This is a genomic window from Arthrobacter sp. TWP1-1 (assembly GCF_049897845.1).
GTDB lineage: Bacteria > Actinomycetota > Actinomycetes > Actinomycetales > Micrococcaceae > Specibacter.
Genome location: NZ_JAFCXC010000010.1, coordinates 1 through 57,671, shown reverse-complemented (window position 1 = coordinate 57,671; position 57,671 = coordinate 1). Strand labels below are relative to the sequence as shown.

General features: G+C 59.6%; 46 protein-coding genes and 1 tRNA gene (1 of these 47 running past the window's edge). 18 read left to right on the top strand and 29 right to left on the bottom strand.

What is annotated here, in order from left to right:
* From ACP7B9_RS15280 to ACP7B9_RS15265, 4 genes are all read left to right on the top strand, one after another.
* Positions 1 to 236 carry the final stretch of a hypothetical protein gene (locus ACP7B9_RS15280; RefSeq protein WP_425864753.1) on the top strand. It extends 268 nt beyond the left edge of the window, so 236 of the gene's 504 nt are visible here — the last part of the coding sequence; its start codon lies beyond the left edge, outside the window; the stop codon is at positions 234 to 236.
* 161 nt (positions 237 to 397) lie between these two features.
* The gene (locus ACP7B9_RS15275; RefSeq protein WP_425864751.1) at positions 398 to 874 is read left to right on the top strand and encodes a hypothetical protein; all 477 of its coding nucleotides are present in this window, start codon (positions 398 to 400) and stop codon (positions 872 to 874) included.
* Positions 874 to 1,842: a hypothetical protein gene (locus ACP7B9_RS15270; RefSeq protein ID WP_425864749.1), complete on the top strand. Its 969-nt coding sequence runs from the start codon at positions 874 to 876 to the stop codon at positions 1,840 to 1,842. Before ACP7B9_RS15275 ends, ACP7B9_RS15270 begins: the two co-directional genes overlap by 1 nt.
* 96 nt (positions 1,843 to 1,938) lie before the next feature.
* Positions 1,939 to 2,997 (top strand): DUF4192 domain-containing protein, encoded by a 1,059-nt coding sequence (locus ACP7B9_RS15265; protein WP_425864748.1) that lies wholly within the window; start codon positions 1,939 to 1,941, stop codon positions 2,995 to 2,997.
* Positions 2,998 to 3,008: 11 nt separating this feature from the next.
* On the opposite strand, the gene ACP7B9_RS15260 is transcribed toward ACP7B9_RS15265, so the two are convergent.
* Both ACP7B9_RS15260 and ACP7B9_RS15255 read right to left on the bottom strand, forming a co-directional pair.
* Complete coding sequence (locus ACP7B9_RS15260) at positions 3,009 to 3,635, bottom strand: Helicase associated domain protein (RefSeq protein ID WP_425864747.1); 627 nt, start codon at positions 3,633 to 3,635, stop codon at positions 3,009 to 3,011.
* Between the two features lie 31 nt (positions 3,636 to 3,666).
* Complete coding sequence (locus tag ACP7B9_RS15255) at positions 3,667 to 3,939, bottom strand: hypothetical protein (protein WP_425864746.1); 273 nt, start codon at positions 3,937 to 3,939, stop codon at positions 3,667 to 3,669.
* 65 nt (positions 3,940 to 4,004) lie between these two features.
* Here ACP7B9_RS15255 and ACP7B9_RS15250 point away from each other — a divergent pair, with 65 nt between their 5' ends.
* The 4 genes from ACP7B9_RS15250 (at position 4,005) to ACP7B9_RS15235 (ending at position 9,029) form a co-directional block, all read left to right on the top strand.
* Positions 4,005 to 4,154 (top strand): hypothetical protein, encoded by a 150-nt coding sequence (locus ACP7B9_RS15250; RefSeq protein WP_425864745.1) that lies wholly within the window; start codon positions 4,005 to 4,007, stop codon positions 4,152 to 4,154.
* A gap of 222 nt (positions 4,155 to 4,376) precedes the next feature.
* A complete protein-coding gene (locus tag ACP7B9_RS15245; protein WP_425864743.1) occupies positions 4,377 to 4,934 on the top strand; it encodes a hypothetical protein in 558 nt (185 codons plus the stop codon).
* Complete coding sequence (mobF, locus tag ACP7B9_RS15240; RefSeq protein WP_425864742.1) at positions 4,931 to 8,482, top strand: MobF family relaxase; 3,552 nt, start codon at positions 4,931 to 4,933, stop codon at positions 8,480 to 8,482. Before ACP7B9_RS15245 ends, mobF begins: the two co-directional genes overlap by 4 nt.
* A gap of 22 nt (positions 8,483 to 8,504) precedes the next feature.
* A complete protein-coding gene (locus ACP7B9_RS15235; protein ID WP_425864740.1) occupies positions 8,505 to 9,029 on the top strand; it encodes a hypothetical protein in 525 nt (174 codons plus the stop codon).
* Positions 9,030 to 9,455: 426 nt separating this feature from the next.
* On the opposite strand, the gene ACP7B9_RS15230 is transcribed toward ACP7B9_RS15235, so the two are convergent.
* The 18 genes from ACP7B9_RS15230 to ACP7B9_RS15145 all read right to left on the bottom strand — a co-directional run bounded on the left by ACP7B9_RS15230 (position 9,456) and on the right by ACP7B9_RS15145 (position 36,924).
* On the bottom strand, positions 9,456 to 11,174 hold the full coding sequence (locus tag ACP7B9_RS15230) for an ATP-dependent nuclease (protein WP_425864738.1): 1,719 nt from the start codon (positions 11,172 to 11,174) through the stop codon (positions 9,456 to 9,458).
* An 11-nt stretch (positions 11,175 to 11,185) separates the two neighbouring features.
* A complete protein-coding gene (brxL, locus tag ACP7B9_RS15225; RefSeq protein ID WP_425864737.1) occupies positions 11,186 to 13,372 on the bottom strand; it encodes a BREX system Lon protease-like protein BrxL in 2,187 nt (728 codons plus the stop codon).
* Between the two features lie 9 nt (positions 13,373 to 13,381).
* Positions 13,382 to 15,880 (bottom strand): BREX-1 system phosphatase PglZ type A, encoded by a 2,499-nt coding sequence (pglZ, locus tag ACP7B9_RS15220; RefSeq protein ID WP_425864735.1) that lies wholly within the window; start codon positions 15,878 to 15,880, stop codon positions 13,382 to 13,384.
* Positions 15,877 to 19,395, bottom strand: a complete 3,519-nt coding sequence (gene pglX / locus ACP7B9_RS15215) for a BREX-1 system adenine-specific DNA-methyltransferase PglX (protein ID WP_425864734.1) — start codon at positions 19,393 to 19,395, stop codon at positions 15,877 to 15,879. Before pglX ends, pglZ begins: the two co-directional genes overlap by 4 nt.
* A 9-nt stretch (positions 19,396 to 19,404) precedes the next feature.
* Complete coding sequence (gene brxC, locus ACP7B9_RS15210) at positions 19,405 to 22,917, bottom strand: BREX system P-loop protein BrxC (RefSeq protein WP_425864732.1); 3,513 nt, start codon at positions 22,915 to 22,917, stop codon at positions 19,405 to 19,407.
* Positions 22,918 to 22,919: 2 nt separating this feature from the next.
* Entirely contained in the window at positions 22,920 to 23,531 is a 612-nt protein-coding gene (locus ACP7B9_RS15205; RefSeq protein ID WP_425864730.1) for a DUF1788 domain-containing protein, read from the bottom strand.
* A complete protein-coding gene (locus ACP7B9_RS15200; protein WP_425864728.1) occupies positions 23,528 to 24,151 on the bottom strand; it encodes a DUF1819 family protein in 624 nt (207 codons plus the stop codon). The genes ACP7B9_RS15205 and ACP7B9_RS15200 overlap by 4 nt, the downstream gene beginning before the upstream one ends.
* A 76-nt stretch (positions 24,152 to 24,227) precedes the next feature.
* Positions 24,228 to 24,437, bottom strand: a complete 210-nt coding sequence (locus tag ACP7B9_RS15195) for a helix-turn-helix domain-containing protein (protein ID WP_425864726.1) — start codon at positions 24,435 to 24,437, stop codon at positions 24,228 to 24,230.
* A gap of 282 nt (positions 24,438 to 24,719) precedes the next feature.
* Entirely contained in the window at positions 24,720 to 25,883 is a 1,164-nt protein-coding gene (locus tag ACP7B9_RS15190; RefSeq protein ID WP_425864725.1) for an ArdC-like ssDNA-binding domain-containing protein, read from the bottom strand.
* A gap of 15 nt (positions 25,884 to 25,898) precedes the next feature.
* On the bottom strand, positions 25,899 to 26,450 hold the full coding sequence (locus tag ACP7B9_RS15185; protein ID WP_425864723.1) for a hypothetical protein: 552 nt from the start codon (positions 26,448 to 26,450) through the stop codon (positions 25,899 to 25,901).
* A gap of 2 nt (positions 26,451 to 26,452) precedes the next feature.
* Positions 26,453 to 28,273, bottom strand: coding sequence for a type IV secretory system conjugative DNA transfer family protein (locus ACP7B9_RS15180; protein ID WP_425864722.1), 1,821 nt, complete (start codon positions 28,271 to 28,273; stop codon positions 26,453 to 26,455).
* Positions 28,273 to 29,733 (bottom strand): ATP-binding protein, encoded by a 1,461-nt coding sequence (locus tag ACP7B9_RS15175; RefSeq protein WP_425864720.1) that lies wholly within the window; start codon positions 29,731 to 29,733, stop codon positions 28,273 to 28,275. The genes ACP7B9_RS15180 and ACP7B9_RS15175 overlap by 1 nt, the downstream gene beginning before the upstream one ends.
* On the bottom strand, positions 29,730 to 31,196 hold the full coding sequence (locus ACP7B9_RS15170) for an SCO6880 family protein (protein ID WP_425864719.1): 1,467 nt from the start codon (positions 31,194 to 31,196) through the stop codon (positions 29,730 to 29,732). Before ACP7B9_RS15170 ends, ACP7B9_RS15175 begins: the two co-directional genes overlap by 4 nt.
* Positions 31,189 to 32,697: a hypothetical protein gene (locus ACP7B9_RS15165; RefSeq protein ID WP_425864717.1), complete on the bottom strand. Its 1,509-nt coding sequence runs from the start codon at positions 32,695 to 32,697 to the stop codon at positions 31,189 to 31,191. The genes ACP7B9_RS15170 and ACP7B9_RS15165 overlap by 8 nt, the downstream gene beginning before the upstream one ends.
* A gap of 18 nt (positions 32,698 to 32,715) precedes the next feature.
* Positions 32,716 to 33,006, bottom strand: a complete 291-nt coding sequence (locus ACP7B9_RS15160; RefSeq protein ID WP_425864715.1) for a hypothetical protein — start codon at positions 33,004 to 33,006, stop codon at positions 32,716 to 32,718.
* Between the two features lie 1,127 nt (positions 33,007 to 34,133).
* Complete coding sequence (locus tag ACP7B9_RS15155) at positions 34,134 to 35,141, bottom strand: C40 family peptidase (protein ID WP_425864713.1); 1,008 nt, start codon at positions 35,139 to 35,141, stop codon at positions 34,134 to 34,136.
* A gap of 95 nt (positions 35,142 to 35,236) precedes the next feature.
* Positions 35,237 to 35,755, bottom strand: a complete 519-nt coding sequence (locus ACP7B9_RS15150) for a hypothetical protein (protein WP_425864711.1) — start codon at positions 35,753 to 35,755, stop codon at positions 35,237 to 35,239.
* A 236-nt stretch (positions 35,756 to 35,991) separates the two neighbouring features.
* Positions 35,992 to 36,924, bottom strand: coding sequence for a hypothetical protein (locus tag ACP7B9_RS15145; protein ID WP_425864710.1), 933 nt, complete (start codon positions 36,922 to 36,924; stop codon positions 35,992 to 35,994).
* A 241-nt stretch (positions 36,925 to 37,165) separates the two neighbouring features.
* On the opposite strand from ACP7B9_RS15145, the gene ACP7B9_RS15140 reads away from it, so the two are divergent.
* On the top strand, positions 37,166 to 37,495 hold the full coding sequence (locus tag ACP7B9_RS15140) for an ArsR/SmtB family transcription factor (RefSeq protein ID WP_425864708.1): 330 nt from the start codon (positions 37,166 to 37,168) through the stop codon (positions 37,493 to 37,495).
* Here the strand turns inward: ACP7B9_RS15140 and ACP7B9_RS15135 are convergent.
* Entirely contained in the window at positions 37,467 to 37,943 is a 477-nt protein-coding gene (locus tag ACP7B9_RS15135) for a hypothetical protein (RefSeq protein ID WP_425864706.1), read from the bottom strand. The two genes, ACP7B9_RS15140 and ACP7B9_RS15135, sit on opposite strands and share 29 nt — an antisense overlap.
* Positions 37,944 to 37,953: 10 nt before the next feature.
* On the bottom strand, positions 37,954 to 38,322 hold the full coding sequence (locus ACP7B9_RS15130) for a hypothetical protein (protein WP_425864704.1): 369 nt from the start codon (positions 38,320 to 38,322) through the stop codon (positions 37,954 to 37,956).
* Positions 38,323 to 38,484: 162 nt separating this feature from the next.
* Here ACP7B9_RS15130 and ACP7B9_RS15125 point away from each other — a divergent pair, with 162 nt between their 5' ends.
* The 3 genes from ACP7B9_RS15125 (at position 38,485) to ACP7B9_RS15115 (ending at position 40,353) form a co-directional block, all read left to right on the top strand.
* A complete protein-coding gene (locus ACP7B9_RS15125; protein WP_425864702.1) occupies positions 38,485 to 38,754 on the top strand; it encodes a MarR family transcriptional regulator in 270 nt (89 codons plus the stop codon).
* A 119-nt stretch (positions 38,755 to 38,873) separates the two neighbouring features.
* Positions 38,874 to 39,089: a helix-turn-helix domain-containing protein gene (locus tag ACP7B9_RS15120; RefSeq protein WP_425864700.1), complete on the top strand. Its 216-nt coding sequence runs from the start codon at positions 38,874 to 38,876 to the stop codon at positions 39,087 to 39,089.
* A 79-nt stretch (positions 39,090 to 39,168) separates the two neighbouring features.
* Positions 39,169 to 40,353 carry a site-specific integrase gene (locus tag ACP7B9_RS15115; protein ID WP_425864699.1) on the top strand — a complete coding sequence of 395 codons (1,185 nt, stop codon included), beginning with the start codon at positions 39,169 to 39,171 and terminating at the stop codon, positions 40,351 to 40,353.
* 179 nt (positions 40,354 to 40,532) lie between these two features.
* On the opposite strand, the gene ACP7B9_RS15110 is transcribed toward ACP7B9_RS15115, so the two are convergent.
* Together ACP7B9_RS15110 and ACP7B9_RS15105 are read right to left on the bottom strand one after the other, a co-directional pair.
* Positions 40,533 to 40,606 (bottom strand) — tRNA-Thr (locus tag ACP7B9_RS15110).
* A 172-nt stretch (positions 40,607 to 40,778) separates the two neighbouring features.
* Complete coding sequence (locus ACP7B9_RS15105; protein WP_425864697.1) at positions 40,779 to 41,678, bottom strand: DsbA family protein; 900 nt, start codon at positions 41,676 to 41,678, stop codon at positions 40,779 to 40,781.
* A 204-nt stretch (positions 41,679 to 41,882) separates the two neighbouring features.
* Here ACP7B9_RS15105 and ACP7B9_RS15100 point away from each other — a divergent pair, with 204 nt between their 5' ends.
* The 4 genes from ACP7B9_RS15100 to ACP7B9_RS15085 all read left to right on the top strand — a co-directional run bounded on the left by ACP7B9_RS15100 (position 41,883) and on the right by ACP7B9_RS15085 (position 46,860).
* Positions 41,883 to 43,322, top strand: a complete 1,440-nt coding sequence (locus ACP7B9_RS15100; protein ID WP_425864912.1) for an alpha,alpha-trehalose-phosphate synthase (UDP-forming) — start codon at positions 41,883 to 41,885, stop codon at positions 43,320 to 43,322.
* A complete protein-coding gene (gene otsB / locus ACP7B9_RS15095) occupies positions 43,319 to 44,113 on the top strand; it encodes a trehalose-phosphatase (protein WP_425864695.1) in 795 nt (264 codons plus the stop codon). The genes ACP7B9_RS15100 and otsB overlap by 4 nt, the downstream gene beginning before the upstream one ends.
* Positions 44,114 to 44,254: 141 nt before the next feature.
* On the top strand, positions 44,255 to 45,355 hold the full coding sequence (locus ACP7B9_RS15090; protein ID WP_425864693.1) for an ABC transporter ATP-binding protein: 1,101 nt from the start codon (positions 44,255 to 44,257) through the stop codon (positions 45,353 to 45,355).
* Between the two features lie 137 nt (positions 45,356 to 45,492).
* Positions 45,493 to 46,860 (top strand): DUF4032 domain-containing protein, encoded by a 1,368-nt coding sequence (locus ACP7B9_RS15085; RefSeq protein ID WP_425864691.1) that lies wholly within the window; start codon positions 45,493 to 45,495, stop codon positions 46,858 to 46,860.
* 171 nt (positions 46,861 to 47,031) lie between these two features.
* On the opposite strand, the gene ACP7B9_RS15080 is transcribed toward ACP7B9_RS15085, so the two are convergent.
* From ACP7B9_RS15080 to ACP7B9_RS15060, 5 genes are all read right to left on the bottom strand, one after another.
* Entirely contained in the window at positions 47,032 to 48,429 is a 1,398-nt protein-coding gene (locus ACP7B9_RS15080; RefSeq protein WP_425864689.1) for an FAD-binding oxidoreductase, read from the bottom strand.
* Between the two features lie 88 nt (positions 48,430 to 48,517).
* Entirely contained in the window at positions 48,518 to 50,380 is a 1,863-nt protein-coding gene (locus ACP7B9_RS15075) for a glycoside hydrolase family 13 protein (RefSeq protein WP_425864688.1), read from the bottom strand.
* A 2-nt stretch (positions 50,381 to 50,382) separates the two neighbouring features.
* Positions 50,383 to 51,297, bottom strand: a complete 915-nt coding sequence (locus tag ACP7B9_RS15070; protein WP_425864687.1) for a sugar ABC transporter permease — start codon at positions 51,295 to 51,297, stop codon at positions 50,383 to 50,385.
* Positions 51,294 to 52,934 carry an ABC transporter permease subunit gene (locus tag ACP7B9_RS15065; RefSeq protein WP_425864686.1) on the bottom strand — a complete coding sequence of 547 codons (1,641 nt, stop codon included), beginning with the start codon at positions 52,932 to 52,934 and terminating at the stop codon, positions 51,294 to 51,296. The genes ACP7B9_RS15070 and ACP7B9_RS15065 overlap by 4 nt, the downstream gene beginning before the upstream one ends.
* Before the next feature lie 96 nt (positions 52,935 to 53,030).
* Entirely contained in the window at positions 53,031 to 54,329 is a 1,299-nt protein-coding gene (locus tag ACP7B9_RS15060; protein ID WP_425864684.1) for a sugar ABC transporter substrate-binding protein, read from the bottom strand.
* Positions 54,330 to 54,640: 311 nt separating this feature from the next.
* Between ACP7B9_RS15060 and ACP7B9_RS15055 the strand changes: the two genes are divergently transcribed.
* On the top strand, positions 54,641 to 56,422 hold the full coding sequence (locus ACP7B9_RS15055; RefSeq protein ID WP_425864682.1) for a glycoside hydrolase family 13 protein: 1,782 nt from the start codon (positions 54,641 to 54,643) through the stop codon (positions 56,420 to 56,422).
* A 23-nt stretch (positions 56,423 to 56,445) separates the two neighbouring features.
* Complete coding sequence (locus tag ACP7B9_RS15050) at positions 56,446 to 57,477, top strand: LacI family DNA-binding transcriptional regulator (protein WP_425864681.1); 1,032 nt, start codon at positions 56,446 to 56,448, stop codon at positions 57,475 to 57,477.
* The last annotated feature ends 194 nt before the right edge of the window (positions 57,478 to 57,671 follow it).

Below are 57,671 nucleotides of genomic sequence, written 5' to 3'. Positions count from 1 at the left end.
AAGTCGTCTTCGACGCCGGAGGAGACCTCGCAGGAAACGGCCGCGTAATCCTCTCAACAAACAACGACGGCCAAACCCAAATGGACATCGAATGGCGGGTACGACCCACGAGCCGATGGATGACATTCCTCAGCCCTATTGCAAGACCAGCCTTCACCTACGCCCATGCTGCGCTAATGCGCCAAGGAGAAACCGGCCTGAGAAACTACCTGGCGCGGCAGAGCAACAGCAAATAGCAAGCAAAATTGAGCTCGCCCCTGTTCAGTCCTCGGTTGGCGGATTTAGCATGAAGTACACAGCGAATCGACACAGTCTCTGAAATAGGTCGAGGGGATCCCCACATGCACGTCCTCCAGCAACCGAAAAGAAAGTACACCGCCAATATCAAGGTCCGGCCGTGAGCGACCGGAAGAGCCGCCACGACGCCAAAGAAGCCAACAAGGGACTTCAACTCGGCGCCCACACCAACCTGAACAGCATCCAGTCCTGGCTCGAAGCCAAAACCGGCCGGCCCATCACCATCGTGGAACTACCCACCTTGCGTGGCAACGACCTCTGCGGAATGTACGTTTCCTACAAGGATTTTGACGTCGTCGTGCACGCTCCTCCACGTTCAGCCTGGCAAGGGCAACAAATCATCCTCCACGAGTTCTCCCACATGATCCTGAACCACCAGCTCACCGCCACATCCCTGGAACTTGCACGCCTCCCAGGATTCCCAGAAACCCCGCTGAAAGTCCTCGGACGCACCAGTTTCGACGACGAAGCCGAAGCCACCGCAGAATACTTGGCCGACCTCCTGACCGCCCGAATCCATGCCCACCAGCAAACCCCGCCCGATGATCCGTCGGGATTCAACAAGGTCTTTGGCTAATGGACTACGTGCCGGCCGCAATGTTGTGGCTGCTCACCCTCATCAGGATTCCCACGGCCACAGATAAAGAACGGGCCTCCGTCCTGCGCGCCACATTCTTCGCCGCCGTCGCCTGCACCCTTTTTATCCCCGCCGTCTACAACGCGGTAGATCCCCTCCTCGGTGGACACAACCGCGTCGGACTCATCTTGGTCTTGACGATCATCGCTGGCTTCTGGCAATTCCACACCGCCACGATCCTTGCCGTCTTCACCGACCAAGCACGACGGCGCCACCACCTCCTGCGCGGACGGCTGGGTTCCGCTGTGGCCAGCACGTGCGTCGTCGTCGGCTTCTCAACTAGCCAAGTGGCGGAGACCAACCAGAACCTACCCATTGCCTACGGGAACCAGCCAGGGATGCAACTCTTCCTCTGGGTGGGATCGGCGTTCATCATCTGGGTCTGCGCCGACGTCGCTCAGAACTGCCTACGGTTCTTGCCAAAAATGCGGGGCGCATCCTTCAAGTCCGGGGTTAGTTGTTTCGCGGCCGGTTGCATCCTGATGGCCCTGGCACTGACGAACCGGCTGGTACTGGGGCTCATCGAGGAATCCCCCACCCACGCCAGCCCATTCGTCAGCGGACTCAACTGGTCCTTTCCGATTCTGGAAACCATGGCAGTGCTCCTGGTCAGCATCGGCCTAATGCTGCCCCGCTTCCGCGAATCCACACACAAGCTACGGCGCAGCATCCGTTCCCGCTGGCTGATGGTGCTGCTAACCCCGGTCTGGCGTCGCAGCAGTACCGAACGAAAATACCTCCTCCGCAACCGCTGGACACCACTCCTAGACCCTGTCGCCGGGCACACCCTTGCGCACCTTCACCGCCGCGTCATTGAGATCCGCGACTGCCAACTACGCGGCATGACACTCCTCCCCCGCGACCGCATCCTCGTCAACCAAGCCGAGCAGCTTCTCCAAGGACGCTAAAGCAACCACCCGAGTACGGTCATGGACTTTTCGCCCTCGCCAACCATGAACACGTGTAGCCGGCATCAGCCAGCAGTACCCGCATGCGGAGGCATCATGGAAAAGCTCAGCATCAAAACCCCAGACGACGTCATCGCCCTCATGGGACACAGCCTGGGATTCTGGCCCCAGGAAAGCCTGGTCTGCGTCACCCTGAATGAGCGCCGCATCGGCACCACACTCCGGGTCGATCTTCCCGTCCCTGGCGCCGACACCGCGTACTTGGTAGATAAAGTAGTTCACTACGTCACCACAGACACGGAAGCGACCGGCGTCGTGTTCGGAATCTTTACCCATGCGTCCTGGTCCCCCAATGAGCTCCGCCCACACGAGAATGTCATGGAAGAGCTCACAGGCAGACTCAGTCAAAAGGGCATCATCGTTCGCGATGGCTGGCTCATTGGTGACACATCCTTCACCAGCTACCTCCGCATGGGCACCGACGCAGCCACCAGCCAACCACTGGATCGAATCCTCTCCAGCGAACTCAACGCAGAACTCGTCTTCCGCGGATCCAGCATCGAGGCCTCCCCGGGATTCCATATCCCCGTCATAGCCCGCGCCGACCTCAACAACGAAATCCTCAGACACTGTTTCCGCATCGAAGCCATGAACCCGGAAGCCGCCATCACCCGAGCCAGAATCCTCTGGAACACCATGCTCGACGGCGGCAACGAACCCACCGACGACCAAGCCGCGGAACTCATCGCCAACCTCAAATTCATCAGCGTCCGAGACCGGCTGCTGGCCGACATTCCCGGTATCGAGGACAGCATGCGCGACATCCTTTTAGGTCAAACCAAACAGAGCCCGCACTGGAACCGTGTCGACCGCGCCTCCGAGCTCCTGTTCCAGCTCTACATGCGCACAGACGGCACCGACGCCGCCCCCGTACTCACCAGCCTGGGTGTCATCCAGTGGTGGGAAGGTCACAGCAGCAAAGCCCACGCATGCTTCCAACGAGCCCTAGAGGCAGACCCCGAATACCGCCTGGCACAACTCACCGACTTCCTCGTCCGCGACGGCATCCTCTCCGACTGGGCCACCGACCGACAAACTGCCTACCAACCACCGCACATCCGCGGCCCCGAAATTGGTGGCATCGGAATGGGATAGATGCCCTACCCTTACATGGAGCTGTGCCAGCCTGGCACTGCGGCATCGAGCGCAGCGAGTCGCCAGTCCAGCAGGCGGCACTCTGCACGTCGCTGGTGTTGCGTATGAATCCACACGCCTAGGGCATGCTCATGCTCGCTGCTGTGCCGTTTGTAACGAGGCATGCGCCCTGTCTCAGCCACGAAGGCCACCAACTCCTCGAGACGTTGCCGCCATCGGTCGTCAAGAATCGTCTGGGGTGCCGTCCCCTCCCAGCCCGGAATCATGTCCATGAGAGTGACCTTGATGGCGGACAAGGCTCCGCTGCGGTGCGTAGCGCGCTGGGAGTCGAGCCAAGCGACGAGTTTATGTTCGGCTGCCACGTCGTCGTCGATCGGGAGTCTGCCGTTCAACTTGTAGAATTCCTGGGCCGCTTTGTAGCAATGCTGCCAACGTGTGGTCGGCCAGTCTGGACCGCGGGCCAATCGTGCGGCTTCATGGACGGCACGCAGTCTCGCGCCCGCATCCTCACGGACTTGCAGGTGACGGTGGACGGTGGAACGGGCTCGGCCGGTAAAGTCCGCGATCTCCTGAACGGTCATCCCGGACGTGTACATTCGATCCCACGCCGGGTGAAGTGAAAACGACTGTGGCGACATGGACCCACCCTAAAGTACAAGACGGGCTTTGTCAGCGGCCGTGCCAGTCGCTGCGCTCCACCCGATTGATCAGTCCGGCCGGGAACCATTCAAAGTGTTGCTTGCCAGCGTCGTCTCGCCAGCCAATCAGTCCGTATGACCTGGTCCATGCGTAGGCGCATCCATACATCTCGTTTACTTTCACGAGTGGGGTGTTCCAGACCGAGAAACGGTGAGTTGGCCCATCCGTTGGCTTGGGGTGTCTTTCCTCGGCGTCGATGATGGCCATGAGGATTGCATTGTTTTCAGGATCGAACTTATTCACGAGAAAAGTATGCACGAAGGTTCTGACATAGATACAGTGTCCGAAGGCTGGCCTATCCTTAGATCATGATCATCACAGCAACCTTGGAGACCATCGAGACCGGTGAGCTCGAGACCACAACCGTCGAATGCCAGGACTACACTTCCGGCTTCGAACAGCTGCGCCGCATGCTGCCGGAAGGTGTCCGTCTACTGAGCGTTCTTCCACAGCGATAGTCCCGCCGCCCGAGCCCACTTTCGATCGAGATAGATGGGCATTGCTCCACCAACGCCACCGATCCTGCATAGCGCGTTCCCTTGCCGACCATCTTGTCCGCGCGCCCCGCCCGAATGACCCCGGCCAAGGAACTTCACACGTCTGGCATCCAAGGACCTGCCCGTGACAGAAAGTGTCACGGGCAGTCATGGTGACCACGGCCCCAGCGGCCATGAATCTGTATGTCAACGCAAATGTGCCTCGAATGCCAAACCCAGTTTGAACCACAGCGGCCCACCCAGCTGTACTGCTCGGCCAGGTGCTCGGGACGCTCCCGACAACGCCGTCACCGAGACACGGAACGTGCCACGGAACGATCGACTACCCAAACGCTTGTCTCAATTGAACGCGCCAGCGGGAACGCACGCCTGCTCAACGCGGAGAAGAACTACAGGCGCAGCCTGCAATCTGGAACGTCCGTGGTCCTGTCCAAGTCCCAGGAGACCATCCTGGACAGGGAAAGAGTCATCGACCATCAACGGGCCCAGCTGCAGCAGTTAGCCACCAAGTACTTTGACCAGTCCGGCCAACTCGCAGAAGCCAAGGCCGAATGCGTCGAGCTGAAGCTGGAGGTCTCGCGAATCCTGAAGGACAGGCGCGCTGACCAACAGGATCTGATGCAGATCGCCGTTGGCATGCTCCAGCTCACCGACCATCTCGGCATCCCCCTCGACCGTCCCACCGCCGAGGTCTTCCGCCGTCGCGGCTGGAACACGAAAATCCCGGCCGACTCCCGATGACCGTCTCCATCGCCCGCCTGACGGCGAATAGTGGCGTCAAGTATCTGTTGAAGACCACCATGCACGACGACGTCCCCCTCACCTCAGGCGATGCCACCGGCTACTACATGAAGGCCGGCACTCCCCCAGGTCGCTGGCTCGGCAGAGGCCTGGCTGGAATAGGCCGCGAAAGGATGGACCCCGTCACCAATGACGACGCCAGCAGCGTATTTACCGACGCCGACCACCCTGACACTCACCAACCGCTGGGCCGTCACCACGGCGAAACCACCATCGCCCACCGCAACGGCGAGGAAATCCAGCGCGTCGCCGTTGCTGGATTCGACCTGACCTTCAGCGTCCCAAAATCCGTTTCCGTCTTGTGGGCGCTGGCCACACGAGAAGTCCAACAGCAGGTCCTCGCAGCCCACCACGACGCCGTCAACGAGGTCCTCGGATGGCTCGAGGAATCTGCCATCCACACACGGACCGGTCGTGGTGGTGTCGCCCACGTTGCCACAAAGGGCGCAGTCGCCGCCGCCTTCGACCACTGGGAGTCCCGCGCCCGCGATCCCCAACTCCACACGCACGTTGTCATCGCCAACCGGGTGCAACGCGCAACCGACGGCGTCTGGTCCACCCTGGATTCGAGAACCCTCTACAAGGCCACTGTGGCGGCCAGCGAACACTACAACGGCCTACTCTTTGACCGTCTGCAGGAAAGGCTGGGAGCAGTGCCGGGCTTTCGTCCGCCCACTAACCGCGTGCGCAATCCGCGCCACGAACTCATAGGCGTGGATGACTCCCTCATTCACGAGTTCTCCAACCGGTCCCGGCGCATCGATGAGGAGAAGGACCGGCTCATCAATATCTGGACGCAGGAACACGGCAGGGAGCCCTCCACCACCGTGATCGTCAAGCTGCGCCAGCAGGCCACGCTGTCCACCAGACAGTCCAAGGACAAGGACCCCCTGCCGCTCAACGATCTTGCCACAGGCTGGCAGTCCCGAGCCCAGCGGCTCGGCTTTGAGCCCGCCCAGGTCATTCGCCACATCATCGACCGCTCCCACGAACGCCCCGTCACCGCCGCCGACCTCACCGAACCGTGGATTACCGCAGCTGCCGCCGCGGCGCGGCAGGCAGTGGCGCATCGCCGCGCCACATGGAACCGCTGGAACCTTCTGGCCGAGGCAGAACGCATCTGCGCCGAGATTCGGTGCGCCTCCCCCGCCGACCGCCGCCACATGATCGACGCCGTCACCACCGCCGCCGAGTCCCAGTGCGTCGCGCTCAACGCCTACCGCTACAAGGTCCCGCTCAATGCCGGCAATGACATCGCCTTCGCCGGCCACGCCGTCTTCGAGTTCCACGGCGCCCGCCTGTACACAGACGCCGGCATCCTCACTAATGAGCAGCTGGTCATGGACACCCTGAACGACGACGGCGGACCCGCCATCGCGCCCCACCTCACCAACATATTCCTCACCCAAGACAGCAAAGAACTCGGCCAGTTGACGCTTGCGCCGGACCAAAGCGCGGCAGCGCACGAGGTGCTTTCCAGCGGCAGGTTCCTGGACGCCGTCGTCGGTCCGGCAGGGTCAGGCAAGACCACCACCATGGCCGCCATCCGCGACGGCTGGGAGAAAGCGTACGGTGCGGACAGCGTCGTCGGACTTGCGCCGGCAGCTGCGAGCGCGGAGGTGCTGGGTCGGAAGCTGGGTTTGGCGGCTGAGAATGTGGCGAAGTGGTTGTATGAGACGGTGGGCCAGGGTGCTGCGCATCGGGCGGAGCAGTTTCGGGATTTGGAGGCTGGTGGTTCGCAATTGTGGTGGCAGCGGGTCAGGACGGCGCAGCGGATGGCTGCTTTGGTTCTGCGGCAGGAGCAGTGGAGTTTTCGGCGCAATCAGTTGGTGATTGTTGATGAGGCGTCGATGGTTTCGACCGTGCAGTTGGCGGCGCTGGTCCATCAGGCACGTGATGCTGGTGCCAAGATCGTGCTGGTGGGTGATCCTGCGCAGTTGGATGCGATCGATGCTGGTGGGATCCTGGGGTGGTTGGATCGTCAGGGCAAGGCTGTTCAATTGACCAGTGTGCAGCGGTTCAGTCATGGGTGGGAGGGGCCGGCGTCGCTCCTGCTGCGGGTGGGTGACTTCGCGGCGATCCGTGAGTACGCGTTGCATGGGCGTTTTCGCCATGGTGAGTACACCGCGATGGTGGATCAGGCTTATGAGCGGTGGGCCTCGGACATTCGTGCCGGGGTCTCGTCCATTCTCATTGCGCCGGACAATGAGACGGTCACTGTTCTCAATGAACGGGCCCATGCAGAGCTGGTGGACCAGGGCGCTGTTGATGCCGTGCGGACGGTGCTACTCAGTGACGGGCTCAGTGCTGGCCGGGGTGACACCATCATTGCCCGCAAGAACGATCGACGTTTGACCGATGAATCCGGTGACTTCGTCCGCAATGGCACCCTCATCAAAATCACGGCTAAGCCCGGCAACGATGGTTCGGTGATGGGCCGGCGGCTCGACACCGGAAAGGGGATCCGGTTGAGCAGCGAATACCTCGCTGAGGCAACTGAGCTTGGATATGCGACGACTGCGCATCGTTCCCAAGGCGTCACCGTCGACACCGGTCACACGCTGCTGACCCAGGGATGTCTGACGCGCGAACTGTTCTATGTTGGCATGACGCGCGGGCGGGACAGCAACACCGCCTACGTCTGCGAATCCAGTCCGGCCCACGACGATGAGCTGCGCGAGGTGCCTGAATCGTCCTGGTTGGAAATCATGGGTGAGGTCTTGGCCGCTCAGGGGGCCGAGCGGACAGCTCACGAAGTCTATGAAGAGGAACAAAGGAACCTTCATTCTCTTCACCACCTCGCAGCTGAGTACGACTATCTCGCGCAGATTGCCGCGGCAGATGACTTGCGTGCCGCCGTCGAAGGTGTCCGACCGGGTATTGCGAGCAGTCTGGAGTGCTCGCTCTCGTGGGGTGCCGGTGTCGCGGCGTGGAGACGCGCCTCGGCGCATGAGCCACTTGCGGCCGCTGCGACGTTGAAACACGCCATTCGGCGCCCGGGCGACGCCAAGGACGTCATGGCCATCCTGCATTCACGGCTCCGCCTCATCGGTGGCGGCAAGTCGTCTGGCACAGGTGACTTGTTGCAGGAGGACATCAACAGTAGCAGGGCAGATCTGGCAGACATGATTGCCCAAGTCCGCAGTCTCGCTGCACTCCGGGTTGACGAGCTGAAAGTGCTGGCCCTGTCTGGTACCGCCACGTGGACAAGGGAGCTGGCAGATTCGCTTCCCGACGGCATCACGGCGATTGATCGAAACACGCTGGTTGAACGTATTGCCATATACCGGGACCGCTGGCTTATCAAGGAGGACCCGGAACCGTTGGGACAGCCTCCTGCCGACTACGAATGGGAACGCGCCAACGACCGAGGACAACTCGAAGCTGAACTTGCTCACCTGCAGAGCACAACAGCCACCAGCAATGGAGCGGAAATCAAGACGGTTCATATCGCCGCTGCCCTTACCAATGTCGGATGGGAAATTTAGAATGAAGTCAGAGGAGGGCACGATGGACACCAACCCAATGATCCGGCCACAACTCAGCGGTGGGTTCCTCATCGCGATGACTGTCATTACTGGAGTTGTTCTGCTTTGCCTATTCGCCACAGTTGCTCTCACATGGCCACCTCCAACCAGTGTGTGGATCATGCTGGCCGTCACTGCCGTCGCCGCAGGGGTCATCGCTTGGCGCTGGTCATTACGGGTTCAGCAAAGGCGACAATGGCAGCAGTTCTCCGACAGGCAGTGGGAATACTTGGCCCGGATCAAAGGTGAACATGAAGCTACGGCCGAAATCACCGTCCTCAGTTTCGAAGAAATCCAACCAACTGGTTCTTGGGCAACCATCCGCTGGAACAAATTTGGTTACGTTCAACCAGCCTGGATCGAGAACGGAACCTTTGCCATCTGGCCAGATTCCGTCCTGCTCATCCGGCCTGATCCGACGCAAATCCAGGTTGGCGCACCTTGGCCACTAACTTACTACCTCCGATCGCATGCCTGCTTGGCGATAGCGCCGATAGCCACTCCTTGATTCGGCTGGGAACAACCCTATAGACGGAATACGGGAGTCAATCAGGTCAAGGCTCACGTGGTCTCAGTCCATACCAAAGTGGAGCCAGATTCGAGCACACGTGGACTGTCCGCCCTCGGCGACCCGGCCCTCCTTGGGCTACCAAAAGCTCTGCCCTAAAACTTAACACCACCAGAGCATCATGCCGAGGCCCGAGGTCCAAAAACCTCGTCGACTGAGTCTGTAAGTTTAGTCAACTTCACTCGACGAAATCCGCTGCGGAAGGTCCTCCCTACCGTTCCCAACTGAATTCTCACGCACAATATCGCCGAGGCGATCACTAATTACAACATGTCGTGACGGAGTATTCCATCGATAGAGCATGTCAAGAATTGGGCATTTCGGCGGAATCCTGCAATCGTCACAAAAGGCGAAACATGATAGCTCCTACTTGAGCGACTCAAGCAATACACGCAAGTCATCAGCAATGAATGATGTCAAGCCCGCAGGGATGAAGTTCCCGAAGCCGGCGATCTTGTCAAGTCGTGACCTACTCGCGGCTGCTCTGATGCAGCCAATCATGGATTTTCCGAGTACACCAAACTGAGGACCTTCAGCCGCTACTTCCTCGAGCACCTCCACATCACCAAATTGCGGGAGCTTTCCATCATCATTCAGCTTGTTCAGTGCGTCCCTCCGCTTGTTCCGTCTCTTAGTTGTCGCCTCCTCGTCCTTGTTGGCTTCCCTGATCGCAGATTCGAGCAATAGAGTAGCTTCGCCCACCGATATCCCAAAATGGGCGGAGATGGCTTCAGGGGTCGCCCAGTACGCTTCTATATCCGAATACCTTGTAGCCCAGATTCGATGACCATGAGCTTCGTAAGGCTTAGCTAGCTTTGAAATTTCTTCAGGCATCAAAAAATCACGATCTCGGTGTATTACGAGGCGCATGCCATTACCTAGAAGGACTTTAAGCCCGTCAAGTACCTCAGCCTGCGGAAGCTTACCTGTTCCATGGAATGGCCAAATAGCGGTGACTCGTTCAAGCTCCGGCCATTGAGACAACAGCGAGCGGAGCATACCGGTTTTTGAGTCCTCAGTAAGGAGAATAATCTTGCGATCGAGGAGCCCCCATCCCATCTGTTGGCGGGCGTTAGCGTCCCCACTCGGCTCGACCTCCCCGCCCTTCATCCAGATCACCTTGGAGTCAAGGGGGAGGGCCCTAACGATTGACGGGCTGTGTGTAGTCATGAGAACTTGGGAACCAAACTCTTGAGCGACTTCGCTTAGTACCTCGACCAAGCGCTCTTGAGCAATTGGATAGAGGTGAGCATCAGGCTCATCAACCAGTAGTAGAAGTGGCTGAAAATAGACAAGATAGCAGAAAATCTGAAGCACCTGGAGGTAGCCAATTCCGGCAAGTTCAAGTGGCCGAAAGGACTTATCTCCCGAGGAGCCCATCTCGCCTACCCTAAAAGATGCGATCACGTGAGAATGGAGATCGTCGTCAAACTCAACCTTGAGCGCAAAATCTCCCATGACTCGCGCCACAAGTTCCGAGACGAATTCGAGCCCATTTTTCCCGCCTATCGTCTCTCTCCGCAGGAGATCCAGCATGTTACGGAGTACCGTGTTCGCGTCGCCTGCTGCAGCAGATCTGTGCACAATCTGTTTCGAACGTTTCTCCTCAACAAGCGGGATCCCGGCCACCCCAGGGATATAAGCGCTAATTTCGCGCTTTCGATCCCTGATTAGGCCAACAATCTGGTTTCCGGTAGGGACGTGGACAGAAATTCCCTCATTTCGAGCAGACTTGAGCCACATATCAGCCTGGACTTCCGCGCCATTACCATCAATGGCGACCACGACCAGATCCAGCTGAGGGTTATTCTTGAAGTTACCGTAGTCGCTGCCATGACCCGCACTTTTATACTCCTGCGAGGGCATATAGATGGCATCTCTCTCTGAGAGAGTCGACGCTTCCCCAGCAGCTCTGGGTTTCACAGCCGGATTACGACCAGATTGAAACATCCAGTGCAACGCCTGTAATACACTGCTTTTACCCGACCCGTTTGTTCCAACTAAAACGTTGAAATTCGGATGAAGGTCTAGTTTGGCACGCTTGATCGCCTTGAAATTTGCTATTTCGATCGACTTGATTTTCATCTGAATATTTCCTATCCCCTTATCCCACCATTTGAGGAGCTACTTCCATCGCTATCATGCCGAATCTCGCGAATATAAGTGATGCCAAAGGCAGCTACTTGACGGAATTCCTGCTTGTGGAAGCTGAGATCATAATGACTATTGGAGCCCTTCTGGAAAATATCGAGACCTCGTCCAAGCAATATCTTCCATCCGTTATCGGCTCGGATCGATCGATCATGAATCGTCTCATCCCATGCAACATTAAATTTGATACCAAAAGCTGCCGCACTGCCCTGAATATAGTCCAGCATGAGTAGTTGACGATGTTCCGGGTCAGAAGTGTCCTCTTTTGTCACAAGAGTCACCGAAATCTCTTCTGCAGGTTCCTTCTTCACCGCAAGTAACGCCAGCAGATCCACTAAGTTTCGGCCCTGGTGTGGGAGCCGGATATACGGGTCAATAATCGAAATCTCGGACGACCCTTGCAAATATGGCAAAAGCAGTGTGTCGTAGGAGATACCACGCTGATTCTCCTGGAATTCGAGATGCCCCTCTCGTAAACTCTCCGCTGCAGGTACACCCAACGACGCTTTAGGGACCTTTGTCGGCGAGGCAAGGCTGGCCAATTCATTCGCAGTTGCCGCGTCCCCATCTATTTCGCTTTGTTGGGTCCGGTAGTAGTTGGGGAACTCGTCCTCTTCCAAAGTCGTGACAGGGCGCCAGCCAGCAACTTTGTCGGCATATCCGAACTTTACGCCTGGCATCGTCTTGTCCATACGAAGGATCTGGTCTTTGACCCGCTTGCGACCTTCAACCGCGAGGCGTAGGATCTCTTCGATCTCATCGGGGCCGGCCTTCTCATGTGGGTAAAGCAATTTCATCAACCCCGAGAAGGTCTTGTGGATGCCGTCGCGGTCGCGGGTCGAAATGTCGGATCCGAGAGTGAAGTACTTTTGATAGCGGTCCGAATAGTCCAAGTTACGCATCGACTTCAGCACCTCAGCAATATAGTCAACTACGAACCCATAGCCGTCGGAGAACATCTCGCTGCGGATCGGCTCAACTTCCCAACCCGGTATGTAGAAGTGGAGGCGATCGAGGAAAGCGGGGTCGTGGTAACTCTCCGGCAATTCATCGAAGAGGTCTGAATGCTTGAGCATGTATGGAACTGTGTGCGACGTGTTGCCGACGAACACCATGGATGCCTCGGCACCGAGCGTCTCCACGCCACGGGAGAACGACTTGTTCGCCATATAGTTCTTCATGATGTCGACCAGCGCTTTGTCGGTGCGCTTCTTCTTGCCCGCGAACTCGTCAAACGCAACAACGTCCCAGTACCCGACGAGACCGAGGCGTCCGTTCGCGTTGTTCACGAACAGCTTCGGTACGGTAACTTCTCCACCTGATATGAGCATGCCGTGGGGTGAGAACTCCGAGTAGATGTGCGATTTGCCCGTGCCCTTGGGGCCCAGCTCAACAAGGTTGTAATTTCGCTCGACGAAAGGGATCAAGCGAACCAGCTGCAGCAGCTTCGCACGTCGACCAAACATCTCGGGGTCGAATCCGATCGACTGGATCAGTAGGTCGATCCACTCGTCGGTGGTGAACTCTGCCCGTGCGGCAAGGTAGCCGTCATAGTCGAAGTTCGACATCTGGATCGGCTTGAGCGATCCGAGGATCCACGGCGAGACTTTGGCATCATCGGAATGGAAATACTCAACGTCGCACAGGCACCAGACCCCGCCGACGAGCATTTTTTGGTGCGCGGTGACGGTAGCCGAATCGACGACGACGCTACTGATCCCGAGGTTTGCGAACGAGGCTTGGTAGACGTCGTCCTTCTCATTCAGTGTGACGCTGACCTTGTCGATGATTCGGTAGCGCCCGCGCTCCTTGATTTTTGACTTGACCAGTTCCGACTCGTTGCGATGCACATAGTGCTGGGCGAGGATGTCTCGGACGCGGTCGATGCCCGCTTGAATCGTCGCCTCGTCGTCGGATGCCGCGTACTGGCCAAGAAGGTATTCCAACACATACGACGGAACGATCGCGTTGCCCTTGACCGCCTTAACGAGGTCCTTGCGAACCACCGCCCCGGCGAAGTGCTCGTTAATCTTGCGATCCAGCTCGCTCGGCTGCGCACGCTCATCGGGCGCCTCAGCTGTGAAACGCTCCTCAGTGGGCATTGCTTGGGAAAGGTCGATATCGTCGCTCATCCGTAGTCCTTAGAAGTCGAAGTCAGAGGTGAAGGAGCGCTTGATCGTGTAGGGCGCGCTCTTGTACTTCTTCCAGGCCCCCGTATCGGAGATTGGCTGCTCCAAACGGAACTCCACAGTCTGGTTGTTGGCCGTTTCGGCATCTTTGCTCAGCAGCAGCCGCACGTTCTGGAACCGGTCGCGCCCCTCCGCGCTCTCGGTATCGAAGAGCAGCTCCGGCTGGTTCGAGATCAGCATGTCTCCAAAGTAAAGGCCTGCCCGCAGCTTCCGGGCAGTGCGCTGATCTGCAACCGGCATCGATTGGTATAGCTTCACCACGACCTGCCCGGTCGTGATCTTGTCGGCCTCTGGGTGGATGTCCACATTGACCGGCTCGACCGTGTCGGAGCGACCCTTGTTAATCGTGATCACCGGGATCACGATTTCCTGCAATGAGGCACCGCCGTGTACGAACTGGAACCCAGCGCCAGGCTTGATGATCCGGCAGATCGAATTCGGGATCTGGACTTCAAGATCACTTGCGAGTCCGATCTGCTCTGGCAAGAACTTTCGGAACGCCGGGTCATACTTAAGTCCACGCCCAAGCACATAGCGTCGGTTCTCGACCAAGATTGCGTCGCCCTGTGGCTTGACTGTGAGGTTGAATTGCGGTGCCAGTTTGCTCTCTTGGTAGAGGAACCCATGGTCGGCCGTAACGAAGATATTCGTCGCGTTCGCGCTGGCGAGCGCTTTCACGATCCCGACGAGTTCCTCAATCGCATCGGCGGCAGCCTTGAACGTACGGTGCTCGGAGACCGCCTTGTCACCGGTCGCATCGATGGTGTCGTGGTAAACGTAGAGCACCTGGTTGGCCCCGTAGAGGTCACGCCGTTCAGCGGGCTTCATCTTCAAGAAGTCCTTGGCCTGGATGGCGACCCCATCAACGGCGGCGAGGATCTTGCTCCGATTGCTCGTGCCATCCGAGCGCTGCCCATCCACCAGTACAGGGTCACCGTTTTCCGAGTGCGCAAGCGTCTTATGCGGTAACAGCGATGCCATCCCAAGCTGGGTATAGCTCGGGAGCACCCCGATCATCGCCTCGATCTCAGCTTCGAACTTGTTCTCACCACGAATGCGTGAGTGCAGCTCGTGGGCGACCTCGTATCGCATGGCATCCGAGACCACCACGACTGCCTTTTTCCGGCCACCGCGCACGATCGGCGCAACGTATTGGCTGTAGAACGAACTTTGCGACGTAACCGAGGGCGTCCTCCACCGCTCCACCACATCTACCTGACTCTGCCAACTCGTGCCTAGCTTGAACAAAAAATCGGTAACGTACGCGTTCTCAACCCGCTCGGTCAGCACCTCGAGCGGCTGCTTGAACTCCGCCGTCTGCGCCGCGTATGTGTACTGGCGGTACAGCTGATCAATCCGATAAAGGTCATCGCGGTATCTAATGATGCCCTCATCGAAGCTGGACACATCGAGCCGCGCGGATCTGATCGCCGGGATCAGCTCCGCCGCAGCACCGAGCGCGGCATACAGTCTTGCGTAATCTTCGAACCACACGCTGTCTCGGCGCCGAGTCCGGATCGTCTCAGTGATGTCGCGAGCTGGCATTGTCTGGGCAGAGACACCGTCGATCAGCCGACGGATGATCTCCTTCTCGCCCGCATCGAAGGTGTCCGTGGCGACAAGATCACTCAGCGACGCCGAGGATAATTCGTCGGCGTAGTCAAGGTCCCTCTCAGCCTGCTTGGCAAGCGTCTTCAACGCGTGGGTGCTCTGTCGGTTGTCGCGAAAACTGCGGAAGTCAATCTCTAGGTTGCGTGCCGCGGTCGACGTCGACGCGGCAAAGCCAATCTTAGCGTGCTTGAACATCCAGAGGACAAAGCCGGCCATGCTCGGCGAATCAGATTCGAAGCCGTAGATCTTCACCGCCCCACCCCAATGGAAGTTCGCGAGGCTCTGCTCGACGAGCGCGTCGTAGCCTGAATGCTCGTCGCTTGCGTGCTGGATCAGCAACGTGCGGGTGAGTTCCGAGAAACTGTGTTCCCTCTGCCCGAGCACGACGGCGCACATTTTGGCCTGCACTGTGACAAGGTCTTCTCCGTCGCGGAGCAGGGCTTTGAGCCTGCCTACCGATTTGGCATTACCGAAGAACGTCTTGTGAGCAGCGATCAGCTCGTCAGCACCGGGCGCGGTGATACCGAGATCTGCCCGCATCAACGCACCCCGGTCGGCGCTGAAAACGCCGTATGCCAACTCCAAGTCGAGCAACCAGTTGTCTACCCCCTCGGGCACGGCACCAGAGCGATAGAGCAAGAACTTCGCTGAAGGCTCTTCCTGCAGCACCCGGTACTTAATCGCAAACTCGTCGTTCGAGATGCGCAACGCTGTCACAGCGTGCGGAGTCTGAGCGTCGAGGTCATCGGCGTAGCTGCCGTCCGGGTCGCGCCAGATCACCAGCCTGTGCCGATCGAACCGCGCGGCAATGTGTTCCTTAATCGAAAGTACTTTGATCACTCTGTACCCTCCAGCCCAGCAATATTCTTCAGCGCAGGGTAGAACTTCGGGTAGTTCGCCTTCACGCCGTCGTCAAGGTCGATCACGATCTGCTGCGTAGCCAGCGGATAGAGCACGTCGTGCTCGTACTCCGCCAACTCAACGAGCACTTTGCGAAGCCGGTCAACTTCCTTCTGTTCCTTCGCCGACGCACTGCCCACTGCAGCCCGTTCAGCGTTGGCAAGCGCAACCTCCAACTTGGCGCGATACTCCCGCAGGTACTCGTTCAGCACCGTCGACACCGTCGAGGGTGTGTAACGGTGCATGTAGATCAGCGCGTTGAAAGACCCTCTCGGGCTAGAGAACATCCAGTAGATTGGGCGTTTCTTATAGCGCTGCACGTGGTCGTCGTAGAACTTCGACCGGCCAGCCCTCGTGATGAAGTAGTCACGCAGCATCTTCACACCGAGAGAATCCTCGACGAAGCGCAGATTCTCCTCGAAGTGCTCGGCACCGAACGCTGCCCTGAGGAACTGGCGGAAGCACTCCACGATGTCGTCTTCAAACCAGCCGTCGTCGACGAATGGGATCACGTTGTCGGCGTCCGGCACGAATGTAGGCAACGACACCTTCGCGAGGTAGTCCTGAAGCGTCTCGCCTTGATCTGCGAGGATCAGGCCGGGCTCATCAAGGCTGTAGCGGCCAAACATACAACCCACGGCGTATGAAACAAGTTCGGACGCGACATCGGCGCGCTCCAGCGCCGCATACTCAAATGCAGTCTTGCCGCGGCCGTACCGGAACTCAACATTGCGAGTCAGAGACACCCGATGCAATGGCAGGTCAACCGCGACTTCTTCAGAGAGCCCGTAGGACTCCGCGACAATCCGATTGTTCTCGACCTCGCGTTCAGCCTGCTCCCTCGCAACGCTGGCCCGACGGGCAGACCATCTCGGCAATAGCTCGGTGAGCTTCACCGACGCGCCTGCCCCGCTGGACACCAACCACGACGGCGCGCCAAACCCCCAGGACGTCTCAAAATCGTCCCAATCCTTGCGCGACACAGACACAAGCTCCGCTATTCGGGGGCCATCCAACAATAAAGATTCGGAGGTACGGCCCGGAGCGGGAGTCGACATCACGGTGCCAAGTTTGAAGTCGAGGGCAGGTGCAAGGACTTTGAGGAACTCAGCACCCGTCGACGAGTTAAGGATCGAGAGCAGCGCCTCAATCTGTGCACGTCCCGCCGCATACGCCATTGGCGCCTTAGCATCGAACATGAACCCCTCCGGTACTAGTCGACCGGAGAAGCCGCCACTACTCAAACCAGTCCAAGTAAACCCTGGTAAGAACGCAAACTCACCATTGTAGTTGTGGCTCCGCACACGGCCTGTTGCAGGATCGACATTCTGACGTTGCCTTGCACCGTCGTGCTCCCAGTCGACCACATACTCGTGGTTGCCCCACCAAAGCCGGTATTCTCCACCCTTGAGATAGGGAAACCAACGACGGTCTGTCGCGACCGAGTCCGTCGCCCATCCACCTGCCGCTGATGAGCCAACTTCGTACCACCTGCGCAGAAACCTGTCATTGTCTCCTGTTGTCAGCCCTTCGCGCGTCGGCACGAACTCCGCGAGCGATGAACCGCGAGAAAAGGCCATAAGCATTGCATCGGAGAGCCAGAAGGCAATGGGCGCCCCTGGAAGGCCGCGAAGGTCCGACTGGCGCCTCTCGTACCTAGAGTAGCCACGATCAAGAAAGAGAGACTCAATCGTTTCAACAGAGCGGACATCCACGTGATTATCGAAGAGCTTGCGATACGTGCCGCGCTCTTCGCCTGACGGGCGGGCGTTGCGAACCACGAAGCCGACTGAGCCAAAGTCGGACCCGAACACACCTCGGCCAAACTGGACGAGTGAGTCGATTGTCTGGTCGGACAGCAGCCAAGTTCGGAGTTTCGTGTAGCTCGTTGCCGCCAGCCAGGCTGGCAAATTGATGATCGCCCAATAGCCTCCCGATACCGTGAGCGTGCTTGCGCGCTCCATGAACATTGTCATGAGGTCGAGTTTGGTCGTCGGGTACAAATCCTTGGCGAACCGTATAAGTCGCGCGTCCATGTTTTTGCTGCCCATGTACGGCGGGTTTGCAGTGACGACAGAGTATCTGCGGCTCAGAGCCGCAGCCTGCGCTATGACGTTTCGTGCCCGCGCCAGCATGTCGGCGTAGAGCGTTTCCTCATGGTCCTGTAATCCGGTCAAGACCGCGGCTGACTGCTTCGTTGCAGAAGCGTCAGGCTGGATCAGCGAACCCAGCGTGTCGGCGTCCCGGAACTGGTTCCAGAAGGCCTCCTCCGTGTCGCGATCCCCACCACTGGTCGCAAGGATGTCCAGCTCATCAGGCTCGAACGAGATCGGCTCGATCATGCAGATCTTCGGTTCGACTTCCTTGCTGAAGAAGCGGCGATCCTGGGCCCGGGCCTTCATGGTCAATGCAAAGGCGGCTAGTGCTCGGGCGCGGGGGTCGATCTCGGCGCCATGGAGGTTATGGGTGAGGATCAGGGTCGGGATCTCGGAGGGCCCGTAGCCCTCTTCTGCATAGATCGCAGAGAGCAGGTCGAAGGCGTAGGTGAGCATGTGACCCGATCCGCAGGCGGGGTCGATCAGGGTCAGTTCTTCAGGCCCGTTGATCTTCAGAAATTCAGTCCCTTCGTCAACAGGGGCGATGTAGTAGTGCATCTTGTCAATGAGACTTGATGCCGGACGGTTGAGCATCCATAGGCGGCCGAGAGAGTTTTCGACGAGATAGCGGACGATCCAGTGCGGGGTGAAGAGCTGTGTGGCGGCGGGGATCTCGTCGGATCCGGCCTTCTTGTTCTTCTTGAACCCGGCAAAAACTTCATCCTTCCGCTCGGAGATGTAGAACTGGTAGAGCCAGCCGATCACTTCGACGTCATCGCAGACGTCTTCCTTGAGCACCTCGCGGGCTCGAGCAAGGATCGCGCCGTCGGCGAGCAGGTTCGCGGGCACAAGCAGCTCGGTGTAGTCGCCCTCACGTTCGAACATGAACGGCATCGACTTGTGCCAGTAGCGGCAGTATTCAGTGAGGAGCAGGGCGTAGGCCTCACCCTCGGCGTCGGTGCTACGACGTGTGCCGTCGAGGAGGCCGATGATAGCGTTGGCCGTGCGCCTTTTCGTCACGACGTCGGTGTCAAGGTTGCCGCGCTTGGCGTCGGAGAGAATCTCAGGCTGCCCGTGTGCCTGCCCTTGAGCGGGTGAGACGACTGCGGCGTCGGTATAGCCGCGGGCATCCATGAAGCGCAGTGCAATGATGCGGTTGAACCAGATGTAAGCGACTTTGTCGACGACCTGCTGGCGGCCGTGACTTGCGATCTCCTTTTCGAGTTTCTTGATGACTTCGGCTCGTTCGCTGCGTGCGACAGATCCGATTGCGAGGACGGCGGTTGCTTGGGCATCTACGGCGTTGATGAGTTCGCGGCGGGCCCAGGTGGCGAAGCGCTCTAAGGGTTTGGTGTCCATATATCTCTCCTAGAGTGCGATGCGCTTGTTGTCGTTGATTGTGGCCAGCAATTTCTCGCGGAGCTGATCGAGATAGCGATCGACGTCGTCCACGTTCTCCAGCACCTTTCCGGCTCCCGGAAGTGCAAGACGTTTGATTGCGATGGTCTGTTTCGATTGGGCTGACACCGGTGCGGGGTGATTACCCCCGCCCGCGAACGGTGTTCCTGGCAGTTCCTGCGATGGTGCTGCGTCGACGAGTTCGTCTAGGATCTCTGGATAGATCAAATCAGCGAACAAGGCTGCAACATTCCGGATGACCCCAATCTGTGCTTCACGCTGTACTCGGGTAAGTACGCCCTGCGCCTTACTTGTGACCGATCGCTGCGCAGCGGCGGATGCGTCCAAGAACGCTTTGCTGGCGGGAACCTGTTCCCAGCGCGCGTTGATCTCCGCTGTAGCTTCTGCTCGCTGGGCGTCCAAGATGGCGGCGATCTGCCCTTCGAGCGCAGAGACCGCTGTGCCGAGTTGACTGATCCTGGCGCCACGGAAGACCTTGGGATCTTCGAGCAGCAGTGCAACAGGATCCGTCGCCCCTACGACTAGGTAGCCGATGTTCGACTGGTTAGCCTGCATGAACGCCGTGGCGTTGTCGTAGATTCCTCGCTGGGCGCCGTTGAGGAACTGCTTGATCGGATCAATCACGCTGTCCTTGGCATCGAGTAGCTCGTCCGCCCCAGGGAACTCGGAGATGAACCATTCGGCAGCGTGATCGCACAGATCGGTGAGCAACGCAACCGGTTCGTCGAGTTGGTCGATGAAGGGATATCGCGACCCCGTGGTGAGCCCCTGGAGTTCGACGAGCTTCTTGTCGAGGAGTTCCTTGCCAGTGCGAGCAAGCTCCAGCGGGTCCTTCGGAATCGCCCCTTCGTCGGTGAACTCGACGACAAACTTGCGGAACGCGGTGACAGTCTTCTGGTCAAACACCCGCTGTGGCGCGATGACCATGTTCGGGTAGCTCTGCGTATTGCGCAGCGCTCCCGTTATCTCGGTGCGCTTGAGTAGCTTGCCGTTGAGCGTGATCTCAATTCTAGAACCACCCGCGAGGTAGGCAACGGCTGCTGCGACCGACCACTGGTCCCAGCCGTAGGGCTTGATCGTGTACTTCTCAAGAAGGTGCTTCATCGTGACCTGCTCATGGCGCTTACCGCGCATCTCCAAGTGGCCGAGCACATCGTCGCCGGGCACCGTCAGCAGGTTCGCCACATCGTCGATGAGCCCGCCGTCGGGCGGATTGACCAGGGTTGAGAGTTGTTGCTCGCCAAACGTCTTGCTGCCCAACAGGGCAAGGTTCGTGTACGTGGCGGCGATCACCCGCTGGAACCCGTCGCTGATCCGGCCCACCGGCTCGGTTGCTGACACGTCGAGGACCCCTGCGTTATGAACAAGGGTCGCGCGTCCGACGGCGGCGCGGAGGCGTTCGACAATCTCCTTCTCACGCTCGGCGTTCTGGGTGCCCTTGGCCTGCAGAATAGTCTGCTCGATAGCGGTGCGACTGCTGCCGTGGGCACGCTTAATGTATTTCTCGGTCTTCAGCTGGAGACGCAGGTCTGCGAGGATCCGCTCGCTGTCACCCGGAAGCACGACCCGCAGCTCGTCGAGCCCGGCGCTGTGCGCCTTAATCTGCTCCAGGCTGAACTCCGTATCGGGACTCGTGAAGTGCAATGCCAGCTCGTACTGCTTGCTCATCGACTGGCCATCGAGCTTGTAACCGATCGGGAAGTTCTGACCGTTCTTCGAATAGACAACCTTCGTCATTTTCACGACGGACTGGGTGAGTAGATCCGAAAGTTTCTTTGACACCTCGGAAGAGTCGATGTCGACGTTCTTGATCTCCTGCTCGATCTTCTGCTCTTCATTGGTGAGGTAGTCATACACATCACCGTTGCGCTGAATGTAGGTCTGAACCTCCAGGGCCGCGAGAGCCTCGATCACGTCCTTCGAAAGCGCCGTCAAATCGGCCCCGAAACGGTCGTAGACCAGCACGGTGAGGTTGCGAGGCGACGCCTTAAAACCGTCAACATACTTGACCAGGAAGAGCGCCTTGAGTAGCCGAATTGCCAGCTCGCTAAGTTTGCCGCTGCTTTCGGCGTTCAAGATCGCGCGTTGGTTTGCTGACTTCAGCGATGCCCGGATGCCCGCGAACATCTGATCAAACGAGGCGAGTTGCCCCAATGGCTTGTCGGCAAGCGCACTCGCGACCTCCTGCACGACGCCAAGCATAGACCGCTCGCCAACTGAGCTGTTACGGCCTTCGAAGATGTTGTGATCCGAAATTCCCTCGATCGCTGCCTGGAACAGAGGGAACTGGTAGCTCACGAATGGGTACGCGCCAACAAAGTGCTCTTCATCGCGGTAGTTCGGATAGCGGCCGCCATCTACGAAATCGAACAGAGTCTTGAAGTTAGCGTGCTCTGCCGCGTAGATCTCGGCAACATGGGCCGCGCCTGCATCGTTCTTGGCGAGGAGACGCTTGCGGATGACTTCCTCAACATCCTGGCTGGTGAGCTTGAGACGGTTTGTGAAGCGGGCCTGAATCTTGGAGAAGTCATTCGCCTGGCTCTTGGTGCGATCGCCTCCGACCTTTTCCATGTCTTCCTGTGAGGTCACGAAGATCCAGGCGCGGCCCTTGCACTTCGTGGCTAGAGACTCGGCGATGGTCTGCAGGTTCAGCATCAGTTGGGTGTTGGTGCCGATGAACTGGCCGACTTCGTCGACGAAGAAATTGAGGCGGAACCCGTCGGGCTGTTGCTCCAGCCAACCCGCAACCTCATCAGCGAAATCCTCGATCGACACCGAGTACGACATGCTGTACTGACGGATGATTCCGGGGCTTGCGCTTCCGTTGACTTCAGCAAACGCTTTGTCGATATTTCCCGCTTCCAGAGCGCTCTGCTCTCGACCCTGAGACCAGGCGATGCCCGAGATGCGCGCGAATGCATCCTTGAACGCGCCGTACTGCCCGCGACCATCGAGGTCTCGCTCGAAACGAGCGATGTGCCCCTGGTTTCCGTAGTATCCGCGGGACTCGTTGAAGATCTTGACGAAGACCTTCAACAGCGCGTCGTTTTGATCTTTGCTGATCAGGGTGGCTTTCTGATCGATATTGAACAGCAGGCTCTTGGCCGCAATGCTGTCGGACTTGGCGATCAGCGCCGGGAGGAACGCGTCGTCGGCCTTTGCGCGGAAATGCTCGGACACCTGACCGCGCGGGTAGTCATGACCGTCGATGTCCCCCAGCAGGTGGGCGAGCATCTTGAGCAGGTGGGACTTACCAGAGCCGAAGAAACCCGAAATCCACACACCGTTGGCGTTGGTGTAGTTCGTGTACGCCTCGAGCATCTGTTCAACGCCCTTAGCTGCCTCATTGGTGAGGACGTACTCCTCCACCTCGACGCCAAGCTGGGATGTGTCATCTGCCTTGATGACACCCTCGATCGGGCGCTGGATGTTCTTAGCGAAGATCTCGTTGGTCTTGGTCATCGTCATGCTTCCTGTTCCAAAATGTCCTTGGCGCGGTAGTAGCTGTCGCTGGCGCTGAGGTTCAGCGCACGCAGCTGGTGACCGCCTGCCTGGGTAAACTCGTACGTTCCCGGGAACCACGCGAGCATCGGTCTGCCGACCACGACGCTTTGGAGGTTCTCCAACACAGTGTGGGTGCGAATGAAGGGAAAGACCTCGCCGATGCCGGTGAGGAAGACCATGTCACTGGGGTTCTCGGCCAGCTGCTCACGGATCGCGGGCGCGAGATGATCATGCGGGTCGAGCATCCCTTGAAGGGTCTCGCGGAACTCGTACTTATCCTGCGTTGGCTCAAGGTCTAGGATTCGCTGCCATACGCCACGGTCGACTAAAAGCTTGATAGCAAGGTCATACAGGTTGATGTCGACGACACTGAGGCCATCATCGCTGCGGAGCTTAGTAATCACTCGGTCACGGGCGGCATCCACGTCATATGCCCACGTCGGCGGATAGTGGTAGATGAAGAACGGCACTTCTTTGGAAAGGCCTTCCATCTTAAGGAACCGCCGGCTACGCAGTACCTCATAGACGTGGGCTTCCTCTAGCTGAAGATTTCGCTGGGCTTTGGTAGTCATCGTGGGCTCACATCGGCCGGTAGGTGGGTCGGGAGGAATCGAATATCACTCGGAGTACGAACAGCAAACATCTCGTGAACTCGCTCGGAGAGTACGGCCGGAATGATCTCCCCGTCGGGACTACTCAATCCAGCTTCGTGGAGCATACGGAATACATTCTGACGCAGCTTGGTACGAGTAGACGCCTTCAGTTCATCAAGCTCCGGGTGCCATAGAGTCTTCCCCGTTATGAACCGATCGAAATCATCGACGCCGAGCGTTGGGGTGAGCAGAAGGTACCGTTCACGGAGGACCTCCTCGGCGAAGGCTCCGATCAACCCGTATCGGCGGCACGCTGCCACCCACATCAGATGACAGCGCTCGGTAAGACTCGACACAGCGAGGAATTCCAACTCACCGTCTTCAAAGACACTGAGCCGCTGAATCGTCTCACGCGTCACGCGCAAACTTGACGATTCCGTGCGCGCTTGAAGCAGATTTCTCTCCGTCACGACACGACGTACAGTCCCCCAGTCACGCTCACGCAAATACGCGGAGGCAACCACATCAGCTTCACGCGACAAGAGGCCCCCGGTGGTAAACGACAATGCATAGCGATCTTGCGTGTCTGTAATTATCACCAACGGGTACCTCCATCCGGGTTTAGATCGTCAATCAGAATATGCGGAGCTTCCGACATTGAGGCCGGAAGCCATTTCAATGGGGCGTAGCTCGGTCGACCGCGTCACGGCCCACTGCCGCACCGCCACCTCGAACCCAGTCGTCAACCTCGCTGGCCTGGAACTTCCACAATCGGCCAACCTTGTGGGCGGGCATGTCCTTCTCGGAGATCCAGGTGTAGACGGTGTCCTTTGTGACGCCGAGATGAACGGAAATGTCATCAGCAGATAGCCATGCCTCGGTCACTTCGGACCTCCCTTGAGTCATAGACCCCGATTTTGGGCCAACGGTCCCGATATTACCGGAATAGACCCTGTTTATCCGAAACTGAGCCACTAATGGCCTCCCGATTTGACGGGTGGGTTGCCGCGGATCTGCAATGAGCCGTTATTTTCTAGGTAGTCCTAGCGCATCGCAGGTTGAGAGTGCCGGCATAACTATGGGATGGTCGCACGAATTTTAACGCGATGGTCCCTGTGGCCCTGAGGAACGTGGGATTACATGCAGACCACCGCGTACGGAATGACCTCAACGGGTAAGAGGATTTTGTTGTGAGATACCGGCTTCTAGGCGTTGCGACAGATGATGTTTGTGAGTGGCTAGCAGAGAGAGAGTCGGATCAGCAGCTCCCAGTCTTCCTCCGAATCCTGCCGGGTTTGTCATTTCCAGGATCGTTTTGGACACAGAGGTTACCCGGCCCAAAACAGACTTGGCGATATCAATTGGGGACATGGGCTTCCTGTAGCGGGTGCAGCGGAGTATCGAATCTGCCTCAGCCTCCAGTACAGCGTCGGCCCAACCTGTGAGGTATGCCGCGGACTGTTGGCCCCGGTCAATGCCGCGAGCCTGCAAGACGACATACGCGACTGATTCCGCCTCGATCTCAGCAAGCCCCCGGTGTTCGGCGCTGCTGCCATAGAGGGCTCCGATGGCGTCACCTGGAACGTGCAATGAGGCGTGGGCAAGTTCGTGCGCGAGCGTTGCAACTCGATCCTCAGCATCCAGCCAGGATCCAACGTTGATAAGGCGGCGTCCGTGGTCGGTGTAGCCGTCCGCCAGTCCTGCCTGCATCTCCGAGATTACGATGTTGTAGCGCGCGTTCCGCGCCACTTCCGTGAGAGACTCCCACAGCTGCGTGCATGAATCTGCTCGGAGCGGCACATCTGGCTGACCGGCAACAGGTACAAGCAACGGCTCACCCTCGGTCTGCGACACATCGAACACTGCCTGTCCACGCCATCCGACGATGCGAGATCTACTTATGCCGTCGCCCGGCTCCGCAAGGACTGGTTCCCGTGCGTCTGATGTTCTGGCTTGCTCATCCGCAGATGTGATTCGGGCCGTTCTTGGCGCAATCACATACAAGGCACGTTCACCCTTGAGTATGTAGCGATTGTGCCGTTCCCAATCCTTGTACCCCGCAACCAAGCTCGGCTTCTCTGGACCTCGTTGGGCCATTTGCATCATCAAAAGTGCGACATTACCTCCCGAGTACCGCCACATGGTCGCCGAAGCGTCGAGGAGGCGGTGCCATTGCTGGGGGTGGTCAACAGCGTCCGCGAGCAGCGCGTAGAGCCCTTCAGTCAGCTCTGCAACGCGCTGCTCGGGGCCCAGGTGGGTCGCTGGTGGCACTCCCCCGTTTGTGTCGACGGATACCAGCCTTGGTGGCGTTGGTTCTGGCGCAACCTGCATGGTTCCATTCCTCCGTTACTGCCCAGAATCGGTGGTGCCTGAATCCGGAATGCCAGGTGTTCCCGAATCAGGCTGATTTGCCCTGTCCACGCCAGTAAGGGGCAAGCCCGTCATAGCGGGACCGTCGGCAGGCAACCGACGCACAGGCGGCTCGCGGTGTTGCTGCAGACTGACGCAGCCGGCCGCCCTAGTTAGATCTCGCAATCGGGAGACGCTGTGTTCCATGCGTTCGTGAAATCCCAAGGGGCCGAAACCGCCGTCGTCCTCGGTGTAGGAAGCCTGCTCCGCCCGCTGCAGCGCATACAGCTCAGCCACGATGTCCGAGTGCCGCCACCAGCAGTCGGGAATCACAGACGTTGTCAGATGGTAGGTCTCCACGAGCCAGCGGACCCAACTGCCGAGGTGGTTCCACACGGTCTCCGCGGTTCGCGGGTCCATGTCCCGCCACCGATACGTCATGGGTATTCTTTTGGAACGCAGGCCGCGCGTTGAGCCGAAGAGCAGCGCCGCGAAATTGTCTTCGGCACCGTTCTCGACGTCGTATTCAAAGGATTCGTCTTCGTCCATGGCTAGGGCTCCTGTTCTTGTACGGGGATGGGCGTTTGTTGTTCGTGTTGCCGTTTGAGGTGGCCGGTGAGCAATTCGAGCTCTGTTTGCTCCTTGGAACGGCCCAACTGAGCTGCGTCCTTGCGTTTGTGCCATTCGCGCAGGTCCAGCAGGATGGGGCGGCTGCGGCGACCGAGCATGATGGCTGTCCCGGCAGGTAGACGCCGAATTTCATGCAGTGGGATCACCGGAGACTCCCTGATTTGCTCTCCGTCCTGGCGGCCTTGCGACGACCATGAACGGGTGTTGAACGTCAACGTCCGCTCCCCAATCAGTCCCGCGAGTGCGCGGAGATCGCGTTCGTCGGAACCACCGCCAAAGATGACCTTGATAATCGCCGCATCCCAAATAGTGGCTGCCTCATCCATCGACCATCCGGAGCGAGCCTGAGAGAGTGACTGCAGAACCACAAGTGTGGAGATGCCGATGCCGCCTCCATCAGAGAGCGCCACCGGCAGGCCTGGCCAGGGAGAGAGGTTGGCGATCTCATCCAGGATCAGTGACAGCGGTGGATCCAGCCTGCCGCCGGCCGAGACAAACGCCATCTCCCTGGCGGCATAATCAATGTCGTCAATCAGTGCGGACAGGTAAGGTCCAGCGGCAGCTGCGCCACTCTTCGTGCCGATCAAGTACAGGGTGCCTCGTTGTTCGATGAAGTCCTTGGGGTCGAATTGTTCGCCATTCACTCTCGGGTTCAGCGCGGCGAGTACCTTCGGTGAGGACAGGGGCGCTGCGGCGGCAGTCACACCAATCCAGGAGTTGGAGGTGTTGCGTGGGTCGTCGTCGATAATGCCCATCAAGTCCGCCTGCCAACCTAGCGCTGCCTCCGGCTCACCTAGTACGGCCAATGCCTCCCTAGCAAGCACGGGGTTTGATGCCCAGCGACGGAAGGCCACCACCCCGTCGCCCGAAAGAGCCGCCGCATGTAGCAAACACTGCAGCACTAGCTGCGATCGTTTTTGCCACGCGGCGTTTTCACCTTTGAGGGCGGAGTCGGCTGAAATGACGAGTGCGCGGCGGGTAGCGACATCAGGGTCTTGGCAGCCGCGCACAGGTGACCAGCGCAGTGTTGAGGGTAGGCCGGACATCCCTTGAGGGTCGAAGACGGTGACGGGGCGGCCGTTGGTGGCTCGGGCTTTCATGGTGACAACGAGGTTGTCGGCGCGGGTGGAGGTGGTGACGACGGCGCCGGGTGCGTCAAGGATGGCGTTGATGATGACATACAGGCCTTTGCCAGAGCGGGGTGCGCCTTGGATAACGAGGGATTCTTCTGTGGAGACGTGGACGGTGACGCCACGGGACTTTCCGATAGTCCAAGAGACCTCCGCGACTTTAGGATCTTTGGCTCCGGGGCGGGTGTATCGACCTCGCTTCAGCGCAGCCTTGGCACCGAACTCGCGGGCGATTTCGGCCCGCCGTGCGACGCCGTCGCGGCTCAGGATGTCCTGCCGTAGCCAGGCTCCGGACTGCCGCCACGTGCGTAAGCCGACCATGCCTGCGAGCGCTGCCAGAACCATGGCGATCAAGATAGGTGCGATGATGAGCCAGATTTGTCCTGTGCCTATAATGCAGGTTCCCTGCGAAGGCAGAATCCACTGCATCCGTCCGGTGATGAGTCCAGGGAGAACGGCGGGGCTGAAGTCCCAAGGGGCTGGTGCCCCGCATTGCGATAAATAGGCGATGTGGGCAGCAGCCTGGATGAGGAAGCTCAGGACGATGTAAATGGACGTAGCGATCAACCCGGTGGAGACCAACGGGTTGCCGTCGTCGAGGCGCCGCGGCATCAGAGCATCCTCTCATCGGTACCGAACACGGCCAGTTCGTCAGTCGTGACCTGGTTCGCGACGATGAAGGACCGGTTGCCGACCTTCCATAAGCCGACGCCCTTGGGTAGCTTCTCAACATGCTCGCACTCGGCTTCGGTCAGCCCCAGCGCTTCCTTGGTCAGGCGCATTGCGTCGTGCTTTTGCCTGTAGATAACTCTGGTGTCAGCTTCGGTGAGGAGGCCGAGAGCTTTCTGTCGAAGTCCGCTGGTGCTGTCGCCAATCTCATTGAGGTCTGCAATCTTGTGCATGATGAGCAGATTGGAAATGCCATAACTACGGGCCAAACGCCATTGCTCACTCATTTTTGCGAGCATGTAGGGATCAGCGAGCATCCGCCAGCCTTCGTCATAGACCACGATCCGCTTGGCCCCGTCGGGATTCGTGACGGCAGCTTCAAGCCACGTCGCACCGCAGGCAGCCGCCAGAGACAGCGCTTGTTCCGAGGCTCCAATCAGAGCCGAGGTATCCATGACCATAATCGGGGCATCGGCGTCGAAAGCTACGGTTGAGGGTGCATCAAACATGCCTTCCAGATCCCCTGAGACTGTTCTCCGCAGTGAATGTCCGACGCCGGTCCCACCGTTGGGTCCGACGAGTGCGGCCGTCGCTGGGGTGGGGTTGAGCAAGTATTCCAGCACCATGGGCAGCGTCGGCGTGCTGTTGGCGGCAACGGCATCCGTCAACGCCATGTCCAGCGCCGTATGCTCCACCGGACTCAACGGGACACCGGGACGCATCAGCGAAACCAAAGCCACGAGCAGGTGCCGGCGTCGCTGCCGCACCACTGCCAGCCACTGTGCATCGGACAGTGCGCTGGAGCGGGGACCGGCGTCGAGCGGGTTGACCCTGGTTGCCCGTCCGGGCCCTACCGAGATGACCTTGCCGCCAGGGATGGCGCTGGCTACCGGAACCCATTCTCCTTTCGGATCCGAGGCTACAGCTGCTTTGCGGCCGAGAGTGATGGAGCGGGTGACCAGGGACTTCCCGCACATGGACTTTCCAGTGCCCACGGTGCCGATGACAACGATGGACGGGCCACTGATGAATCCTTTGTCATACATGACCCACGGGTCGTAGCAGAATGCGCCGGAACCAAACAGATCCGTACCGATGTAGGTACCCTCCGGGCCGAGCCCAGACTCGGTGAGGAACGGGTACGCTGCCGCCATGGTCAGGGTCGAGGCCCGGTGCGGGGACGGGTGAGCCCGGTGCGGGCCCCAGAGCGTGGCCCCCGCCCTTTTTCCCCAATCCCCAGCCGAGCCGCTGGCGCCGGTTTCAGCAGCTCGCTGTACCCGCAGCTCACGCAACGACAACTTTGGTTCCGCTGCCACGAAACGCTCGTCCCGACGTCGCGCTTGCCGCTGGCCATGAGTCTCCCCAGCGGGAGCAATACTGACCGCTGCCACATGCTTGTTCATTTCAATCCCCTTCCCAAGGGCAAAGCCCCTGCAATGAACGCCGGCCACTGCTGCCCGGCCATTAACCGCAGCTCCACAAAAGAACCGGCTGCGGCAGATTCAAGTTCCTGTCGGCAGCGAGACAGCTCGTCGAGTGTTTCGGCTGTGATAGTTACATAGGCTGCGGGACGGACATCCCCATGACCGGCGACGATCTCATCTTCACGCTGGGCGACTTCCTCCTCCTCAGCCCGCTGTTCGCGGGTCAGGGGTCGGTCCAGCCGGGCGTTGATTCGGCGTCGAGTGTCATGGGCCTCCTGCGCCGACCGGATATCCCGCAGTGCCTGGTCGGTGGGCACTGTCCGGATGACTTGGGAGATGGTGTGCCGGAAATCCCCCACGTAGATCAGCGGCTGCAGGAACCCTGGATAGACCTGTTGGCGAGGCCACTCCGCGACCCAAAACGTTTGGTGAAAGCCGGAGTCAGTTCGGAGGTACGTCCAATGCTCGTCAGTGGCCATCGGCCCCGGCGACACTGGAGCGCTACCTTTGCCGTCTCCGGTTGTTGCCGCCCACTTCGCCACCGCTTCTGGGTCAAAGGCCCCGCGGACCACAGCCGTTATAGAGGTGTCCGACAGCCATTCGGTAACGATCACACTGTGTGTTTTAAGCCCCGTGCTGAAAGCCTCAACCTCGGAGCGCAGGACATGTTCCAGACCAGCCATCGCTCCCCCGGCATCCTTGATCCGGCGGCGCGCCTTGGCCGTATCCAGGACGATCGTCATGATGATCTCGTGGCTCATGGAGGAACCGGCGGCGGCGATCAAATCAAGATAGGACAGGTCACCCCACTGCGCGTCTGCAATGCGCTCCGGCGGAACGGCACGCTCATAGTAGGCCCGCAGTGCGCTCGAGGGGTATGGCACCGTGTAGTCCTGAATTGCAATGCGCGCGACGGCCGGCCGACTTGCCATGGCCGCTTGCACCCGCGACCAAGATTGAACGGCGTACGCCTTATCGTCACTGTCCATCAGGGCAAACGACGTCGTGGTGCAACGAAGCGAGACCATGGCTTCGTTGCCACTCTGGTCCAGAATGAACCCTTCACCCTTTGTTGTCTTGAATAGCTTGAGGCTGCCCAGGCCTCCCGGCAGGGCCATAGTGCCGACCTTTTGCGGTTGCTCCGGTCGCGCCAGATAGCGAGTCTCGTTCAAAACCGAGCGTAGGAAGAACACCGACGCTGTCAGAGCCCACACCGGATATGGGATTCGGGCGTACTGCAGGACGCCAAAGAGCATCAGTCCCAACCAGACTGGCGCTGTCAGTATGAAGACAAGAGGCCCGCCTGTAGCCGATGAGAGTGCAGCGATCAGCATGCCCAAGGCGACCAATGAAAGCTGGTACCACTGCAGCCCCATGAACAGACCGTGCCGTTCGTGGCGAGGGAAGCGGACCGGTTGCAAAATTCGGGTGTCTTCAGTCATGACGACCATCTCCATTGCTGGGTGGGCTCTTCGGTAGGTTCATGGACGGGTCAACGGGGAGCCTGGGGTTGACTGGCGGTGTTGGACGTGGATGGTTCACGGGTGGTGCGGCCGGAGTGGACGGGCCATGCATTGAAGGGCTGGCTTGGGGTCCGCGGATCTTGCCCGGGTAGCGGGACGTGGTTGGTCCCCTGCCTGATGACGAGGATGTCGATTCCGGGCTGCCTGATTGCGGAGCTGGTGGGGCGCCGGTTGAGGTCGCGCTTGCACGTCCTGCTTTGGCCGACGGGCCAGACGGCATGGGCCAAGCAGTTGATGCTGCTGGATCTGGACTCGGTGAGCCTCTGGAAGCCGACCCATGTACTTTGGGACTCGACGGGGTCGGCCCCGCAGCCTGTGCAGGGTTTCCAATCCACGCCTTGCTTGCGCCGGCGTGCATGGCGGCGGGGTGTAAGGGCGTTGCAGAGTGACTGGATGCCACTGGTGCCGGCCCTTTGCCACCTACGCCTGGCATGTGCAGTTTGCCGCCGAACTGGCGACCGAGCTGCCGGCTCGTGAAGCTTCCAGCGCGGCTTGCAACATGGCCGCCACCCGCCATTTGCGCAGCTCCGGCAATTTCACCGCCAGCAAAGCTGACGAGCTTGAGTGCCATCAGTGGTGCCGCGCAGGCCAAGACCATTCCGACGGCGCCAGACGCAAGTCCGCTGAACGACGTCGAATCCGCGAACAATTTCACCGCGACGGCCAAGACGGTGGCGGCAAGAGGCTTCGCAATCAGCAGCGCAATGACCGTTTCGCACCATATTCTGCTCCAGGACTTAGTCCGCTCCCATGGCAAGAGCATGAGGGCGACAGGTGCCACGGCTGCCAAGACAATGAGGGCGAAGGATCGGAAGATCATCGAGCACATGAGGATGAACGACAGTATCCACACAACTAGGACGGCGATAGCTGTAACAACCACAGCTCCTGTCGGGCCGTTTGCTGTTCCACTGCCGAGCGAAACGACGTCCCATTCGCGTCCCGAACCAGCTTCGGCTTTTTGGAAGCCGAACAGTCTCATGAAAACGACGTAGGGATCATTTCCGAGAGTGGCCAGCAAGGCCGTGGACGCCGAATCAGTGAAGCTGGAGAGCTTTGCCATGAGGCTCGTTGCGAGGAAGACCAGCGGGATGGCAAGTGCGCCTCCCAGGAGTGCCCGCCCGATACGCCGCGGCTGTTGACTGACCAAACCTGCGATGAGCTGGACGATCATGACCACAACTAATGGCGTCATCATGACGACAACCCACCAATTGGTTAGGCCACTGACAATGCCCCATTCCGCTGCGTCAATGTCTGAGACACCGAAGGCACCTGAGATGAACGACCACATCCACGACGCCATGCTCTCAAGAATGCCCGCAATGTAGGCAGTGACGGACGCGGCGAAGTCATCGTTGGCTTGGGAAACGATGCCGCAGCCAGGCGGCCACCAGCCACCCAGATTGCATTTGACCATCGGTAGCATGGTTCACGCCTAGAATCCGAGGTTAAACGCGTTCTGCGACCACAGGATGTAGCCGTTGATGCCACCCAGGATGGCCGCGACCGGTCCTGTCCAGAGCAGGATCATGCCGCCGCCGGAAGCCAGGCGCGAGGATTGACTGAGCTTGCCAGCCAAAAGCATCGCGGCGCCGATGATCGCCACGATGGCGATCACGATGAACGCCCCGACGAGAATGCCGCCACCTATTTCTTTGAGGGACTCGAGGAATGGGAAGTTGGTGTTCGGGGTGATCCCGGGATCCACCACAGCCGGATACAACATTGTGAACTCCAATCGCTGGTTGTCCACAGGCGTGGACGTTTCGTTCACATGCTTCATGGCGATTGGGCGGGGAAACTACATGACCGCAATGACTCACCTATCTTGTGTGTTTCACACGAATGCACATGACGGGCGGATGAAGCTCTAAGGTCGCCGTGAAATCGCGCTGGCGCACCGATTGAAAACAATATCCCACATTATTTAGACAGCTGTTGCATCAAATTGATGCATAACTTATGCTTGAAGTGCAGGCCATACGGTCTGGCTACTAACAACCGGAAAGAGGATATGTCAAATGATGTCAACGACAATGACCTTCACTAAGAGATCTCCTCCTCCAGGTTCTTCACTGGCAGGGGACGGGCAGTCGATCGCGAGGACTTTGGCCAAACTGGCCGAGAGCGACGGGCGCCAGAAAGGAGCTACCCGTGTCAAATCGGAGCAGCTCACAGCCCCCCATCCCTCCGACCAGTGGCCATATCCAGCCAGTTTCTCAACCTGAGGAACCCACGGCCAATGCCGAAATTCACTTCCGGGTGAATCCGAAATACGCTGTTGACATCAAAATGCCCGGGCACCAGTCCGGAATCTTGCTGTCCATGGTCATAGCGGCAGCTATCGTCGCAGGTCCTCCTTTGCTCTTCATTGCAACGCAAGTTACATTGTCGACACACGAGGCTCTACTGATTGCTACTGTCCAGCTGGCCCTTCTCTTCGTAATCGCCATTCGACGCCCTAAGGGCTGAATGTGATGATTTGCTTGATTCCGCTGTTGGGACGGTCGTCCCGTCCCAACAGCGGAAACAACTAAGTTAGGAAATTTCAATGAGTCCGTCAACGTCGGTACTACCGCGTATGAGCGCGGAACGCATCACAGTGGGTTTAACCCGCCGTGGATCGGAAGAATTGTCAAGGCTTGCCGAGGAGACGGGGATGTCAAAGACAGACCTGGTCAATCGAGCAATTGGCCTCTATACACTCATGTTTGACAAGACAAACGCTGGAGCGCAATTGGCATTCGTGGAACCCAATGGCCCAAAGGGAGCAGCAACTATCGAAGTTGTCCACGTACTTTGACCTGAGGAAGGTTTGGACCGACCGATTCTTAGTTCAACAGCCTCTCGCGGCTAGAGCGCAGGCGCTATACGGTAATATTCGCTGCGAGCATTCCAAACCACAGGGTGCAGGAGTGTCCCGACAACCGGATTCAGTGCGCTGTACATCATGCCATTGCCAGCGTAGATGCCGACGTGACCCCAGTGGTTCGGGCCATCAGGATTCTGAACGACGAGATCACCGGGTTGCGGACTTGTAGTGGGCGTTCCGCCTGTCCACTGCTCCGTCCGTGGCAGCTGGATTCCAGCCTTCCCGTAGACCCATTGGACGTAGCCTGAGCAATCCCATTCTTTGAATGCGGTCCCTCCCCAAACATACGCTCCACCAACTCCTTCCTGAGCATATGCGAGGATCTCTCGCCGAACCGAACTCAAATCGGAAGGCAGTGCGGGTTGGGTGACGCCCGATTTGTCTGGACTGCACGCAGCTGGTGGAGTAAAAGCACCAAGCCCCTCCAGAATCGCTTCAGCCTCCGGCTGCCACTTGGCATATCGCTCCGGAAACGCAGACCCTTGAACTGCCTGGGCCGCGGCACCTTTGTCCATTTGCTGCCACCCAGGGACATCCAAAAGCCCCCGAGGTGATCCATGATTGGGCCCCTGCAGTCCACCATAAAACGCTTCGGCGTTGTAGGTCGGTTGCATTAGCGCAGAGACACTCCCCCACCCCGCCGAAGTCCGCTGCTGGGCGCTACCAACGGAATCATGGTCACCGCCGACACCGTCATGCGGAAATTCCAGAGACTCAGGCACGGAAGTATTGGCCAGCATCTGAAGTCCAGATTCTTGCAGCGCCATCATCAGGGCAATCACAATGCCGTCGTTCGGCACTGCTCTGGCGCGGCCGACGGCAATATACGACTTCGCCACCGTCACTTGGGACTCGCTCAGCGAGACAGGCGCCTGTCCAGGGACCTCGAATGCTATCGCGGCGCCTGGGAAGGCCGCGGCGACCGTACAAGCCGCCGTCGAGCCCTGAGAAGCGAACGCCACCAAAGCGACCGCACCACTGAATGCCATGACACAGCACAGTGCCAATGCGCTGACACTTGCGCCAATCAGTCGTAGCGCTGCTCGCCTCTTGATCATTCCAAGGAGGAGCGCCGGGGCCGGCATCAGTACACGATCCGATCGGACGACGCGTAGAACCCCACCATCTCGCAACGATCAGCCGGAGCTGTGGTAGCCGGCGGGCAATTCACCATGACGCTGACAGGAGCCGTGTAGCTGTTCGTGCCCGAGGTTGCATGCTCCGTCACTTTCAGGGTCACCGTGCAGACATGCAGGCCTTCCCAAGGCGGGGGATACTGCACATATTGAGCCAGTTGCGCGTCACAAGTGGAATTAACTGCTGCCGTAGTGCGGTAGCCCTGAGCACCGGTGAGGGACGCATAGGCTGCGGCGTTGGTGCCCGTGGCTTCGAATTGCTCGGCGAAGACTGTCAGCGGGTTTGAGCCGTCCGGCAGCACGTGCCACCATGCGCGAATACTTCCATACGTTTCTGAGTAGGTGGCCTTTCTCGTATCCCAGGAATAGATGGTGCGAGCCGCTGCGGTTGCCAGCTGGCGAAAGTCCAAGGTGGACGGTTCATCCGCTGAGAATTCCTGCGGCGCCGGTGGAGCATTTGTCGCCACCGGCGTTACTACTGCTGTGGGAGCCGCGGATGAGGGCGAAATCGGAGGCGCACTCGACGGAGTCCGGCTACCCGCTTCAGGACTCACCTCTGGTGTCCGGAGTGACAGAACCGCCGCAATTCCGGCGGCAGCCAGAACAGTGACCAGCAACATCACCCATGCCCGACGCCTGCTTGGTTTGCCTCTGCGTGTCAGCCATCCCGCGTTCATGGTTCCACCTCATCGCCTTGTGCCGATCAAGCCTTGGATACAGAGTGGAGCGTCGGGGTGGCGGGTGTATTGATGACTGAACCCTCAATCCCAGTGCCTGCGCGAAGAATTTCTCCGGCGGCCACGACAAGGTTTCGCACTAGCCCGACTTGCACCTTCACGTAACGCACACTGACCCCGGCATCTCGAGCAACACCGGCGATTGCGGCGGAACGGGCCTTGCCAAGGACTGCTGGCAGAACGACGTCGTCGGCAATGAGCCGGAGCAGCGGATTCGGAAGTGCGGCAACGGTGTGGGTTCGCAGTGTTGCAAGGTCACCAATTTGCTGCCGATCGACATCCAGGGCATGGCTCACGGTCAGCGCCATCTGACGCACCACGAAGATGGCGTGCCAACACGTGCGAGTTGATGGACCCGCGGTCAACGCAGTGAGTGGTTCAGCCTTCCGATCAGACAGGCTACTCAGAGCCAGTTCCCACGTGCGCTCAGGCACATGAGTCTTGACGAACTGCAAAACCTCCGTGGCCCAGACGTGGTTAGTGGCTTGCTCATCGAGGCGCATCATTTGGATGTCAGTCAGGCTGTTGGCCCTGGATTCGAACTGCTCGTCCAGCGGCAGTGCCGACTTGGCGATACTCCGGCGCACGTGATGCGCACACAGATTGCAGGCAATCCCCTGGACCCAGGCATCGAACTTCACTCCCGGGACAGCCCGGTAAGTGCCGCGCACAGTGCCTTGCCATGCGGCGAGACGAATGTCCTGCAACACGTCGTCCACATCGTCGCAGAACCCAAACTTGCCCAGATGGATCTTCACATAGGGACGAACACCTTCGACAGCCCTCATCAGCTGGTCGACAGGAATGTCCGGATCGGGAGGATTGGCGAGGGACTGATCTACCGTGATGATTTCGAGTGCTTCATAAGCTTCGCTGGCCCTAAGACCCATGATGATCACCGCTTCATTCGTTGCCTGAATATCAAGCGCGACGCCGTTAGACGTTCGCAGGAGATCCTGGGGACACGTTTGGTGGCGACAAGATCGCTCCGGCTTGTGCCGGGTCCAGCGGGCTGGGCGTGGTCAACGATCGCGGACAACCCTCTTCAAAAGGTATTATTTATAGTGTGCGAGTATCAGGAATATATTGTCAAGGGGCGTCACTCTTACTCTGTGGACAACTTTGGTGCAGAATGAAGACATGCCGCACAATATCCAGCCAGCACTCAAGGACTGGTCTCCCGAAGTTGCCATTGCCATGACCACGTTTGGCAACGAAGCACGCAATCAGATCATCCGCTATTTACTGGAGCATGGCCCCCAGCCGCGCGGGGAAATCGTGGCAAATGTGGACGCCAGCGACGCAAGCGTGGCCAAACAATTGGTAATCCTAGAAAACGCCGGCGTCGTGGGTGCAGACGTTGAGCCTGGGCGTCGGCACGGCCGAGCACCGAGATACTCAGTCAATCCGGAACGGATTAGGGAACTCTTCGAAGCCCATGCTAATTATTTGACGGTTCCAAACCAGTAGTACCGTCATCAGTTTTCGGAATGTCGCGGCTCAGGAATTCGGTGATCGCATTCAAGGTCTCCGGTGAAACGTCACCCAAGGTGCGTGCAGCGAACGCCTGAACTCGAGCCGCCCGCAATGCCTTGACGAACCCAAGCCTGGCTTGGATGCTCTCGGGGAGTTCATCGGAGTCCAAGTCCAATAGATACGACGGATCGACGTCGAACATGCCACAAATAGCAGTCAAGACTGTTCGATTCTTGACTAGCGGGCCCGTGCCGTCCTTCATGTAAAACCATCGGGCCCGTGACATGCCAACGCCACGCGCGGCCAGTTCAGTCTTAACCTCAGGGAAGAGAACCTCGTAGCCGCGCTTTTCTGCCGCAGCGTCCAAAAGCAGGTTGATGCGTCTGCCCATAACGGTCTGCGGCGATGGCTGACCAGATGTGTCTCCACGTCCAGCACTCACGGCAGACTCCTCACGATGGCGGGGCGGGCGGGCCACCACTGGCCGGCCACGCGGTCGCATCTCCTCCAGTATTGTCTGTGCTTTCCACCGCCGCAAGGCATCTTTGGATCACTTCTTCCAGGGCCGGCAGAAGCACGGTCTCTGCACTGGCGCCCAGCCACGGCACAACTTTCTGAGTTCCGGCAGCCGCCGCAAATGCCGCCAACCCAATCGGGTCAAGTACATGGTTGCGGTCAACATGAAAACAAACTTCGGTCATGACGTCGCGGAGGGCACCAAGAAAGGCGAGTTGCTCCCGCGGGTTTCTCGCCCAGTACCGGTTCTCGCGCATGGACGACGCGGCACGCAAAAATGCCTCGACTTGAGGATGTTTGTTCATGGGATAGCCTTCCGAATGGTCCCGTCGGGAAGACGTCTGTCCACACCGACTTATCCACAGTCATGTCGAATAGCGGCGTTTACACCATGACCTAGTGAGAGTAAATTCTAAAATAGACAGATCCAAAAAAGGCGTCTTGAACGCTGCCCAGGAGTGTTTTCCATGGAACCTTCAATATTGATGAATCTGACACGAGGCCGAATCGTGCACATGCTGGTCGCACACGGCCCTGCTACCGCCCCGGATATTGCCACCGCGCTCTGCCTCAATAAGGCCACCGTTAGCCGGGCACTCGGAATGCTGTCCGAGGCAGGGATTATCCGCAGAACAGACACCACAATCGAGGACACTCCCCTGACTTACGCCGTCGACCATCCCCAAGTTCTCCAGGAAATAGCACAGGCGCGCCTTTTCTTCGCTCCGTGGTTGTGAGCCATCACGACCCACTATTCGTTGCGGTCATGTAGTAAAACTCAATTTCAACCATGGTTAGGTATCGAATCCAACTTGCCGGCGCTTTGACGTTGGTAGGACCCGAGGAAGGTACTGACATGAGCATCTCCACCCAGAACAGCCACCACATCGATTCCGACGCAGCCCAGTGGCTCTCCCCAACTGAGATCTGCAGCGAACTGCAGATTCCGCTGCAGACCTTTTACCAGTGGCGCGCGAAGGGCATCGGCCCACACGCCTACCGGATCGGCCGCCACCTGCGCGTAAGCCGGACAGACTTCGACGCTTGGCTCTCGCTCCGGTCGGATCCCTAAGCCCTGCAGAACCGACGGAATCATCATGTCCAGGTTACCCATCCCCTTGGGAAACTGGGGTGTTATTCGGACAAAACGGATGACACCCCATTCTTGGCGTGCCCGCGCCTATTATCGCGACATGGACGGCGCGCTGCGGCTGGTCGAGGCACGTGGCCCATCGTCTACGGCGGCCCAGCGCAACATTCAAGTGAAGCTGAAGGAACGCCAAACACCCCGGTACGGAGTCGTGTCTGCTAAAGACAGAATTAGCACGCTCATTGACGTTTTCCTGGTTGAGATGGAAGCCTCCGACAAGGCAGACCGTACAAAGGATAAGTACTCATATTGCGTGAAAAAATACATCAAACCCGCACTCGGCTCTGTCCGCATTAGCGAAGTCACCTCGGGTGTCGTTGACCATTTCATCCGGACACTCGTGTCCGACGTCGGTTCGTCCACCGCTAGGTCGTGTGGGGCCGTGCTGTCGTGGATGTTCAAGGTTGCGCTCCGCCACGACGCAGTCACCGTAAACCCCGTCGTCGGCGTTTCGATCCCCAAGAACTCGACAGCAAAGCCCAAGGCGCTCGACATGACGCAATATCAAGACCTTCGCCGAAAACTCATCGTTTGGGAGCAGGCACCTGCCCTTGGCAGACCGCGCACCCAAGAGCTCCACGAAATTGCCGACTTCCTCGTTAGTACCGGGCTCCGCCCGGGCGAACTCCTCGCGCTCCACTGGGAGGACATCGATTTAGAATCTGACCCGCCCACGGTGTCGATCAGCGCCACGGTGATCAGAACCACCAGTGGCGGTGTGCGGATCCAGGACCATCCGAAGTCCAGACACGGCGTCCGCCGCCTGACCCTACCGGCGTTCTTGGTTGCCGAACTTCGAAAGAGGCGACTACGCCAGGAAACTACCAGTTCGCCGAATCCAATAAACCTAGTCTTTCCCTCGTCCACCGGGACCCTCATCGATGCAAACAACGTGGGCAAGGTCTGGCGGAAGGCCGCGGATAGCATCGGCTACGACTGGGTCACCTTCAGGACCTTGAGAAAGTCCAATGCCACCGTCATCGCGAGATCCATGGGTGCCGAAGCCGCCGCCTACCAACTCGGGCATTCAAAAATCGCGATGACCCAAGAGCACTACATCGAGGAATACAAGGAAGCTCTGGACACGCGCGCTGTTCTCGATGGATTCGCCTCTCCCTTGGCCATCGAAGCGAAAAAGTCACTTCAGGCCCAGTCCGAAGGCTCCGACTCTGATGCCATGGGATGATTCGTTTTGCCGCGCTGAGCCTCAAAATCGTCGACCACTTTTGGCAAACAGCAGTAATCAGCGGACCCTCAACAGCAAAAAGAAGCGTCAATTTAATGAGTTTTTAATGAGTTAAGTTGAAAATGGCCCCTCTCGGGGCCATTCCTACAACTAAAATCCCCGTCATTCCGGGCTTTCTGGGCCCCCTATCGGATTCGAACCGATGACCCCCGCTTTACAAGAGCGGTGCTCTGGCCAGCTGAGCTAAGGAGGCAAACGCAATCAAGCGCTTGATAAGGCTACCGTAAGCCTTGTTGAAAACGAAAACCGGCTCCCCAGGTAGCCAAGCCACCCGGGAAAGCCGGTTTCACGCCGTCGTCCGAAAATCCGTAACTACAAGAACTGCGAGCGCACGCACAAGGCGCACATCCCGCAATCAAGACAAGTTACTTCTTGGCTGCCAGGATCCGTGCGGAGAAGTCGTCAAACTTCTCGGTGGAGACCCACTGCTCGCCGTCCATGAACACGGTGGGCGTGGAGTTCACGCCGTGGACCGAGGCCAGTCCGGAGGTGTTCGCCATGTACGGGCGGAACGTCTTCTCATCAACACAGGAGCTGATGTCCGCGGCGCCAACTTCGGTGGCGTATTTCTTCAGCGTTGCGTTGTCCAGGCCCTTGCTGTTTTCAGCAGGCTGGTTGGCGAACAAGGTGTCCAGGAATGCCTGGTACTTATTCGGAGAGGTCTCGGCGACACAGGCCGCAGCGGCGCCTGCACGTGAGGAGTAGTTCGTGCCGCTGGAGAAGCGGTCAAGGAAGCCAAGTGCGCGGTACTCGACGGTGATCTTTTCCTCGCTGGCCAGCGACTTCAGCTGCGCGCCGTAGTTCGTCTCGAAGTCATTGCAGAACGGGCACATGAAGTCGAAGTAGATAACCGTCTGGATGGGCTCGCCGGCGCCGGTTGCCTTGATGCCGATCGCATCCAGGTCGATAGCCTTCTCAACAGAGGCCGTGGGGGAAGCACCCAGGGCGTTGACGTCCACGGTCTTTTCCGTGGTGGTCGGCGCAATAACCGCGCCGTCCTTGCCCAGAGTGATTCCACCATAAGCGTTCATGTTGGTCGGCACCGGACCGGTATCGGCAACTGGTGTGTTGGCCTTCTGGGTGTTGATGACAATCATGGCGATGATGACAACAATGGCCACGGCCGCTACCAGCACGCCGCCCTTAATCAGCCAGCCGTTGCGCTTTTGCTTCTTCAGCTGGGCATCGCGAATAAGCCGTGCCTTGTCGCGGGCTTGTGCCGTCCGCTCAGCTTTGGACAACCGCGGTTCATTGTTGGGGCTCATAGTTCCTCAAGTCTTTGGGCATGAAAAAGGGCCGAATAACGGCAAGTTCTTCCTCATCTTAGGTGAGAAACCTTGGAGAATACCCAAAAATTACACCCCTGCCTGGCAGTTCATGATTACCAGCCCCAACGCACGTAACCCACACCACAGGCTAAGCTGGCACAAACCTGAGTTCTACCATGGGAGTTGCACGTGCCAGAAGAAATGATCGGCAAACCGGCCCTCCACCCCGGCAGTTCCGATTTTGTTGTTGTCTCCAATCGCCTGCCCGTGGACAGAGTTTCCACTGAAGATTCCGACGCCGGATGGCGGCGTTCGCCTGGCGGTCTAGTCACCGCGTTGGCCCCCGTTATGGCTGCGCGAGAAGGCGCCTGGGTCGGTTGGCATGGCGCCCCCGACGAGGAGCTGGAACCCTTTCACCACGAGGGCATGGATCTGATCCCCGTCGCCCTGTCCGCAGACGAGGTTGAGCTCTACTACGAGGGCTTCTCCAACGCCACCCTTTGGCCGCTCTATCACGACGTCATTGCGCCCCCGGAATTCCACCGCACCTGGTGGGACACGTACCGCACCGTCAACCGGCGCTTCGCCCAGGCCGCCGCCGGAGCCGCAGCTCCCAACGCCACCGTCTGGGTGCAGGACTACCAGCTGCAGTTGGTGCCCCGCTACCTCCGCCAGCTGCGCCCGGATCTGCGCATCGGCTTCTTCAACCACATCCCCTTCCCTCCCCCGGAGATCTTTGCCCAGCTCCCGTGGCGCCGCGAGATCATCTCCGGCCTGCTCGACGCCGATCTCATCGGCTTCCAGCGCCCCAGCGACTCCGCCAACTTCTTGCGCTCGGCCCGCCGCTTTGTCGGCGCCGGCGTCAAGGCCTCCCAGGTTCAGATCAAGGATCTAGACGGCGCAGTGGTCCACATTTCCCGCGCCGCGCCATTCCCCATCTCCATCGACGTCGCCAAGATTCAGGAACTGTCCGTTCGTCCAGACGTGATTGCCCGGGCCAAGCAAATCCGTGCGGACCTCGGTAACCCGAAGACCATCCTGCTTGGCGTGGACCGGCTCGATTACACCAAGGGCATCACCCACCGTCTCAAGGCCTACGGCGAACTCCTCACCGACGGCGCCATCAAGGTCGAGGACGCCGCCATGATCCAGGTGGCCAGCCCCAGCCGCGAGCGCGTGGAATCCTACCGTCTGCTGCGCGATGAGGTCGATGGCATGGTGGGCCGCATCAACGGCCAATTCGACACCATCTTGAACACCGCCATCCGCTATCTCCATCACAGCTACCCTGTGGAGGAAATGGTGGCCCTCTATCTGGCCTCGGACGTCATGCTCGTTACCTCTTTGCGCGACGGCATGAACCTTGTCGCCAAGGAATACGTTGCGGCGCGCGGCGACAACACCGGCGCCCTGGTCTTGAGCGAATTCACCGGCGCCGCCGATCAGCTCAAGTCCGCCCTCCTGGTCAACCCGCACGACATCGACGGCCTCAAGGCGGCCATCATGCGCGCCGTCCGGCTCTCCCCCGGCGAATCCAGCCGCCGCATGCGCACGATGCGCCGGCAAGTCCTGGCCCACGACGTCCAGCGCTGGAGCGAAGAGTTCCTCTCAACACTCCAACTGGAGGCCGAGCTGCAATGACCAAGTCCCTGGCCCCACTTCCAGCCGAACTCGAAGCCGCCATCCACCGCATCGCCCAAACGCCGCACCTTTTGCTGGCCCTCGACTTTGACGGGACTATGGCGCCCATCGTTGAGCACGCCGAGGACGCCCGTCCCCTCCCGCGATCGGCGGAAGCCTTCGCCGCGCTGTCTGCCTTAGAAGGTACGACGACGGCACTCGTCTCTGGGCGCGCCCTGGGAAGTTTGCGTCTGGTCGCCACCCCTCCGGAACCAACACTTTTGGTTGGCAGCCACGGTGCCGAAAGCTGGCTAGGGCCCGACTCCCCCGGTCTGGAACTCACGGCGGAACAGCAAGCGACGCTGGAACTTGCCCGCGCCGCCGTCGCCCAGGCAACCACCCGCTTTAACGGGACGCTGGCGGAGCACAAGCCGGCCGGCGTCGTCCTTCACTACAGGCTGGCCAGCAAGACCGACGGGATCGCCGCCGTCGAGCTTGTCAGTGAAGCACTCTCTGGGAACCCGGATATCCATATTTCCACAGGGAAAAAGGTGCTGGAGATGTCAGTCATCAAGGCCAACAAGGGGGAGAGTCTGGCTGCTCTGCGGGAGTACACGCAGGCAACGGCCACGTTTTTCGCGGGCGACGATGTCACGGACGAACACGGCTTTGAGGTACTGCGCCCCGGCGATGTGGGCGTCAAGGTCGGCAAGAGTGAAACCCACGCCGAGTTCCGCATACCGAAGCCGCACGATCTTCCGGCGGTGCTCGAACTCCTGTTGGCCGCCCGCAGACGTTACCTTTCCACGTAACGTGATGTTGGTCATAGCAAAAATGTGTCATACTTCAAAAGTCAGCCCACCAACCGCATTGGCGGTTATTGGGCTGCTGCATTAACAACCATTCACTACGGATCGTTCGGCACGTACCTGCCGATGAAGGGATTTATTGCTGTGGCTACAGTAACTTTTGATAATGCAACCCGAATCTACCCGGGAACCACCAAGCCCGCTGTTGACAAGCTCAACATCGACATCGCCGATGGCGAATTCTTGGTTCTCGTCGGCCCCTCCGGTTGCGGCAAGTCCACCTCACTGCGTATGCTCGCCGGCCTGGAAGATGTCAACGCCGGCCGCATCCTGATCGGCGACCGCGACGTCACAGACGTTCCGCCGAAGGACCGCGACATCGCCATGGTCTTCCAGAACTACGCGCTGTACCCCCACATGAGCGTTGCCGACAACATGGGCTTCGCCCTGAAGATCGCCGGCGTCTCCAAGGAAGAGCGCGCCAAGCGCGTCAAGGAAGCCGCAAAGCTCCTCGACCTCGAGGCCTACCTTGATCGCAAGCCGAAGGCACTCTCCGGTGGTCAGCGTCAGCGTGTTGCCATGGGTCGCGCCATTGTGCGTAACCCGCAGGTATTCCTCATGGATGAGCCCCTCTCCAACTTGGATGCCAAGCTCCGCGTGCAGACTCGTACGCAGATCGCCTCCTTGACCCGCCGCCTGGGCGTCACCACCGTTTACGTGACCCACGACCAGGTCGAGGCCATGACCATGGGTGACCGCGTTGCAGTTCTCAAGGACGGCCTGCTGATGCAGGTTGACACCCCTCGCAACCTCTACGATGCCCCGCAGAACGTGTTCGTTGCCGGCTTCATTGGCTCCCCCGCCATGAACCTGCTGGAACTGCCCGTTGTTGATGCCGGCGTGAAGTTCGGTGGATCAATTTACCCCGTACCTTCCGCCGTTCTCGGCGAGGCTGCAGGCAACACGGTAACCGTTGGTATTCGTCCCGAAGACCTCGAGATCGTTGGCGCCGGCGAAGGCCTGGCAGTAGAGGCCGACGTCGTTGAAGAGCTGGGTGCCGACGCTTACGTCTACGGCCACGCCATCATCGACGGCACCGAGCGCGACATGGTTGTTCGTGTCGACGGTCGCCGCCCACCGATGAAGGGCGACACCATCCACGTCCGCCCGCAGGTTGGCCACGTCCACCTCTTCGATGCAACCTCCGGCCTGCGCTTGGGTGACAAGGCCGTAATCCGCGACTAACGCTGGTCGAGCCTGTCGAGACCTCGCTGATTGAGCTTGTCGAAATCATCGAGACTTAGCACCATGTAAGGCGCGGTGGCCTGTTGGACATTTCCAGCAGGCCACCGCGCTTCATCATTTAAGAGAGAATTTGTACTATGACTGAGCAACCAGGCGCCAAGTGGAACCACGAGCCCACCGACTTTGACCAGATCGGCAAGCTCCCGCGCCAGAGCGCCCCGCCTGCTTCCGTAATGGGATCGCTGAACATCACGGCCGCCAGCGCCGATCCCGGCCTGCTGGACCTGCCCTGGCACATCCGCCTTGAGGACTGGCCGTCGGAGAACCTTGCCGCCCTACCCCGTGGTATCTCCCGCCATGTGGTTCGCTTTGCCCACCTCGACGGTTCTGTCATTGCCATCAAGGAAACGTCCGAGCACGTGGCTCGCCACGAATACCACATGCTGCGCAAGCTTGCCCGGCTCGATGTTCCCTGTGTGGAGCCCGTCGCCGTCATTACGGGGCGCACCACGCCCAGCGGCGCTCCGCTGGACCCGGTCCTTGTCACCCGGCACCTGAAGTTCTCGCTGCCCTACCGTGCACTGTTCTCCCAGAAGCTGCGCCGCGACACCCTGACCCGCCTCATCGACGCCCAGGCACTGCTGCTGGTCCGCCTGCACCTCGTCGGGTTTTACTGGGGCGATGTTTCCCTCTCCAACACCTTGTTCCGCCGCGACGCTGGCGCCTTTGCCGCCTACTTGGTGGATGCTGAAACGGGCGAGCTCTACCCGGATCTGTCCACCGGTCAGCGCGAGTACGATCTTGAGATTGCGCGCGTCAACATCGCAGGTGAGCTCATGGACCTGCTCGAGGGCGGGCTCATCGAGGAGAAGGTGGATCCGGTGGCCACGAGCGAGCTCATCATGGACAGCTACCGCCGCCTGTGGGCAGAGCTCACCGAGAAGGAATCCTTCGAGCTCGAGGATCGCTGGCGCGTGGGCGCCCGCATCCGCCGCCTGAACGAGCTGGGCTTCGATGTCGAGGAGTACGCCATCAAGACCACCCCTGACGGCTCCACCATCCAGCTTCAGCCCAAGGTGGTCGACGCCGGCCACCACCAGCGCCGCCTGCTGCGCCTGACCGGCCTGGACGCCCAGGAAAACCAGGCCCGTCGTTTGCTCAACGACATGGACTCCTTCCGCAACAACGTTGCCCCTGACAGGGACGAGGAGATCAGCGCCCACGAATGGGTCAGCTCGGTCTTTGAGCCCATTGTCCGCTCCATCCCGCGCGAGCTCGGCGGCAAGCTGGAACCGGCCGAGGTGGTGCACGAGGTTCTGGAGCACCGCTGGTTCAAGTCAAAGGATGAAGAGCGCAACGTCCCACTGGCGGAAGCCGTGCAGTCGTATGTGGACAACATCCTGCGCTTCCGTCGCGACGAGGACGCCATCATGCTCAGCACCGACACGGACACCATCAAGATGCTAGAAGGCGGAGTCCTCCCCGACGCCGCCTTCGGAGACTAACACCAACCCTCGCTCACTTCCGGGGCGTTTCCTCCCGACCCTCGCTCACATCTGGGGCACTTTTTAGAAACCCTCGCTCACTAACGATTCCGTTAGTGAGCGAGGGTTCTCAATTTAGGCCCCGTATCTGCGCGAGCGTCAGAGTTTAATGCCCCGTAACTGAGCGAGGGTCTAGGGGGTTGCTGAGGTGATTGCCTTGCCTGGATTTAGGATTCCTTGCGGGTCAAAGAGCGCCTTGATATGGCGCTGGATCGACAGCACCTGCTCCGCCTGCTCCAGCGGCAGCCAGCGCAGCTTGTACTGCCCAATGCCGTGTTCACCCGTGATGGTGCCGCCCAGTTCAAGCGCCTTGGCAATCGACTCGTCCAAAGCATCGTTGAGCGCTTTAAGGCTCATGCCGTCCATGCCGGGAACCGAGAACGTTGGGTGCAGATTACCGTCGCCGGCATGGGCAATGACCTGCAAATCCACGCCGTGGCGGACAGCCATCTCCTCCAACGCGCTGATGTAGCGGACCAGCTGCGAGCGCGGCACAGCCACGTCCTCGCCCACCCGGTTTTCGGCATCCACGTCCAGACCACGGTTATTGCGCCGCAGTTCAACCAACCGCTGCGCCTCGGCCGGATCCTCGCGGCTGACTAGGCCACCCTGCTTCTCCAGGGCTGCTGCAGCCAGCGATTCTTCCTGCTCGGCGGCCAATCCGTCGAACTGAATAAGGAGCAGCGCACTCCCCCGCAGCGACAGCTTGCTGCCATTGCGGAAGTCCAGTTCCCGCAAGGACGCTCCGTCCAGTAATTCAAGAATGCACGGCTGAACCCGGGCGGCACCGATGGCCAGCACGCCGGCCGCGGCTGTTTGCACATCCGAGAAAAAGACGGCGAGGGTGCGCACAATAGTTGGCAGATACCGCAGCCGTACCGTTGCTCCCACAACAATGCCCAGGGTTCCTTCGGATCCCACAAAGAGGCTCGTCAGGTCGTAGCCGGCCACGCCTTTGAACGTCCGGTGACCGGTATGGATCAACGAACCGTCGGCCATGACCACATCTAGGGCCAGCACGGCGTCACGGGTGACACCGTACTTGGCACAGCGCAGCCCGCCGGCATTCGTGGCAATATTGCCGCCAATGGTTGAGATCTTGAAACTGGCCGGATCCGGGGCGAACATCAGGCCATGCTTGGCTGCAGCGTCGTTCAGATCGCCGTTAATGACGCCGGGTTCAACCCGAGCGATCTCATCTTCGGCGTTGATCTCAAGAATTGTGTTCATGCGGGTCAGGTTCAGCACCACTGAACCGGCCGTCGCGTGAGCGCCACCGGAGACCCCTGTCCCGGCGCCGCGGGTCACGAGCGGAACGTTGTGAGCCGCGGCCGCACGCACCACGGCCTGAACATCGGCCACCTTCTCGGCCCACACCACGGCAAGCGGTTCGTGATAGTCGGTGACGGGTCCCTGGTCGATGGCATGCGTCCGCAGATCGGCCGCACTGACGCTGATCTGGTCCCCACGCAGCGAGCTGCGCAGTAGGACCTCGAAGCGTTCATCGAGATGAAACTCTTGTGCGCGCATGTCTCCCGCAACCCCTCCGTCAAAGCCGTATGTATCTCTCCAGTCTAGAAGCTGTGCACACGGCCGACGCCGGAGCCGGTCACCAAATTCAGTCCGGAACGCTAATCCCTGGCAGTCGCCACACATAGACGCCGGGCCCCGACAAAGCCAGCTCCGTCGCGGAACTCGTAAACTCACCGACACTGAACGCAGGGGCCGCCCGCAGCGCGTCGCTGCTACCAGCATCCAAGCCAAGCTGCTCAACGGATACCTTGGCCGCGGCCCGCGTTGCGATGAGCAACAGCGATTCCTCGGGCGATTCACGTACAAAGGCGAGCACATCGCCGTCGGCCATCAACCAACGCATGCCACCCTCCGACACCGCGGGACTTTCGTGCCGCAGAGCCGCAAGCGCCGCATACGAGGCCCGCAGATCTGTGACGATCCGCTCCGGCTCATCCCACGGAATCGGCGTTCGCGAAGCCTCCCCCACATCGCCTTCAAGTCCGAACTCGTCGCCGGCAAAAATCACCGGAATGCCCGGCAGCAGCATCGACATGGCCGCCGCCACCACGGGCCCGCCGGGAATCATGACGCTCGCAGCCCGCGCCGTGTCATGGGTGTTAAGCGCATTCATGGTCGCGTTGCGCACGGGCCAGCTGAAGGCGCTGGAAAGGTCCTTGTGTGTGGCAAGTACGACGTCGGCACTCACCTTGTTGGGGCCCGGCAGCGGGGTGCCGAAAAAGTCGACCCGCGCGTTGGGATCGCCCAGCCACTGCCAGATGGGGCGGGTGAAGTTGGAGTAGGTCATGGCACCCTGCCAGCCGAATCCGTCCACGTCCGCCCCGGCGTCGGAGGTTTCCTCGCCCAGGAGCAGGGCGTCGGGGTTGATCTCAAGGATGCGTTCCTGGATGAGGGCGGCCACTTCCTTATTGATGTTTTGGGCGCCCAAACGCCCGGTCATATTGCCGACGTCGATCCGCCAGCCATCGAGGTTGAAGGGCGCCTTGAGCCAATGCGCCACGACGGAGTCCTCACCCGTGACGAACGCTTCGCGCAGGGCAGGCGAGGCCCAGTTCAATTTTGGAAGGGACTTGACGCCCCACCAGCTCTCGTAATCGCTGTGGTCCTCGTTGAAGTAAAAGAATCCGGCCTCGACACTGGCCGGTTCCGCCTGTGCACGCGTGAACCACTCATGGGCATCGCCTGTGTGGTTCGCGGTGAGGTCGCCCATAACCTTCATGCCACGGGCGTGCGCCGCCTCAACCAAGCGGATCAACGCCTCGTCGCCACCCAACAGCGGGTCCACCTCCATGAACGTCGAGGCGTCATAGCGGTGGTTGGAGCGGGCAGGGAAGAACGGTGTCAGGTAGACAATGTCGACGCCGAGGGCGAGCAGTTCATCCAGTTTCCCGGTGGCGCCGTCCAGGTCACCGCCATAGAACTGGCGGGCCACATCCGCACCGCGCCCCTGAACAGGTGTGTCCCATTCGCAGGCCACGCCCCATTCGGGGGTTTCCCGCTCCGCAGCGTGTTCCGAGCGAGCGAACCGATCGGGGAACACCTGGTACATGACGGACTCGCGCGACCACTCAGGGGCCGCAATCGCGGTGGTGATACGGAAATCGTTGACGTCAGACGTGTCGCGGTCGTGCAGGCCGGCGTTATTGAGGTTCCAGTAGCTGGCCCCCTCACCATCCGTCCCTGCTATCTCAATAAGGAAGCGGTACAGGGCCACCGGATTGACGTGGAGCATGGAGGCTTCCCACCAGGTCCAACCGCCATCGGTGCCAACCACCTTCGCCTCGTCATACCGAGGTTCGGCGTCCTGGACGCTGCGCACCCACACACGCGAGGCCGTTCCCCAATCTTGAGGCACCCGCAACCGCAGCGTGCAACGTTCGCCTAGTTTCGGCGTCGAGCTTCCCACATAAAGAGCCGAACCGTCATGATGCGGTTGATTAGCAGCCATGTTTACCCCTTTACTCCACCTTGTACAAGTCCACTGACAATGTACCGCTGAAGGAACAGGAAGAGGGCCATGACAGGCACCGCGGCCAGAACTGCGCCAGCTGAGAAGATGCCCCAGTTCTTGGAACGCGTATCGGCAACGAAGGAATACAAGCCCACGGCCAGCGTTTGCGAGTCGGGATCATTCAGGACTACGGAGGCAATTACGAACTCGCTGGAAATTCCGATGAAGGATAGTAGCGCAACCACGGCAAGGATCGGGGTGACCAGACGCAAAATGATGCCGAAGAAGATCTGCACGTGGGAGGCGCCGTCGATCTTTGCGGCCTCATCCAGTGACTGCGGAACAGTGTTGAAGAACCCGTACATGAGGTACGTGTTCACGCCCAGCGCGCCGCCAAGGTAAACCATGATCAGGCCCAGCTGGCTGCCCAGCCCCAGTGCCGGGATGACATCGGAGATGCCGTTGAGCAGCAAGAAAATTGCGACGACGGCGAGCAGCTGCGGGAACATCTGCAGCAGGAGTAGCGAAAGCAAGCCCATCCGGCGGCCCTTGAAGCGCATGCGGGAAAACGCGTAGGCGGCCATGGCGCCGAGGAAGACGGTGGCAGCGGAGGTGACGACGCCAATCACTAGGGTGTTGATGAACCAGCGGCCGAACGGGCGGGAAGGATCATTGAACAATTTCACAAAGTTGCCGACGTCAATCTGCGTGAACAGGCCCTTGGTTCCGGCCAAGGTGCCATTGGAATTCAACGCTGCCGAAAGCACGTAGAGGAGAGGGAAGATGGCAAAGAGTGTGACAACCACGCCCACCAGGTGACGCCAACCCTTGTCCTTGAACCACACGCCAAACGGGCGGCGCTTGGCTCGAAATAGCTCTTCTGTGGTTTGCACGGGAATGGTGGTGGTGCTCATCGGTTCACTTCCTCAAGTGCCTTGGTCTGCTTGAAGCTGACGGCGGATACGGTGGCCACGATGACGAAGATGACAATGGCCAGCGCGCTGGCCAGGCCGTAATCACGCCCGGTGCCCTGCCCGAATGCCACCTTGTAAACGAGCGTGATGAGGATGTCCGTGGAGCCGATGGCCCGGGTGGTGTCCTCGAAACGGGGTCCGCCGCCTGTCAACATGTAGATGACATTGAAGTTGTTGAAGTTGAAGGCGAACGAGGCAATCAGCAGCGGTGCGATTGAGACCAGCAACAGCGGCAACTTGATGGATGTAAAGACTCGCCATGCGCCTGCACCATCAACCCGTGCCGCTTCATCCAGTTCGGTGGGCAACGATTGCAGGGCGCCGGTGCACACAAGGAACATGTAGGGGAAACCAAGCCACAGGTTGACCACTAGGACGCTGATCTTGGCTAGGACAGGATCTGTCAGCCACCCGATCTCGGCGCCGCCCAGCAGGGTTTGGTTCAACCAACCAAACTGGGGGTTCAAGATGCCTGACCACACTAGGCCGGAGAGGAACGCGGGGAAGGCGTAGGGCAGGATCATCAGCACCCGGTAGACCTTCTTGCCGCGCAAATCGTCACGGTTAAAGGTGATGGCCAGAAACAGGCCAAGGCTGAAGGTGAGGATCACGGAGGCTATAGCGAAGGTGAAGGTCCAGGCGATCACGCTTAGCAGCGGTCCCAGCAGGTCGGGGTCGGTGAAGGCCCGGACGAAGTTATCGAAACCTACATTGATCTTCCAGCCGGTTGCCAGGCGTTCGCCGTTCTCGCTGACAAAAGCGCCTTCGCCGTTGTCAGTGAACGTGACCCCGGTTTCAACATCGGTAAAGGTATCGGTGTTCGCGTCGTAGACCATGTTGGGCTTGAACGCGTAGGCGGTACTGCCGTCGGCCGTACGCAGGCTGCCCTGCGCCGGGTCATCCGAAGCCGGAACGGAGATACCGAGGATCGCCGTCTGGTTCGCCACGATTTGGGCGAAGTTCAGAGTTTCGAAGCCGGGGAGGGAGACTGCCTTCCCGGTGCCATCGAGCGTTGCATCGGTGACGGTGGCCAGCGGTTCCGATGCGGAACCAACCGTCACCGCGCCGTCGGGGTTAGTGAACAGGAGGAACAGTTCATCGTTTTGTTTTAGTACAGTCGTCTTAAAAGACGGAGAATCCGGCACGCGCTTTTGCGCCGTCAGCTGGATCGCCGAGATGGCATCATCCTTGCTGCTGTTGTGCCCATCGCCGTAATTGGTGAACGCGATGTAGCCGGAGTAGAAGACAACGAACACCTGAAAAACGACAAGGAAAAAGACGCCCGGCGCCAAGTACTTGGCAGGCAGCCCGCCCTTGCGGAGGTAAATCCAGTTCACGAGCAAGGTGACAACTGCCGCGACAACCAGGATGGCCCATGATTCATTCAGGAACAGCGTGATCAGGACGAAGACGGCAAAAGCATCCACCAACCCCAACAGCACCACCTTGACCAGGGCGCCCTTGACGGAGTCAAGGTTGTAACTCTTCTTCGTTGCCCGCTGTTGCGGCGATTGCTGGCCGCTGGCATCCCGGGGTCCGGGTCCGACGTCGTTGGCTAATTTGGAAACTTGCGTCACGTGACTGTCCTCTTGCAGGGGTTCAAGCTGGTCAATACGGTGTGTGGCGCGCAGGCACTAGGCCCGAGCGCCACACACCGCTGCTGGCAATGGAGCTTAGGCGCCGATCTTGGACTTGATGGTCTCCGCCATCTTCGGCCAGGAAGTGGCAGGATCCGCCTTGCCCTTGATGAGGTCCAGCTCAGTGGCTCCCCAGTCATTCCAGACCGCATCCATTTCGGGGATGGCGGGCATGGGAACGCCGTTATCGCCGATCGCACCGAAGGCCGCAACGATGGGATCCGAGGAGGCCTTCTCGAAGGAAGCCTTCAAGGCCGGAGGGCGCCCGCCTGCCGTGAACATCGAGTCCTGAGCGACCTCGGTGGTCAGGTAGTTGGTGACAAACTCCGTGGTGGCCAGCGCATTGGCACTCTTGGCGCTGATGAAGAAGCCGTTCACTCCAACAAAAGGCTGCGCGGGCTTGTCACCCGCGGTGGGCAGCGGGTCAACAGCCAGCTTGATGCCAGCTTTCTGCAGTTCCGGGACATTCCACGGGCCGGTCAAGAAGTACGGGCTCTTGCCGTTCTTAAACTCTTCCTTGGCGATCTCTCCGGTGATGTTGGAGTTCAAGACCTTGGAACCGGTATCTCCCCATTCCACCAGCTTCTTGGCGAATTCAACGCCGGCAGCTTCGCCAACTACCAGGTTCTTTGGATCGTAGCCACCGTCAGCGTCCAGACCAAAGACGGCCGAACCCATGGAGGTCTGCAACGGGTAGAGGTGGTAGGGATCGCCCTGCTTTGGATCAAGACCAACGAGGAAGGCGTACTGGGCCTTGCCCGCGTCAACCACACCCTGGCCGGCCGCAACGACTTCGTCAAAGGTCTTGACGGCGGCAGGCAGCAACGCCGTGTTGCGCAGCAGTGCAATATTTTCCACCGAGTACGGGACGCCGTAGGTTGAGCCGTTGAACGTCATGGCCTTGATGGCCGTCGCGGAGAATCCAGCGGCCTTCTCGCCCAATTCAACCGGAGCGATGACGCCGTTCTGTACAAACTTGCCAACCCAGTCATGCGGGCCAACGATCAAGTCGGGGCCCTTGCCCGTGGGAACCTGCGTTATGAAGTCATCGCGTACAGCAGCGAAGTCCTTGATAACGAGCTTCACCTCGATGCCAGTGTCGGTCTTGAACTTTGCGGCAATGTCCTTCAGCGCTGGCGAGCGTTCCGCGTCAACCCACATGGTGATGGTGGTTGCGCCGGCTGCGGCCAGGTCCTTCGGGGTGGCCGAGGCATTGGTCGTGGCCTTGCCCTCGGCGCCGCAGGCGCTAAGCGCGAGGGCTCCTACTGCGGATAATGCGCCAACAGCAAAGATTCGGCGACTGACCGGGGTGGCACTTGTATTTGGCAACTTCATTGGTGTCCCTTTCTTGAGCCCAACGCCCCGGAGAGCGGTTTCGGGCAAAAAATCACATAAGTGGCCTACCTCACAAAGCGTAAGCATTTTCCAAGATACATGAAAACGGTTCCAAAAAGAAGCCCCAGCTTCGGGGCGATCGAGCGCGATCATCCTGCAGGCCCACAATCCGGCACTAGCGAGCACTTTCAATGATTGCCTCTACGGCCCGACATTCCGGTAAATTTGATTATCAGCCGACACTTTGGAAGCTGGCGTAATCATTTTTGAGAACGTTTACATTCTGCTTCGGAGTCTTTACAGTAGTAACCATGTCTGTCACCTCCTTGGACCTCGCTGTCCCCTCCTCCGCTGCCGCATCCACACCTTTTGCGGGCCACTTGACGCCGGTACATCAGGCCATGCCCGCGGGTGCGAGCCATTGGTCGGCCGATTCCGTGATCTATCAGGTCTACCCACGCTCCTTCCGCGACAGCAACGGCGACGGTGTTGGGGATCTGGCCGGCATCACCCTTGAGCTGGGCCAGTTGGCGGAGCTTGGCGTTGACGCCGTGTGGCTCTCACCGTTCTTCAGCTCGCCGCAGCGCGACGCCGGCTATGACGTTTCTGACTACTGCCAGGTCGATCCGCTCTTTGGCACCTTGGCTGACTTCGACCGGCTCATGGAAACTGCGGCCGCGTTGAGACTTCGTGTGATCATCGATCTGGTCCCTAACCATTGCTCAGACCAGCACGCTCTCTTTCAGGCAGCGCTGGCGGCCGCTCCCGGCAGCCCGGAGCGGGACATGTTCATCTTCCGCGATGGACAGGGCCCGGATGGCGCCTTGCCGCCCAACAATTGGCAGTCCCACTTCGGCGGACCGGCCTGGACGCGGGTTGTCGCCGAAGATGCCTCGGCAGGCGATGGCACGGCCGGCGGCGCGGCAGGACAGTGGTATCTGCACCTCTTTGATTCAACCCAGCCCGACTTCAACTGGGACAACCCGGCGGTCCAAGCCGAATTTGAACGCATCCTGCGGTTCTGGCTCGATCGCGGCGTCCACGGTTTTCGCGTGGACGTGGCCCACGCGCTGGTCAAGGCGGCCGGCCTGCCCGATTGGGGCGGCACTGCGTGGGGCGGCAGCTCCGAGGGCTTCCCCGGGCACCTTGCCCCCATGTTTGGCCAGCCGGCCCTGCACGACATCTACCGCCGCTGGCGTGAGGTCTTGGCAGAATACGGCCCGGAACGAATCCTGTGCGCCGAAGCCAACGTCGACCCGCTTGAACGCATGGCCGATTGGGTACGCCCGGACCAGATGCATCAAGCCTTCAATTTCCCCTACCTGACCACCGGGTTCTCCGCGCCCGCGCTGCGCCACGTCGTCCAGCGCTCCCTCAACGCCTTCGACGCCGTCGGTGCCACCAGCACCTGGGTGCTTTCCAACCACGACGTCGTCCGCCACGCCACCCGCTTCGGGTACGACGGCGGCGGTCCCCGCGACGGCGACGGCGTCGGTTCGGGTGACGCACAGCCAAACCTGCCGCTGGGGCGCCGACGTGCGGCTGCGGCGTCGTTGTTTATGCTGGCCCTGCCCGGCGCCTGCTACCTCTACCAGGGAGAGGAGCTGGGTCTGCCCGATCACACGACGCTCCCCCATGATGCTCGGCAGGATCCAACCTTTGCCCGTACCGGTGGTGAGCGGCTTGGCCGCGACGGCTGCCGCATCCCGCTGCCGTGGAGGGCGACCGGCCAGAGCGCCGGATTCAGTGACGGCGCCACGGAACAGTCCGAGCCTTGGCTCCCCCAGCCCTCTGGCTGGGAGACCTACGCCCGCGACGCCCAGGTGAGCGATCCGGCGTCGCACCTTGCCGTGTACAGCCATGCGCTGCGGACACGGCGCGAGCTGAAGCTGGGCACGGGGTCGCTGCAGTGGGCCGAGGAATACTGCTCGGAGCATTCGCTGGCGTTCCTCAATGGCGACACCCTTGTCATTCTCAATACCGGCAGCGAGGCCATGGAACTGCCCAGTGGCACCGTCATTGCGCGGTCCCTTCCCGGCCTCGGTGACAATGCTCAACTAGAATCGTCCGAGGCTGTCTGGCTGAAACTGTGACCAAGGGACCGAGGGGCAATAAAGTGGCGGGCATCAAAGAGGTTGCGGAACTGTCCGGGCTGTCCATAGCCACGGTTTCACGCGCCTTGGGCGGCAAAGGGAGCGTCTCTGCCAAGAGCCGCAAACTCGCCCAGGACGCGGCCGCCGAGCTGGGATTCGTGTTGTCCTACGCTGCGTCCAGCCTCGCCTCCGGTAGGAACCACAACATCGGCATCGTGGTCCCCGGCGTCGACCGCTGGTTCTACTCCTCGGTGATCGACGGCGCCTCCTCGGAACTCCTCGAGGCCGGCTACGATCTCACCCTGTACACCACCAGCCAAAATGAGAGTCACCGCGCCACCATCCTCACCGACTTCCTCCTGCGCAAAAGGCTCGACGCCGTCATTGCCGTCTCGCTGGAGCTCACCGAGTCTGAGATCGGCCAACTTTTGGCGATTCACCGTCCTGTGTTGGGCATTGGCGGTCCGCTACCTGGTGCCGACAGCCTCTGGGTGGACGATTTCCACTTGGCAAAACGAGCAACCGAGCATTTGATTGGTCTCGGACACACGCGCATCGCTCATATTGGTGGCGCCCATGAATACGACGCCGACTTCAAACTGCCGGGGACTAGGAGGAGTGGCTACCAAATGGCCATGCAGGAAGCCAAGCTTCCCACATCAGACGCGTGGCAGCAGAGCTCCGACTTTACCGTTCAGGGCGCTTACGCGACCGCACGTGCCCTCTTGGGTGCCGGCCGGGTGCGTCCCACAGCTGTCTTTGCCGCTTCGGATGAAATGGCTATCGGTACCATCCTCGCTGCGAGAGACTTTGGCCTGCGGGTTCCCGAGGAACTCTCTGTCATTGGTATTGACGGGCATGAGCTGGGGCAGGTCTTTGGGCTTACAACCTTTGACCAGAATCCACGCGGTCAGGGCGCCCTTGCAGCCAAGCGAATCCTGGCCCGGCTGGAACAGTCGGCGCAGAGCAGCACGGTGCCGTATGAGCCCGTTGCCGAGGAATTCCCCACGCATCTGGTGGTGCGGACAAGTACGGCAGTTCCTCCTGCAGAGTGAATAGCTTAAACAAATAGACCGGCCGTTGAGGATAGAAATTCGTTTTTCTATCCTCAACGGCCGGTCTATTTTTTGGTTGTTAAGTGAAGGGAGGCCCCGCACCAAGTAGTTGGTGTGGGGCCTCGACCTTTGTTACGTGTTGTCCGGCGGTGTCCTACTCTCCCACATCCTCACGAATGCAGTACCATCGGCGC

What these genes read in the sequence shown, in the direction of transcription:
- ACP7B9_RS15270 (WP_425864749.1), top strand. Translation starts at nt 874, where the DNA reads ATGGACTACGTGCCGGCCGCAATGTTGTGGCTGCTCACCCTCATCAGG.
- ACP7B9_RS15265 (WP_425864748.1), top strand. Translation starts at nt 1,939, where the DNA reads ATGGAAAAGCTCAGCATCAAAACCCCAGACGACGTCATCGCCCTCATG.
- ACP7B9_RS15260 (WP_425864747.1), bottom strand. Translation starts at nt 3,635, where the DNA reads ATGTCGCCACAGTCGTTTTCACTTCACCCGGCGTGGGATCGAATGTAC.
- ACP7B9_RS15250 (WP_425864745.1), top strand. Translation starts at nt 4,005, where the DNA reads ATGATCATCACAGCAACCTTGGAGACCATCGAGACCGGTGAGCTCGAG.
- ACP7B9_RS15245 (WP_425864743.1), top strand. Translation starts at nt 4,377, where the DNA reads ATGTCAACGCAAATGTGCCTCGAATGCCAAACCCAGTTTGAACCACAG.
- mobF (WP_425864742.1), top strand. Translation starts at nt 4,931, where the DNA reads ATGACCGTCTCCATCGCCCGCCTGACGGCGAATAGTGGCGTCAAGTAT.
- ACP7B9_RS15235 (WP_425864740.1), top strand. Translation starts at nt 8,505, where the DNA reads ATGGACACCAACCCAATGATCCGGCCACAACTCAGCGGTGGGTTCCTC.
- ACP7B9_RS15230 (WP_425864738.1), bottom strand. Translation starts at nt 11,174, where the DNA reads ATGAAAATCAAGTCGATCGAAATAGCAAATTTCAAGGCGATCAAGCGT.
- brxL (WP_425864737.1), bottom strand. Translation starts at nt 13,372, where the DNA reads ATGAGCGACGATATCGACCTTTCCCAAGCAATGCCCACTGAGGAGCGT.
- pglX (WP_425864734.1), bottom strand. Translation starts at nt 19,395, where the DNA reads ATGGACACCAAACCCTTAGAGCGCTTCGCCACCTGGGCCCGCCGCGAA.
- brxC (WP_425864732.1), bottom strand. Translation starts at nt 22,917, where the DNA reads ATGACCAAGACCAACGAGATCTTCGCTAAGAACATCCAGCGCCCGATC.
- ACP7B9_RS15205 (WP_425864730.1), bottom strand. Translation starts at nt 23,531, where the DNA reads ATGACTACCAAAGCCCAGCGAAATCTTCAGCTAGAGGAAGCCCACGTC.
- ACP7B9_RS15190 (WP_425864725.1), bottom strand. Translation starts at nt 25,883, where the DNA reads ATGCAGGTTGCGCCAGAACCAACGCCACCAAGGCTGGTATCCGTCGAC.
- ACP7B9_RS15185 (WP_425864723.1), bottom strand. Translation starts at nt 26,450, where the DNA reads ATGGACGAAGACGAATCCTTTGAATACGACGTCGAGAACGGTGCCGAA.
- ACP7B9_RS15180 (WP_425864722.1), bottom strand. Translation starts at nt 28,273, where the DNA reads ATGCCGCGGCGCCTCGACGACGGCAACCCGTTGGTCTCCACCGGGTTG.
- ACP7B9_RS15175 (WP_425864720.1), bottom strand. Translation starts at nt 29,733, where the DNA reads ATGAACAAGCATGTGGCAGCGGTCAGTATTGCTCCCGCTGGGGAGACT.
- ACP7B9_RS15170 (WP_425864719.1), bottom strand. Translation starts at nt 31,196, where the DNA reads ATGACTGAAGACACCCGAATTTTGCAACCGGTCCGCTTCCCTCGCCAC.
- ACP7B9_RS15165 (WP_425864717.1), bottom strand. Translation starts at nt 32,697, where the DNA reads ATGGTCAAATGCAATCTGGGTGGCTGGTGGCCGCCTGGCTGCGGCATC.
- ACP7B9_RS15160 (WP_425864715.1), bottom strand. Translation starts at nt 33,006, where the DNA reads ATGTTGTATCCGGCTGTGGTGGATCCCGGGATCACCCCGAACACCAAC.
- ACP7B9_RS15155 (WP_425864713.1), bottom strand. Translation starts at nt 35,141, where the DNA reads ATGGCATTCAGTGGTGCGGTCGCTTTGGTGGCGTTCGCTTCTCAGGGC.
- ACP7B9_RS15140 (WP_425864708.1), top strand. Translation starts at nt 37,166, where the DNA reads ATGCCGCACAATATCCAGCCAGCACTCAAGGACTGGTCTCCCGAAGTT.
- ACP7B9_RS15130 (WP_425864704.1), bottom strand. Translation starts at nt 38,322, where the DNA reads ATGAACAAACATCCTCAAGTCGAGGCATTTTTGCGTGCCGCGTCGTCC.
- ACP7B9_RS15125 (WP_425864702.1), top strand. Translation starts at nt 38,485, where the DNA reads ATGGAACCTTCAATATTGATGAATCTGACACGAGGCCGAATCGTGCAC.
- ACP7B9_RS15120 (WP_425864700.1), top strand. Translation starts at nt 38,874, where the DNA reads ATGAGCATCTCCACCCAGAACAGCCACCACATCGATTCCGACGCAGCC.
- ACP7B9_RS15115 (WP_425864699.1), top strand. Translation starts at nt 39,169, where the DNA reads ATGACACCCCATTCTTGGCGTGCCCGCGCCTATTATCGCGACATGGAC.
- ACP7B9_RS15105 (WP_425864697.1), bottom strand. Translation starts at nt 41,678, where the DNA reads ATGAGCCCCAACAATGAACCGCGGTTGTCCAAAGCTGAGCGGACGGCA.
- ACP7B9_RS15100 (WP_425864912.1), top strand. Translation starts at nt 41,883, where the DNA reads ATGATCGGCAAACCGGCCCTCCACCCCGGCAGTTCCGATTTTGTTGTT.
- otsB (WP_425864695.1), top strand. Translation starts at nt 43,319, where the DNA reads ATGACCAAGTCCCTGGCCCCACTTCCAGCCGAACTCGAAGCCGCCATC.
- ACP7B9_RS15085 (WP_425864691.1), top strand. Translation starts at nt 45,493, where the DNA reads ATGACTGAGCAACCAGGCGCCAAGTGGAACCACGAGCCCACCGACTTT.
- ACP7B9_RS15080 (WP_425864689.1), bottom strand. Translation starts at nt 48,429, where the DNA reads ATGCGCGCACAAGAGTTTCATCTCGATGAACGCTTCGAGGTCCTACTG.
- ACP7B9_RS15075 (WP_425864688.1), bottom strand. Translation starts at nt 50,380, where the DNA reads ATGGCTGCTAATCAACCGCATCATGACGGTTCGGCTCTTTATGTGGGA.
- ACP7B9_RS15070 (WP_425864687.1), bottom strand. Translation starts at nt 51,297, where the DNA reads ATGAGCACCACCACCATTCCCGTGCAAACCACAGAAGAGCTATTTCGA.
- ACP7B9_RS15060 (WP_425864684.1), bottom strand. Translation starts at nt 54,329, where the DNA reads ATGAAGTTGCCAAATACAAGTGCCACCCCGGTCAGTCGCCGAATCTTT.
- ACP7B9_RS15055 (WP_425864682.1), top strand. Translation starts at nt 54,641, where the DNA reads ATGTCTGTCACCTCCTTGGACCTCGCTGTCCCCTCCTCCGCTGCCGCA.